Annotated in this window: 40 protein-coding genes, 3 tRNA genes and 1 pseudogene (1 of these 44 running past the window's edge); 24 read left to right on the forward strand and 20 right to left on the reverse strand. The window is 30.3% G+C overall.

The window, feature by feature from the left end; translation table 11 throughout:
- The 5 genes from hemC to hemE form a co-directional block, all read left to right on the forward strand.
- Nucleotides 1–196, forward strand: partial view of a hydroxymethylbilane synthase gene (gene hemC / locus P161_RS0112660; RefSeq protein WP_026777318.1) — the 3' end only. The gene continues 1,418 nt to the left of window position 1, outside the view; only the last 196 of its 1,614 coding nucleotides appear in the window; the start codon falls outside the window, past its left edge; its stop codon occupies nt 194–196.
- Nucleotides 197–375: 179 nt separating this feature from the next.
- On the forward strand, nt 376–1,341 hold the full coding sequence (gene hemB, locus P161_RS0112665; protein WP_026777319.1) for a porphobilinogen synthase: 966 nt from the start codon (nt 376–378) through the stop codon (nt 1,339–1,341).
- Between the two features lie 61 nt (nt 1,342–1,402).
- Nucleotides 1,403–2,410, forward strand: coding sequence for a YhcG family protein (locus P161_RS0112670; protein WP_026777320.1), 1,008 nt, complete (start codon nt 1,403–1,405; stop codon nt 2,408–2,410).
- Between the two features lie 60 nt (nt 2,411–2,470).
- Nucleotides 2,471–3,763: a glutamate-1-semialdehyde 2,1-aminomutase gene (hemL, locus tag P161_RS0112675; RefSeq protein ID WP_026777321.1), complete on the forward strand. Its 1,293-nt coding sequence runs from the start codon at nt 2,471–2,473 to the stop codon at nt 3,761–3,763.
- 113 nt (nt 3,764–3,876) lie between these two features.
- A complete protein-coding gene (gene hemE / locus P161_RS0112680) occupies nt 3,877–4,908 on the forward strand; it encodes a uroporphyrinogen decarboxylase (protein ID WP_026777322.1) in 1,032 nt (343 codons plus the stop codon).
- 9 nt (nt 4,909–4,917) lie between these two features.
- Here the strand turns inward: hemE and P161_RS0112685 are convergent, their stop codons facing one another.
- Nucleotides 4,918–5,151: a hypothetical protein gene (locus P161_RS0112685; RefSeq protein WP_026777323.1), complete on the reverse strand. Its 234-nt coding sequence runs from the start codon at nt 5,149–5,151 to the stop codon at nt 4,918–4,920.
- On the opposite strand from P161_RS0112685, the gene P161_RS0112690 reads away from it, so the two are divergent.
- The 4 genes and pseudogenes from P161_RS0112690 to hemF all read left to right on the forward strand — a co-directional run bounded on the left by P161_RS0112690 (nt 5,145) and on the right by hemF (nt 8,057).
- The gene (locus P161_RS0112690) at nt 5,145–5,633 is read left to right on the forward strand and encodes a hypothetical protein (protein WP_026777324.1); all 489 of its coding nucleotides are present in this window, start codon (nt 5,145–5,147) and stop codon (nt 5,631–5,633) included. The two genes, P161_RS0112685 and P161_RS0112690, sit on opposite strands and share 7 nt — an antisense overlap.
- 31 nt (nt 5,634–5,664) lie before the next feature.
- Nucleotides 5,665–6,423 (forward strand): EI24 domain-containing protein, encoded by a 759-nt coding sequence (locus P161_RS0112695; RefSeq protein WP_026777325.1) that lies wholly within the window; start codon nt 5,665–5,667, stop codon nt 6,421–6,423.
- Between the two features lie 128 nt (nt 6,424–6,551).
- A pseudogene (locus tag P161_RS20020) lies at nt 6,552–6,905 on the forward strand (transposase); the annotation flags it as partial.
- A gap of 249 nt (nt 6,906–7,154) precedes the next feature.
- Nucleotides 7,155–8,057, forward strand: coding sequence for an oxygen-dependent coproporphyrinogen oxidase (gene hemF / locus P161_RS19945; RefSeq protein ID WP_026777326.1), 903 nt, complete (start codon nt 7,155–7,157; stop codon nt 8,055–8,057).
- Between the two features lie 54 nt (nt 8,058–8,111).
- Here hemF and P161_RS0112705 read toward each other — a convergent pair whose 3' ends face one another.
- Together P161_RS0112705 and P161_RS18590 are read right to left on the reverse strand one after the other, a co-directional pair.
- Nucleotides 8,112–9,431 (reverse strand): hypothetical protein, encoded by a 1,320-nt coding sequence (locus P161_RS0112705; protein WP_026777327.1) that lies wholly within the window; start codon nt 9,429–9,431, stop codon nt 8,112–8,114.
- A gap of 30 nt (nt 9,432–9,461) precedes the next feature.
- A complete protein-coding gene (locus tag P161_RS18590) occupies nt 9,462–10,028 on the reverse strand; it encodes a YceI family protein (RefSeq protein WP_051605747.1) in 567 nt (188 codons plus the stop codon).
- A 318-nt stretch (nt 10,029–10,346) separates the two neighbouring features.
- Here P161_RS18590 and P161_RS0112715 point away from each other — a divergent pair, with 318 nt between their 5' ends.
- Nucleotides 10,347–11,666, forward strand: coding sequence for a dihydrolipoamide acetyltransferase family protein (locus P161_RS0112715; RefSeq protein WP_026777328.1), 1,320 nt, complete (start codon nt 10,347–10,349; stop codon nt 11,664–11,666).
- Nucleotides 11,667–11,929: 263 nt separating this feature from the next.
- On the opposite strand, the gene P161_RS0112720 is transcribed toward P161_RS0112715, so the two are convergent.
- Nucleotides 11,930–14,491: an ATP-dependent Clp protease ATP-binding subunit gene (locus tag P161_RS0112720; protein WP_026777329.1), complete on the reverse strand. Its 2,562-nt coding sequence runs from the start codon at nt 14,489–14,491 to the stop codon at nt 11,930–11,932.
- Between the two features lie 263 nt (nt 14,492–14,754).
- Here P161_RS0112720 and gyrA point away from each other — a divergent pair, with 263 nt between their 5' ends.
- Together gyrA and P161_RS0112730 are read left to right on the forward strand one after the other, a co-directional pair.
- Nucleotides 14,755–17,313: a DNA gyrase subunit A gene (gene gyrA / locus P161_RS0112725; RefSeq protein WP_026777330.1), complete on the forward strand. Its 2,559-nt coding sequence runs from the start codon at nt 14,755–14,757 to the stop codon at nt 17,311–17,313.
- A 24-nt stretch (nt 17,314–17,337) separates the two neighbouring features.
- Entirely contained in the window at nt 17,338–18,582 is a 1,245-nt protein-coding gene (locus P161_RS0112730; protein WP_026777331.1) for a tetratricopeptide repeat protein, read from the forward strand.
- Between the two features lie 52 nt (nt 18,583–18,634).
- On the opposite strand, the gene P161_RS0112735 is transcribed toward P161_RS0112730, so the two are convergent.
- Both P161_RS0112735 and P161_RS0112740 read right to left on the reverse strand, forming a co-directional pair.
- Nucleotides 18,635–19,405, reverse strand: a complete 771-nt coding sequence (locus tag P161_RS0112735) for a C40 family peptidase (RefSeq protein WP_026777332.1) — start codon at nt 19,403–19,405, stop codon at nt 18,635–18,637.
- A gap of 32 nt (nt 19,406–19,437) precedes the next feature.
- Nucleotides 19,438–20,613, reverse strand: coding sequence for an acetyl-CoA C-acyltransferase (locus P161_RS0112740; protein WP_026777333.1), 1,176 nt, complete (start codon nt 20,611–20,613; stop codon nt 19,438–19,440).
- A 139-nt stretch (nt 20,614–20,752) separates the two neighbouring features.
- Between P161_RS0112740 and P161_RS0112745 the strand changes: the two genes are divergently transcribed.
- The 9 genes from P161_RS0112745 to P161_RS0112775 all read left to right on the forward strand — a co-directional run bounded on the left by P161_RS0112745 (nt 20,753) and on the right by P161_RS0112775 (nt 32,950).
- On the forward strand, nt 20,753–22,816 hold the full coding sequence (locus tag P161_RS0112745; RefSeq protein WP_026777334.1) for an HD family phosphohydrolase: 2,064 nt from the start codon (nt 20,753–20,755) through the stop codon (nt 22,814–22,816).
- Nucleotides 22,817–22,917: 101 nt separating this feature from the next.
- A tRNA-Ser gene (locus tag P161_RS0112750) sits at nt 22,918–23,001 on the forward strand.
- Between the two features lie 60 nt (nt 23,002–23,061).
- Nucleotides 23,062–23,136, forward strand: a tRNA-Pro gene (locus P161_RS0112755).
- Between the two features lie 29 nt (nt 23,137–23,165).
- Nucleotides 23,166–23,239: transfer RNA gene (locus P161_RS0112760), tRNA-Arg, on the forward strand.
- A gap of 705 nt (nt 23,240–23,944) precedes the next feature.
- Nucleotides 23,945–29,437, forward strand: a complete 5,493-nt coding sequence (locus tag P161_RS0112765) for a PKD domain-containing protein (RefSeq protein WP_081817039.1) — start codon at nt 23,945–23,947, stop codon at nt 29,435–29,437.
- Nucleotide 29,438: 1 nt separating this feature from the next.
- Complete coding sequence (locus P161_RS18595) at nt 29,439–30,437, forward strand: PorP/SprF family type IX secretion system membrane protein (protein WP_081817040.1); 999 nt, start codon at nt 29,439–29,441, stop codon at nt 30,435–30,437.
- Between the two features lie 325 nt (nt 30,438–30,762).
- Complete coding sequence (locus P161_RS19520) at nt 30,763–30,981, forward strand: hypothetical protein (protein ID WP_155810463.1); 219 nt, start codon at nt 30,763–30,765, stop codon at nt 30,979–30,981.
- A gap of 167 nt (nt 30,982–31,148) precedes the next feature.
- Nucleotides 31,149–31,367, forward strand: coding sequence for a hypothetical protein (locus P161_RS19525; RefSeq protein WP_155810464.1), 219 nt, complete (start codon nt 31,149–31,151; stop codon nt 31,365–31,367).
- Between the two features lie 1,103 nt (nt 31,368–32,470).
- Complete coding sequence (locus tag P161_RS0112775) at nt 32,471–32,950, forward strand: hypothetical protein (protein ID WP_026777336.1); 480 nt, start codon at nt 32,471–32,473, stop codon at nt 32,948–32,950.
- A gap of 239 nt (nt 32,951–33,189) precedes the next feature.
- Here the strand turns inward: P161_RS0112775 and P161_RS0112780 are convergent, their stop codons facing one another.
- Complete coding sequence (locus P161_RS0112780) at nt 33,190–34,095, reverse strand: hypothetical protein (RefSeq protein ID WP_026777337.1); 906 nt, start codon at nt 34,093–34,095, stop codon at nt 33,190–33,192.
- Between the two features lie 230 nt (nt 34,096–34,325).
- On the opposite strand from P161_RS0112780, the gene P161_RS0112785 reads away from it, so the two are divergent.
- The 3 genes from P161_RS0112785 (at nt 34,326) to P161_RS0112795 (ending at nt 38,722) form a co-directional block, all read left to right on the forward strand.
- Entirely contained in the window at nt 34,326–34,820 is a 495-nt protein-coding gene (locus tag P161_RS0112785; RefSeq protein WP_026777338.1) for a DinB family protein, read from the forward strand.
- A gap of 98 nt (nt 34,821–34,918) precedes the next feature.
- Nucleotides 34,919–35,875 carry a serine hydrolase gene (locus P161_RS0112790; RefSeq protein WP_197026351.1) on the forward strand — a complete coding sequence of 319 codons (957 nt, stop codon included), beginning with the start codon at nt 34,919–34,921 and terminating at the stop codon, nt 35,873–35,875.
- A gap of 21 nt (nt 35,876–35,896) precedes the next feature.
- Nucleotides 35,897–38,722, forward strand: coding sequence for an Npt1/Npt2 family nucleotide transporter (locus P161_RS0112795; protein ID WP_026777340.1), 2,826 nt, complete (start codon nt 35,897–35,899; stop codon nt 38,720–38,722).
- Nucleotides 38,723–38,728: 6 nt separating this feature from the next.
- Here P161_RS0112795 and P161_RS0112800 read toward each other — a convergent pair whose 3' ends face one another.
- From P161_RS0112800 to P161_RS0112860, 13 genes are all read right to left on the reverse strand, one after another.
- On the reverse strand, nt 38,729–40,045 hold the full coding sequence (locus tag P161_RS0112800; protein WP_026777341.1) for a serine hydrolase: 1,317 nt from the start codon (nt 40,043–40,045) through the stop codon (nt 38,729–38,731).
- Between the two features lie 2 nt (nt 40,046–40,047).
- A complete protein-coding gene (locus P161_RS0112805; protein ID WP_026777342.1) occupies nt 40,048–42,954 on the reverse strand; it encodes a PEP/pyruvate-binding domain-containing protein in 2,907 nt (968 codons plus the stop codon).
- A 138-nt stretch (nt 42,955–43,092) separates the two neighbouring features.
- Nucleotides 43,093–44,070 carry a hypothetical protein gene (locus tag P161_RS18600; protein ID WP_051605749.1) on the reverse strand — a complete coding sequence of 326 codons (978 nt, stop codon included), beginning with the start codon at nt 44,068–44,070 and terminating at the stop codon, nt 43,093–43,095.
- A gap of 75 nt (nt 44,071–44,145) precedes the next feature.
- Nucleotides 44,146–44,391 (reverse strand): DUF6095 family protein, encoded by a 246-nt coding sequence (locus P161_RS0112815; RefSeq protein WP_026777343.1) that lies wholly within the window; start codon nt 44,389–44,391, stop codon nt 44,146–44,148.
- Nucleotides 44,388–45,200: an N-acetylmuramic acid 6-phosphate etherase gene (gene murQ / locus P161_RS0112820; RefSeq protein WP_026777344.1), complete on the reverse strand. Its 813-nt coding sequence runs from the start codon at nt 45,198–45,200 to the stop codon at nt 44,388–44,390. Before murQ ends, P161_RS0112815 begins: the two co-directional genes overlap by 4 nt.
- A gap of 46 nt (nt 45,201–45,246) precedes the next feature.
- The gene (locus P161_RS0112825) at nt 45,247–46,077 is read right to left on the reverse strand and encodes a DUF4249 family protein (protein ID WP_026777345.1); all 831 of its coding nucleotides are present in this window, start codon (nt 46,075–46,077) and stop codon (nt 45,247–45,249) included.
- Between the two features lie 76 nt (nt 46,078–46,153).
- The gene (locus P161_RS0112830; RefSeq protein WP_197026352.1) at nt 46,154–48,523 is read right to left on the reverse strand and encodes a TonB-dependent receptor; all 2,370 of its coding nucleotides are present in this window, start codon (nt 48,521–48,523) and stop codon (nt 46,154–46,156) included.
- Between the two features lie 73 nt (nt 48,524–48,596).
- A complete protein-coding gene (locus tag P161_RS0112835) occupies nt 48,597–50,072 on the reverse strand; it encodes a TolC family protein (RefSeq protein WP_026777347.1) in 1,476 nt (491 codons plus the stop codon).
- A 2-nt stretch (nt 50,073–50,074) separates the two neighbouring features.
- Nucleotides 50,075–51,451, reverse strand: coding sequence for an ABC transporter permease (locus P161_RS0112840; protein WP_026777348.1), 1,377 nt, complete (start codon nt 51,449–51,451; stop codon nt 50,075–50,077).
- 7 nt (nt 51,452–51,458) lie between these two features.
- Nucleotides 51,459–52,706 carry an efflux RND transporter periplasmic adaptor subunit gene (locus tag P161_RS0112845; protein WP_026777349.1) on the reverse strand — a complete coding sequence of 416 codons (1,248 nt, stop codon included), beginning with the start codon at nt 52,704–52,706 and terminating at the stop codon, nt 51,459–51,461.
- Nucleotides 52,707–52,803: 97 nt separating this feature from the next.
- Nucleotides 52,804–55,023, reverse strand: a complete 2,220-nt coding sequence (locus tag P161_RS0112850) for an NADP-dependent isocitrate dehydrogenase (RefSeq protein WP_026777350.1) — start codon at nt 55,021–55,023, stop codon at nt 52,804–52,806.
- Between the two features lie 661 nt (nt 55,024–55,684).
- Nucleotides 55,685–56,035, reverse strand: coding sequence for a 50S ribosomal protein L19 (gene rplS / locus P161_RS0112855; protein ID WP_026777351.1), 351 nt, complete (start codon nt 56,033–56,035; stop codon nt 55,685–55,687).
- 111 nt (nt 56,036–56,146) lie between these two features.
- Nucleotides 56,147–57,625 carry a glycosyltransferase family 39 protein gene (locus P161_RS0112860; protein ID WP_026777352.1) on the reverse strand — a complete coding sequence of 493 codons (1,479 nt, stop codon included), beginning with the start codon at nt 57,623–57,625 and terminating at the stop codon, nt 56,147–56,149.
- Between the last annotated feature and the right edge of the window lie 46 nt (nt 57,626–57,671).

Below are 57,671 nucleotides of genomic sequence, written 5' to 3' on the forward strand. Positions count from 1 at the left end.
TCCGTCAGGAATTGAAAGTTATTTACTAGAAAATAATACTAATAAAGTGGCTTTTTGTATTGGTGAAACTACAGCAAAAGAAGCAAGAAAACATTTTAATAAAGTTGAAGTTGCAGACATGCCAAGTGTAGAAAGTGTTTTGGAATTGGTGAACAAATATTTTTCACATCCTAACCTTCCCAAAGGGAAGGAATAGATTGTGGAAAAAATATACTGAAAATCCTGCAAGGTTTCAAAAACCTTGTAGGTATAAAATAAATAAAGAGAATACCTACAAGGTTCAAAACAAACCTTGCAGGATATAAAAGTATTAATTAAACACACAATTTTTAAGAGTGTGCTCCCCTTTGGGGAAACAGGGGCTATAGGGATATTATGAACAGAACAAGAAGATTAAGAAAACACGAAGGAATTAGAAGACTCGTTAAAGAAACAAGACTTTCTGTTGATGATTTTGTGTATCCATTATTTATTGAAGAAGGCGAAAATATAGAAACTGAAATTGTTTCAATGCCAGGAATCAAACGTTTTTCTTTGGATACAATATCTAAAGAATTAGATGAAGTTGTGGCTTTAAAAATCCCAGCAGTGTTGTTATTCGGAATCCCATCAACCAAAGATGATGAAGGTACAGAAACTTGGAATGATGATGGAATTATGCAAAAAGCAGTTCGTTTTATCAAACAAAATTACCCAAGTTTATATGTGATAACAGATGTTTGTTTTTGTGAATATACGTCTCATGGTCATTGTGGAATTATTCATGATAATGATGTTGATAATGATGCAACTTTGGTAAATATTGCCAAGCAAGTAATTTCTCATGCAAAAGCAGGAGTAGATATGGTTGCACCTTCAGGAATGATGGACGGAACTATTGATATGATTCGCCAATCTTTAGATAATACAGGATTTGTGAACTTGCCAATTATGGCATATTCTGTAAAATATGCATCAGCATTTTATGGGCCATTTAGAGATGCTGCAGATTCTGCACCAACTTTTGGAGACAGAAGAACCTATCAAATGGATCCATCAAATAGAGATGAAGGATTAAGAGAAGCTACTTTTGATGATCAAGAAGGAGCAGATATTTTAATGGTAAAGCCAGCATTGTCGTATTTAGATATCATAAGAGATTTAAAAAATAATTTTGATAGACCAATTGCTTGTTATAATGTAAGTGGAGAATATGCAATGGTAAAAGCTGCTGCAGAAAAAGGTTGGATTGATGGCGAAAAAGTAATGATGGAAAGTTTACTGTCGATGAAAAGAGCTGGAGCCGATATTATTATTACCTATTTTGCTAAAGAAGCAGCAAAAGTATTGTTGAAACGTTAAACTGTTTAATTGTGTAACTGAACATTTACACGATTAAACAAATAAACAATTACACAAATATATGACCATACTTTCCCAAACATTTATAAAATCTATTAGGGAAATAATAGTAAATGCACAAAAACACGCTGTAACTGCTGTTCAGCAACAACGTGTTTTAATGTATTGGCATATTGGTCATCATATTGTAGAGGAAGAACAACAAGGAGAAGTACGTGCAGAGTATGGTGCTGAATTGATAAAAACGCTTGCTCAAGAACTCACGAAGGATTTTGGTTCAGGTTTTTCAATAAGACAATTAGAACTTTGTCGTCAATTTTACACCATTTTCCCAATTACGAACGCACTGCGTTCGCAATTGAACTGGACACAATACAGGTTGTTACTTCGAATTGAAAATGAAGATAAAAGAACTTATTATATAGAAGAATCTTGCAATAATAATTGGAGTGCAAGACAATTGGAAAGACAAATAAACAGCCAGTTATATGAGCGTTTGTTGTTAAGTAATGATAAAGAAAAAGTTTTAGCAATTGCTAAAAAAGAGGCAATAGTAGAGCACCCAAAAGATATTATAAAAGATCCAATGGTTTTAGAGTTTTTAGGTTTGCAACCACAAGCTTCTTACTACGAAAAAGATTTAGAGCAATCTTTAATTAACAACATACAAAGTTTTCTATTGGAATTAGGAAATGGATTTTCTTTTGTATCAAGACAAAAACGTATACAAATAGAAGATGATGAGTATTTTGTAGATTTGGTTTTTTATAACAGATTATTAAGATGTTTCGTAATTATAGAAATCAAAACACATAAATTAACACATCAAGATTTGGGGCAATTGCAGATGTATGTTAATTATTATGACAGAACAGAAAAACAAGAAACCGAAAATAATACGATTGGTATTTTATTGTGTACAGATAAAAATGATACAATGGTTGAATTTGCTTTGCCAGAAAAAAATGCAACTATTTTAGCAAGTCAGTATCAATTATATTTGCCTAAAAAGGAAGAAATTACAAAAGTTATCTCTCATGTTTTAGAAGATAAAAAAGAAATTGAGTAGTTTTTAATAATACTAATGAACAAGAATTAGCGAAAAGTGAATTGCAAAAAGCGTTAAAAGATGAAATTCAAAAAATCAGAAAAATTATATAATAAAGGATTAAAACACTTAGTTGGAGCTGTAAATTCTCCTGTAAGAGCATTTTCTTCAGTCGGTGGAAATCCTTTGTTTATCAAAAAAGCAAAAGGAAGTAAAATTATAGATGTTGATGGAAACGAATATGTAGATTTAGTCGTTTCTTATGGCCCAATGATTTTAGGTCATAGACATAAAAAAGTAGAAAAAGCGGCAAAAAAAGCCTTAAAAAATGGGTATTCTTTTGGAGCCTCTACAGAAGCAGAAATAAAATTAGCAAAAATTGTTTGTGATGCTTTTCCAGGAATGGATAAAGTTCGTTTTGTAAACTCAGGTACAGAAGCTGTGTTGAGTGCAGTTCGTTTGGCAAGAGCGTTTACAGGTAAAGATAAAATTATCAAATTTTCTGGTTGTTATCATGGGCATCAAGATTCATTATTAGTAGCAGCAGGATCTGGTTTGGCAACATTAAGCATGCCAGGAAGTAAAGGTGTTCCAGAAGGAGCTGTAAAAAACACACTAATTGCAGAATATAATAATTTAGAAAGTGTAAAGGCACATTTTGATAAATATGATGATATTGCAGGTGTAATTTTAGAACCAATTTGTGGAAATATGGGTGTTGCCATTCCTCAAAACGGATTTTTAGTAGCATTAAAAAAATATTTAGAAACCAAAGGAGCGTTGTTAATTGCTGATGAAGTAATGACGGGTTTTCGTTCTAAATTTGGAGGAGCACAAGAATTATTAGGAGTTACAGCAGATATTACTTGTTTAGGAAAAGTAATTGGAGGAGGTTTTCCTGTAGGTGCTTATGGAGCAAGAGAAGAAATTATGCAAGAAGTGGCACCTTTAGGGGGCATGTATCAAGCAGGAACGTTGTCTGGGAATCCAATTGCAATGGCTGGAGGAATATCCACCTTGACAGAATTGAAAAGACAAAATCCTTATGATAAATTCGAAGAAATTGGTTCTATTTTAGAAGTAATTTTATTAGAAACTGCTAAAAAGTACAATGTAGATTTAGTAGTAAATAGATTTGGTTCTATGATGAATCCTTTCTTTACAAATGTAAAAGTCACTAATTTCGAACAAGCACAAACATCAGACACTAAAAAGTTTGCAGTTTTCTTTTGGGAAATGATAAAAAATGGCGTGTTTTTACCTCCAAGTCAGTTTGAAGCTTGGTTTTTAAACTCGGCAATTTCAGATAAAGACATAAAAATTATTGCAGAAGCAACTGACAAAGCAATGAAGAAGGTTTCTGAAATGGAATAATAAAATGTCAAGACCTCACAGGTTTTAAAAACCTGTGAGGTCTAAAAAGTCCAAGAAAATTCAACAAATTAAGAATAGCTAATAGCCAAAAGCTAATAGCCAAAAGCTATAAAATGATAAAAAACGATTTATTTTTAAGAGCATTAAAAGGAGAAACTGTAGATAGACCACCAGTTTGGATGATGAGACAAGCAGGTAGATATTTACCAGAGTTTCAGGAAATAAAAAAGAAGTACGATTTCTTTACACGTTGTCAAACTCCAGAATTAGCTTCAGAAATTACGGTTCAGCCAATTAGAAGATATGGAATGGATGCTGCAATTTTGTTTTCAGATATTTTAGTAATTCCACAAGCTATGAATATTCATGTGGAAATGAAACCTAATTTTGGACCTTATTTACCAAATCCAATTCGTACTCAAAAAGATTTAGATTCAGTAATTGTTCCAGATATTCAAGACACTTTAGGCTATGTAATGGATGCTATAAAAGCAACCAAAGAAAAACTGAATGATGAGGTACCTTTAATTGGTTTTGCAGGTTCACCCTGGACAATTCTTTGTTACTGTGTACAAGGTCAAGGCTCAAAAAACTTTGATAAAGCCAAAGAATTGTGTTTTACAAATCCTATAGTTGCACATTCTTTATTACAAAAAATTACAGACACAACAATTGCTTATTTAAAAGCAAAAGTGGCAGCAGGTGTAAATGCAGTTCAAGTGTTTGATTCTTGGGGAGGCATGTTATCTCCAGTAGATTATCAAGAATTTTCTTGGCAATATATGCAGCAGATTATCGATGCTTTAAAAGATGAAATTCCAGTAATCGCATTCGGAAAAGGATGTTGGTTTGCACTAAATGAAATGGCTAAATCAGGAGCTTCTGCTTTGGGTGTAGATTGGACGTGTTCTGCAAGAAATGCTCGTTATTTATCTGGAGGACAAATTACTTTACAAGGTAATTTCGATCCTACAAGATTATTTTCTCCACCATCAGAAATCAAAAGAATGGTAACTCAAATGATTAACGAATTTGGGAAAGATAAATATATTGTAAATCTAGGTCATGGAATTTTGCCAAATATTCCATTAGAAAATGCGAAAGCATTTATAGATGCTGTAAAGGAGTATAAAAGTCCAAATTAAAAAACTAAACTAATCTTCCTGCAAGGTCTCTAGTGCTGAACATAATTCAGTTTCAAAAACCTTGTAGGATTGTATTATATTATTTTGGACGTTCCCTAAAAAGGTCGCGCTTTCAACTATATCTTTTGCCAGAAAAAGGCAAAAGGATGCCATTTCAATCGCTAACGCAAACTTTTGCCAGCCAATAGAATTTGTAATAATTTCAGAATTTCTTAAAAGCCAAAAAATAACTACAAATGTCATTTTGGAATATTGTAAAAAGTTTAGATTTTAAGCAAGTGTGGATTCTGTTTCTATGGTTTTTACAGCATCCATTATATTTGTTTGCGACTGCAAAAGCAACCTATTCAACAGTTAAAATTGCTCAAAAAGAATTTCCAGATATTCATGACGAACATAATAAAGCAAATGCATTTCGTCACGCTTTATGGAATTTATTAATCGCCAAAGAAAGTGCTAAATTTAGCTCAGATTTAGAAGATGTTTTAAGTTGGACAAAAAGAATTACAGATTGGCACGAAGAATTTTCGCCCAATAAAGAAATGGCAAAATTAATGGATTTGCACAATAATAAATTTGGTAGAAATAATTTTTTATATTTAAAGGATAAATCAACAGAGACAATTATAACAACTTTAAAAAATGAATTGTTGAACGCAGTTCAGGTAAAACAAAAATCAGAATTTAAAAATTTTGAAAACCAATTAGTTTATTTAGATAAATAAATTATTTTTAGAAAAGTAAAAATAACTAGGAATGATAAAAAACATTGTTTTAGGAATCAAAGAATATACAGGAGCTTTTGCATTAATTTCTGATCTAAAACTCTGGAAATATTTTATTGTTCCTATTTTAATAAGCATTCTTACAGCTATTTTAATTGGGGTTGAGGTGTACGTTTTATATGATAATGTTGGTGGCGTAATTGCTAAATTATGGATTTGGGATTGGGGAAAAGAAGGGTTTACAGCAATTAGTAATTTTGTTGGCGGAATTATTGTTTTGGTGATAGGTTTAATTTTATACAAACATATTATCATGGCTTTTTCTGCGCCATTTATGAGTCCTGTTTCAGAAAAAATAGAGCATCATTTTTATGGAGATACAAAACATTTGCACAGAAAAACTAGCAATACAGAACAGTTAATAAGGGGAATCAGAATTAATGTTAGAAATTTATTTCGAGAACTTTTAATTACTTTTCCTATTTTACTTTTAAAATTTATTCCAATTGTCAATATATTTTCAACTATTTTATTATTTATTGTACAAGCATATTATGCAGGTTTTGGAAATATGGATTATACGTTAGAGCGTCATTTAAATTACAAAGAAAGCATTAATTTTGTTCGAAAAAATAAAGGGTTTGCCATCGGAAACGGAATTGTATTTATGCTTTTTTTATTAATTCCGGTAATCGGAATTATTATTGTTTTACCACTTTCTGTAACAGCAGCATCTAAAAAAACCGTTAAATTGATGCACAACAAACACGAGATTGTTTATGAAAAATAAATTTTAAATCTTATTCTGATCTTTAATTTAACCATAAATTTTGTGAAGTTTTTGAAATTCTCCTGCAAGGTTTCTAAAACCTTGTAGGTATTTGAAATGATCATTTATATTAAAATTATCAAATAATTATGAAATTAGAAATCTTAGAAAAAGACAAATACTATCATATTTACAACAGAGGATTTAAAGGAGATGCCATATTTAAAACTGATGAAAATATGCGTTATTTTCTAAAATTAGTTGAAAAATATCTCACACAAAATATAACTATTTTATCTTATTGTTTAATTCCAAATCATTATCATTTTTTAGTACGAATAGATTGTGAGTCAGAAATTGCAATACAAGCTTTTTCAAATTTATTTAACGCGTATGCTAAAGCGTTTAATAAACAACAAGATAGAACAGGAAGTTTATTTGAAAAACATTTTAGAAGAAAAAATATAGATTCTGATGAATATTTAAAAAATATAATTTTTTATATACATAAAAATCCAGAGAGTCATAAATTAGTATCTGATTTCTCTAAATATGAATTTTCATCTTATCAAGGTATTTTAAATAAAACATCAAATATAACCTCCAATCACGATGTCATTTCTTTGTTTGACAATGTTGATAATTTTACTTTTTGTCATAAAAAAGAAATTAGTGATAAAGACCTACAAGGTTTTGAAAACCTTGCAGGTCAGAAAAAAGATTTTGAAATTTTTAAGAAAAAGAAAGTTAGTATGAAAAATAAATTCTACACATACATAGAAAATTTACAAGATACCATTACATCAACTTTAGAAAAAGTAGATGGAAAAGCAATTTTCGAAGAAGACTTGTGGAAAAGAAAAGAAGGTGGAGGAGGAAGAACCAGAGTGATTGAAAATGGTGCAATCTTCGAAAAAGGAGGTGTAAATATTTCTGCAGTTCATGGGGAATTACCTGAAGCTTTAAGAAAACAATTTAAAGTAAAAGAAGGTAATTTTTTTGCTTGTGGATTAAGTCTGGTGTTACATCCAACAAATCCTTTTGTACCAACAGTTCACGCGAATTGGCGTTATTTTGAAATGTATGATGCTGATGGAAATATTGTAACTCAATGGTTTGGTGGTGGTCAAGATTTAACACCTTATTATTTGTTTGATGAAGATGCCACTCATTTTCATTCGGTTTGTAAATCTGCTTGCGACAAACACAATCCAGCATTTTATCCGAAGTTTAAAAAAACCTGTGATGAGTATTTTTGGAATTCACATAGAGATGAAGCTAGAGGAATTGGAGGTTTATTTTTTGATTATTTAAAAGAAAACGATGAGTTTTCTATTCAAGACAGGTATAATTTTGTGACGGAGGTTGGGAATAGTTTTTTAGAAAGCTATGTGCCTATTGTTGAAAAAAGAAAGAAATTGGAGTTTTCTAAAGAGCAAAAAGATTGGCAAGAAGTAAGAAGAGGTAGATATGTGGAGTTTAATTTAGTTCATGACAGAGGAACTTTGTTTGGTTTAAAAACCAATGGTAGAATAGAAAGTATTTTAATGAGTTTACCACCAATTGTGCAATGGAAATACAATCATCAACCTAAAGAAAATTCGGAAGAAGCTAGACTTTTAAAAGTTTTAAAAGAACCTAAGAATTGGGTGTAAATAACAAAAGCAGGAACTTAGTTCCTGCTTTTTTTATTAACTCAAATAATATGTTTAGAAAGAGATAACTGCTTCTAAAACTAAACCGTTCATTTCTGCTCCAGATAAGGTATTAGACCAAACAGTGGTATCAGAATTATAAGATTGATTTACATACTCTGCTTTTACAAGTACATTTTTTGTCATAAACCAACCAGCACCAACATTAGTTCTTGTAACTTTTTGATCGTTTGGTTTAGCAGTTCCTGCTGCATAACCTTTATTTCCGTTTACAGAGTTATATCTACCTGCTACATAAAATTGGCCTTGTTCGCCAAATCTGTACAGCAACTCAGTTCCTAATTGTGTAAAAGAACCTTTAGTATTTCCTTCTACTCTATTTCCTTTACTGGTTTCATAAATTCCAAAGAACTCTAAGCCTTTATATTGTATAAAAGGATTAATTTGATAAGAGGTGTTATTTTTAAAACCTGGAGTAAATCTTCCAGAGAAATTGCCACTAGAAACTAAGTTTCCTCCATTATTTGCATTAAAAATATTATAGTATCTAGATCCTGCTCTGTCTCCATTATATAAGTGATCCCCATTATTGTAACCACCTTCTCTAATAAATGAACCTGTTAAACGTACTCTTAACGCTTCATTTACTTGTTTATCTATACCTGCTTTACCATAAAAAGTTGCTTTTAAATCTCTTTCTCCAACTATTGCAGTAGATCCATAACCAGTAACTGTTTGATCTACAGTTGGGTTTAATAATCCATTAGAAATACCTAAAACAAAAATATAGTTTTTTGGTTGTAAATTAATTTCTATAAAAGGCTCTACAGTATAAGCATCCATTAAATAGTTTCCTACAAAAGGGTTGTAAATAGCCATGGCATTATCAGATCTTCTAAAATGTGCATCACCATAGTTTAATTGGTCTACACCTACTCTTAATGTGGTAATATCCATTACACTTTTTAAGAAATCTTCTTTAATAAAGTTTAGTTTATCCATTTGTACATAACCCCCTTTTACCCAAGCTTCATTGTGATTTCTAGAAGAAAGAAATGTTCTTAAATGCATTCTAACACCATCTGCTAATTGAACATCAAAGTTTAAGTTGGCAGTTGGTAAATTTACGTTTCCACCAATTGGTGCTAAATTGTTAGCATCATTAGAGTGATCTACTGCTTGAAATTGAATTGCAAAATCACCTCCAACTTTTACACGTAATTTTGTAAAATCTACATCATTGTCTTTTTTTGTTTCAAATACATTTAAACCATCATAACCTGCTTGCCTAAAATATTGTATTTCTTGTGCATTTGTAGTAAACCCCACTAGAGCTACTAACGCAATTCCTAATATGTTTTTAATTGTTTTCATAATTATTTGTTTTAGTTGTTTTTCTATTTATTATTCGAATGTTAAGTTAAATTCTATCGTAATTTCATCACCAGTTTTTATAGTACCTAATAAGGCCTTTGGTGGATCTATGCCAAAATCTGTCATTTTCAGCATGTGAGTTCCTTTTAAAACAATAGGTTTTCCTTGTTTGTTTATTTTGGTTTTTACAGCTACACTTTTTGTTACTCCAGCAATCATTAAATCGCCAATTAACTTAATATCTACATGAGCAGCATCTTCTTTTATAATTTCGCCTTTCTTAAAAACGAAGGTGATATTTGGATAATCATCTGCTTTCAAAGCTTTATATGTAAGCTTATCCATTAAGTTTTTACCACTTTTTATGCTTAAAACTTCTACTGTAACATTTAAAGTTTCAATTTGTTCGTTATTAAGGTTGTTTGTTGTTAACTGAGCATCTGTTTTTTCTACAATACTTTCCCAATCATGTAAAGTAGAAGTACCTTGAATAAGAACTTTACTAGGTAGTTTTATTTTAAATGTTTCGCTTTTTTCTTGAGCAGAAATAAAGACAAATATGTGAAATAATACGATGGTTAAAATTGTTTTTTTCATGATTCTAATTATTTATACTGCAAATTTAAGGGGCAATTGTTTCTTAAATAATGATAATAATCATGTTTTAAGATTTTTAAAATACAGCACGATTTAAATAATAAAAAGAACAGAATCTTATAAAAAGAATTGATTTATATTTAATTATCCTTAATAAAACAAAGGATATAGCAGTAAAATTTTTGTTATTTTCATCAATACCTCTAATATTTTAAGGATAATATAATGTGATGTTTTTTTTTATACTTTTTTTAAGTCTTATTTACATCAAAAATCAACCAATTTTAGTATTTTTGCACCCATTAAAAAGTAATAAACATGGCAAGATTTGAATTAAAGTTACCTAAAATGGGTGAAAGTGTTGCAGAAGCAACCATTACTTCTTGGTTAAAAGAAGTTGGAGATACTATTGAATTGGATGAAGCTGTTGTAGAAATTGCTACAGATAAAGTAGATTCTGAAGTACCTTCTGAAGTTGAGGGAACTCTAGTTGAAATTTTGTTCGAAAAAGATGATGTTGTTGCTGTTGGTGAAACTATTGCTGTAATTGAAACAGAAGGTGGTGAAACTGCAGCTATTGAAACTAAGAAAGAAACAAAAAAAGAAAATACTGAAACTGATGCTCCTGCAAAAGTAGAAGAGGTAGAAAAAACAATAGAAAAAGCTTCAGCAACTGCTGCAAGCCCTATATTAAAAAATTCTGATTCAGGAAAGTTCTATTCACCATTGGTTAGAAATATTGCTCAAACTGAGGGTATTTCTATGCAAGAGCTAGAAAATATTTCTGGTACAGGAAAGGATGGTAGAGTTACAAAAGACGATATTTTATCATATTTAGATAATAGAGGCAAAGCACCTAAAGTTGCAGCAGCTCCAGTAAAAAAAGCTGAAAAACCAGTTGCAAAAGCTGCTCCTGTTTCAGTAAATGGAGGAGATGAAGTTATAGAAATGTCTAGAATGGGTAAGCTTATTGCTAAACACATGGTAGACTCCGTACAAACTTCTGCACACGTACAATCTTTTATAGAAATTGATGTTACAAATATTGTTAAATGGAGAGGTAAAGTAAAGGATGCTTACTTTAAAAGAGAAGGAGAAAAATTAACATTTACTCCAATTTTAATGCATGCTGTAGCATCAACTATTAAAAAATATCCTTTAATAAATATTGCTGTTGATGGTGATAAAATTATCAAAAAGAAAAATATCAATTTAGGAATGGCTGCAGCTTTACCAGATGGAAATTTAATTGTACCTGTTATTAAAAATGCAGATCAGTTGAATTTAGTTGGTATGACAAAATCTGTAAATGATTTAGCAAACAGAGCAAGAAACAACGCTCTTAAGCCAGATGAAATTCAAGGAGGAACTTATACAGTTACTAATGTTGGTAGTTTTGGTTCTGTTATGGGAACACCAATTATTAACCAGCCACAAGTTGCAATTTTAGCTTTAGGAGCAATTAGAAAAGTACCAGCTGTTATTGAAACTCCAGAAGGTGATTTTATAGGAATAAGACAAAAAATGTTTGTTTCTCATTCTTATGATCATAGAGTAGTAAATGGAGCTTTAGGAGGTATGTTTATTAAAACTTTAAAAGAAATTTTAGAAGGTTGGGATGTAAACGCTGATTTTTAGGACAACAAATCATACAGAATATAAAACGCTTGGAATTTTCCAAGCGTTTTTTTTGGTTAATAGTTTTGTTGTTTTTAGATTGAAATTCAAGAAATCGTTAGCGCTCGTTTTAAACGAGTGCCGTTAAAAAATATCAAAACAAGAATGTTACTCGTTAAAAACGAGCACTAGCTGTGGTTATTTTAATTGCGAATTACACAATATTTCAAAAAAAAACTCGCAAAGAATGCGAGTTTTTATATCAATTTAAAAATCAAAAAAGATTAAGAATTACTTTCTGTTCTAGTTTCTTTCTTTTTTTCTCCTTTAACAATGTTAATTGTAAGCTCATTCTTCTCTTCATCTAAATCCATTGCAATTACATCTCCTTCTGTTAAGTTAGCATTTACAATTTCTTCAGCTAAAGCATCTTCAATATATTTTTGAATGGCTCTTTTTAATGGTCTTGCACCATATTTTTTATCGAAACCTTTATCAGCAATATAATCTTTTGCTTTTTCGCTTAAATTTAAAGTGTATCCTAAATCTAAAATTCTGTTTAAAAGTTTGTCTAATTCAATATCAATAATAGAATGGATATCTTCTCTTTCTAGAGCATTAAAGACAATTACATCATCAATTCTGTTTAAGAATTCTGGCGCAAAAGATTTCTTTAAAGCACCTTCAATAATTCCTTTAGCATATTCATCTGCTTGTGCAGCTTTCGAGGAAGTACCAAAACCAACTCCACCACCAAAATCTTTTAATTGACGAGCACCAATGTTAGATGTCATGATGATAATGGTATTTCTAAAATCGATTTTACGTCCTAAACTATCAGTAATATGTCCATCATCTAAGATTTGTAATAACATATTAAACACATCTGGATGCGCTTTTTCAATTTCATCTAACAAAATAACAGAGTATGGTTTTCTACGAACTTTTTCCGTTAATTGTCCTCCTTCTTCATACCCAACATATCCTGGAGGTGCACCAATTAAACGTGAAATAGCGAACTTTTCCATGTACTCACTCATGTCAATTCTAATTAAAGAATCGTCAGAATCAAATAATTCACGTGCTAAAACTTTTGCTAATTGCGTTTTACCTACACCTGTTTGTCCTAAGAAAATAAAAGAACCAATTGGTTTGTTTGGGTCTTTTAGCCCAACTCTATTTCTTTGAATTGCTTTTACAACCTTGGTAACAGCTTCATTTTGCCCAATTACTTTGCCTTTAATCATGGCAGGTAATTCGTGCAATCTATGGCTTTCTGCTTCTGCAACTCTGTTAACAGGAATTCCTGTCATCATAGAAACTACTTCTGCAACATTATCTTCGGTAACAATTTCTCTATTTAATTTAGAGTCATCTTCCCATTGTTTTTGAGCAGAATTTAAAGCAGCCTCCATGTTCTTTTCATCATCTCTTAATTTGGCAGCTTCCTCATATTTCTGTCCATTAACCGCTTTTGTTTTTAAATCACGTATTCTTTCTAATTGAGATTCTAATTCTAAAACTTGTTTAGGAACAATAATATTGGTGATATGAATGCGAGAGCCAGCTTCATCTAAAGCATCAATAGCTTTGTCTGGTAAATAACGATCAGTCATATATCTGTTCGTTAATTTTACACACGCCTCAATAGCATCATCTGTATAATTTACATGGTGATGTTCCTCGTATTTATTTTTAATGTTTTGTAAAATCTGAATGGTTTCTTCAACAGAAGTTGGTTCTACAATTACCTTCTGAAAACGACGTTCTAAAGCGCCATCTTTTTCGATATTCGTTCTAAACTCATCTAAAGTTGTAGCGCCAATACATTGAATTTCACCTCTTGCTAAAGCAGGTTTTAACATGTTAGAAGCATCTAAAGAACCAGTTGCACCTCCAGCACCAACAATGGTGTGAATTTCATCAATAAAAAGAATAATATCATCATTCTTTTCAAGTTCGTTCATTAGGGCTTTCATGCGTTCTTCAAACTGACCTCTATATTTTGTGCCAGCAACCAAACTCGCTAAATCTAAAGAAACAATACGTTTATCAAACAAGATTCTAGATACTTTTCTATCTACAATACGTAAAGCTAAACCTTCTGCAATGGCAGATTTACCAACACCAGGTTCTCCAATTAACATTGGATTGTTCTTTTTTCTTCGACTTAATATCTGCGAAACACGCTCAATTTCTTTTTGACGTCCTACAACAGGATCTAGTTTTCCGTTTTCTGCTAAATTTGTTAAATCACGCCCAAAATTATCTAAAACAGGTGTTTTCGATTTTTTTACAGATTTTCCCTTTTGTTGTTCAAAAGGATTCGACTTTTCTGAAGGATAACTGTCATCAGATGGTGTTTCTGCAATTGGGTTTGTTGGCAAAATAGCATCTACATCATCTACATGTAATTCTTTGTATAAAGCTTTTGCTTCATCATAATTTACATGGTATTTCTGAATCAACTTTGTAGTTGGGTCATTTTCATTTCTTAATATACACAATAATAAATGTGCAGTATCAATAGAATCACTTTGATATAATTTAGCTTCTAAAAAAGTAGTTTTCAAGGCTTTTTCAGCTTGTCTTGTTAAGCGTAAACTAGGTTTATCTGTGTTTTCTATAAATGTTGGGTTGGATGGGTTTAGTTGCTCTAATTTTTTACGCAATAAAATTAAATCAACATCAAAAGCTGTTAATATCTCAATTGCTTTTCCATCTCCTTTTCTTATTAATCCTAATAAAAGATGTTCTGTTCCAATAAATTCGTGTCCTAATCTTAAGGCTTCTTCTTTACTAAAGGTGATTACGTCTCTTACTTTTGGTGAAAAATTATCGTCCATATTTCTTTTTGTCTTGAGGTGTATGTAGTCTCTTTCTTTTTTACATAATTACAAAAAAGATGCCAATATAAAAAACTGACAAACTGACTAATAATTAAAGATATAAAACTATTACAAATGAAACAAATAAAAGACTGTTAAAAATTATCAAAAAATGTTGATAACTATGATGTTTTACAGTAGATAAAACCTTTGTAAATACTGTTAGAAATAGTATCTTGCCTTGTTTTAAAAATTTGGATAAATACTAATAAGAATTATATATGTCAGAAGGGGAAAAATTAATTCCAATTAATATTGAAGAGCAGATGAAATCTGCATACATTGATTATTCAATGTCAGTAATAGTTTCAAGAGCATTACCAGATGTTAGAGATGGTTTAAAACCAGTTCACAGAAGAGTTTTGTATGGTATGCACGAGTTAGGAATTAAAGCAACAGGGTCTTATAAGAAATCTGCAAGAATTGTTGGAGAAGTTTTAGGAAAGTATCATCCTCATGGAGATACTTCTGTGTACGATTCTATGGTGCGTATGGCACAAAGCTGGAGTGTGCGTTACATGATGGTTGATGGTCAAGGAAACTTTGGTTCTGTAGATGGAGATTCGCCAGCAGCAATGCGTTATACAGAGGTTAGAATGCAAAAAATATCAGAAGATATGTTAGCTGATATTGAAAAAGATACTGTAGATCATCGTTTAAATTTTGATGATACTTTACAAGAGCCTACTGTTTTACCAACTAAAATTCCTAATTTATTGGTCAATGGAGCATCTGGTATTGCTGTGGGTATGGCTACAAATATGGCACCTCACAATTTAACAGAAGTTATTAACGGAACTGTTGCTTATATTGATAATAACGAAATAGAGATTGATGAATTAATGCAGCATATAACTGCCCCAGATTTTCCAACTGGTGGTATTATTTATGGTTATGATGGTGTTCGAGAAGCTTTTCATACAGGTCGTGGACGTATTGTAATGCGCGCAAAAGCTATTATTGAAGAGGTAAAAGGACGTGAGTGCATTATTGTTACAGAAATCCCATACCAAGTAAATAAAGCAGACATGATTAAGAAAACTGCTGACTTGGTTAATGAAAAAAAACTATCTGGTATTGCTAATATTCGTGACGAGTCTGATAGAAATGGAATGCGAATTGTGTATATTTTAAAAAGAGATGCAATTCCTAACATCGTATTAAATAAATTATTTAAATATACGCAGTTACAAACTTCTTTTAGTGTAAATAATATTGCTTTAGTAAAAGGAAGACCAGAGCAATTAAACTTAAAACAATTAATACATTATTTTGTTGAACATAGACATGAGGTTATTGTTCGTAGAACAGAATTTTTATTAAAGAAAGCAGAAGCAAGAGCACATATTTTAGAGGGGTTGATTATTGCTTCTGATAACATTGATGAAGTTATAAAAATAATTAGAGCTTCTGGCAATGCAGATGAAGCTAGAGAAAGCTTAATTGAGCGTTTTGAGTTAACTGAAATTCAAGCAAAAGCAATTGTAGAAATGCGTTTGCGTCAATTAACAGGTTTAGAGCAAGATAAATTACGTGCTGAGTTTGATGAAATTATGTTAACGATTGCAGATTTGAAAGACATTTTAGCAAATGAACCAAGACGTTATGACATTATTAAAGAAGAATTATTACAAATCAAAGACAAGTATGGTGATGAGCGTAGATCTATTATAGAATATGCTGGTGGTGATATGCGTATTGAAGATATGATTCCTGATACGAAAGTTGTAGTAACAATCTCTAATGCAGGGTATTTAAAGCGTACAAATCTAGATGAATATAAAGTTCAAAATAGAGGAGGAAGAGGTCAAAAAGGAGCAACTACAAGAAATGAAGATTTCTTAGAACATTTATTTGTAGGTACCAATCATCAATATATGATGTTCTTTACGCAAAAAGGAAAAGTATTCTGGATGCGTGTGTATGAAATTCCTGAAGGTGGTAAAAACACTAAAGGTAGAGCAATGCAGAATTTAATAAATATAGAACCAGACGATTCTGTAAAAGCATTTTTAGTAACAGAAGATTTAAAAGACGAAGATTACATCAACAGTCATTATGTAATTATGGCTACTAAAAAGGGTCAAGTTAAAAAGACTTCCTTAGAGCAATATTCACGTCCAAGAACCAATGGTATTAATGCCATTACTATTAAAGAAGGTGATGAGTTATTATCAGCAAAATTAACAACAGGAGATAGTCAAGTAATGTTGGCATTAGCCTCTGGTAAATCAATTCGTTTTGAAGAAGCAAAAACTCGACCAATGGGAAGAACAGCTTCAGGAGTTCGTGGAATAACTTTACAGCACGAAAATGATGAAGTTATTGGCTTAGTTGCTGTAAACGATATGGAAAGCAATATTTTAGTTGTTTCTGAAAAAGGCTATGGAAAACGTTCTAAATTAGAAGACTACAGGATTACCAATAGAGGAGGTAAAGGTGTTAAAACCCTTAATATTTCTGAAAAAACTGGTAATTTAGTAGCTATTAAGAATGTAGATGATTCTAACGATTTAATGATTATCAATAAATCTGGCTTAACCATTAGAATGGCTGTGGAAGATTTACGTGTTATGGGACGTGCAACGCAAGGTGTTCGTTTAATTAAAATTAAAGAAGATGATAGTATTGCTGCAGTGGCTAAAGTGATGCATGAAGAAGAGGAAGAAGAATCAGACGATATAAACTCTGAAGGTTTAGAGGCTACAGATTCAAATTCTGATGAGCAAAAAGAAAATGGCACGGATATTGAAAATGATACAGAAGAAAACCAAGAATAAATTATAAATTAAACACAGATTAAGATGAAAAAACAGATTATAGCAATTTCATTAGGATTGATGTCAATTGGAATGTTTGCGCAAAAAAAGGAATTAAGAACTATTGATAAAGCTATCAATAAAGAGGACTTTAAAACTGCAAAAGAAGGAATTGCAGCTTTAGAAAGTAATGAAAGCGCCATAGAAGAAAAATATGAAGCTTGGTATTATTATTTAAAAGGTTCTGCTTATGGAAAATCGAATGTAGAAAAAGCTGTTGAAGCTTACGATAAATTGTTTGAAATAGAAAAAGAAAGTGGAAAATCGAAATATACGGATGAAGCAAAACCAAAATTAAATGAATTAATTCAGTTTGTTTCAAATAAAGCTGTTAATGCTTATAATAATGACAAAGATTATGCTGCTGCAACAAAAAATTTCTATTTAACATTTAAGTTAAGCCCAAGAGATACTTCTTTTTTATACAATGCAGCTGTTAGTGCTTCATTAGCTAAAGATTACGAAGTTTCCTTAGATTATTACAAACAACTTCAAGATTTAGGATATTCTGGAATTACGACACAATATTATGCTGTAAATAAAGAAACCGGAGTTAAAGAAAACTTAGGGAGTAAAAGCCAAAGAGATTTAATGGTGAAGACAGGACAATATATGAATCCAATGAATGAAAATTCTGACTCTAAAAAAGGTGATATTATAAAGAATATTAGCTTTATTTTAATCGCACAAGGAAAAACGGATGAAGCAATTGTTGCCATTAAAGAAGCTAGAAAGAATGAGCCTAAAGATTTAAATCTTTTATTAAACGAAGCTCAATTATACATTAAGCTAGAAAAGATGGACAAGTTTCAAGAGCTAATGGAAGAAGCTGTGCAATTAGATCCTAAAAACCCTACTTTATTTTTTAATTTAGGTGTTGTAAATCAAAATCAAGGAAAAACTGAAGAAGCTATTGACTATTATAAAAAAGCTATTGAGTTAGATCCTGAATATGCAGATGCTTATATGAATTTGTCTGTTTCAATTTTAGCTGGAGAACAAGCGATTGTAGAGGAAATGAATAAAAATTTATCAAACTTTAAAAAGTATGATGAATTAGAGAAAAAACAAAAAGCATTGTATAATAAAGCACTTCCTTATTTAGAAAAAGCAGATGAACTAAGTAGAACAGAAGATACAGTAAAATCTCTTTTAAATATTTACGACCTAACAGGAAATAAAAAAGCAGAGACTTTAAGACCTATCTATAAGAAAATGAGAGGCATGTAAGCTGTAACATTCTTAAAAGTAAAAAACCGAAATCGTAAGATTTCGGTTTTTTTTATATAATCTTTTTAATGACTCTTAATTTATGGGTATGCGTTTGCAAATCTTGGTTAAAAATACCACTATGATCTAAAGTATCAATCCTTACTTTACCATGTGCATGAATGATATGGTAATCTTTTAAAATGATACCAACATGTATGATTTCTCCTTCTTCATTATCAAAAAAAGCTAAATCTCCAGGTTCGCTTTCTTCAATAAAACTTAAAACTTCTCCTTGTTTTGCTTGTTGTTTTGCATCTCTAAATAATTTATAACCACAAATTTTATAAACCATTTGCGTAAAACCAGAGCAATCAATTCCGAACGGAGTTTTCCCTCCCCATAAAAAGGGGGCGTTTAAAAAAGTAAAAGCATTTTGAATAATATCATTTTTCGTCATTTTATCCGAAAATACTTTTCCTTGATATTGGAATGTTTTTGAATTGATAAAAAACTTTTGTGCATCAAAAAAAGGCAGTCTTGCACCTATTGCAATTGTAGCTAGTTCATTTGTAGAATTTGTAATAAAATCGATAAACTCTCCAGTATAAATGGCAGTTTCTAACGATAGTTTTTCATAGAAATCTTTAGAAATTTCTACGAATTGTTTGTTATCAATAAAGCCTTCATAGCCATCAAAAGAGATTTTAATTTTACTCCAATATTTTGTTTTTTCAAGCACAACAAAATCATCCCCAAACAACAGTTGACTAATCATTTCTGATGTGTGGGTTGGTTCTGCTCTTAAAGGAACAATACTAAGATTGCAAATACCGTAAGTCATTAATGAACTTAAATTTAATGAAGAAAAGTTAATTATAACTTTTCGATAATTAAGGCACTGGCACCTCCACCACCATTACAAATAGCAGCAGCTCCAATTTTTGCATTATTTTGTTTTAAGATAGATGTTAATGCAATAACAATTCTAGCTCCAGAAACACCTAAAGGATGTCCTAAAGAAACTGCACCACCATTTACATTTGTATTTTTATCAGTAATATTTAAAAGCTTCATGTTTGCCAAACCAACTATAGAAAAAGCTTCGTTTAATTCAAAATAATCTACGTCATCAATAGATATATTTGCTTTTGCCAATGCTTTTGGTAACGCTTTTGCAGGTGCAGTTGTAAACCATTTTGGTTCGTGAGCAGCATCTGCATAACTTACTATTTTTGCAAGTGGTGTGATGTTTAATTCCTTTGCTTTATCAGCAGACATTAAAACCAAGGCTGCTCCACCATCATTTATAGTTGATGCGTTAGCAGCAGTTACTGTTCCGTCTTTTGTAAAAGCAGCTCTTAATGCAGGAATTTTATCCATTTTTACATTCTTAAACTCTTCGTCTTCAGCAAAAATAATGTCTTCTCCACGTCTTTGTGGAATTGAAACAGGTACAATTTCATCAGCAAATTTACCTTCGCTCCAAGCTTTTGTAGAACGCTCATAAGATTGTATAGCAAAAGCATCTTGCTCTTCTCTTGAAAAACCATATTCAGTAGCACATTCATCTGCACAAACACCCATGGCAACCTTACCATAAGCATCAACCAAACCATCTTTTTGCATGCCATCTTCCATAGTAATTGGTCCAAATTTCGATCCAGTTCTTGCCTGTTGATAATGAGGAATTAAACTCATATTTTCCATACCACCAGCAACAACAATATCAGCATCACCCAAAGCAATAGTTTGAGCAGCTAACATAATCGATTTCATACCTGAAGCACACACTTTATTTACAGTAGTACAAGGAACCGTATCTGGAATACCAGCATGAATAGCAGCTTGTCTTGCAGGTGCTTGCCCTAAACCAGCCGAAACTACATTCCCCATAAAAACTTCTTGTACTAAACTTGGATCTAAATTTATTTTATTTAATGCACCTTTTATAGCAGTTGCTCCTAAAATTGTTGCAGGTATTGTTGATAAACTTCCCATAAAACTTCCAATAGGGGTTCTTGCTACAGATACTATTACTACATCTTTCATACACTATAATTTATATGTTTTCTTTGTTTTAATTCAGCTGCTAAATTAACCATTTTAAATCAAAAAGAAATCTTAAATACAGGTGTAATTTTTTGCGTTCGTATATTTGCAGTAAGTTTGTGTAAATAACAAAATTTTTATGAGCGAATTTGTAAATAAAATTTATAGAAACAATACAATTATCTATAAGGTAATTTTGTTTTTAATTACTACAGTTGCTATAGTGTATTTATTTCCAAAAGGAGGGCAGTTTAAATATGATTTTAACAATGGCCAGCTTTGGAAATACGATAACTTGTATGCCACTTTCGATTTTGCAATTCAAAAGACAGATGAAGAAATTGCCTCCGAAAAGCAAGAAATAAAAGCGAATTCTAAACTCTATTTTAACTATAAAACAGATGTTGTATCAAAAGTAAATGAAACTTTTAAAAACAGAATAGGGATATTAAAAGTAGAGGATTCTTTATCGATAAGTGAAATAAATCGTCTTGAAAAAATTGGTGAAAGTATTATTAATAAAATATACAATTCAGGTTTTTTAGAAGTAGCCAGTGAAAATGTAGTTTCGGAAAACAATCAAATTGTTGCTTTAAAGAAAGATAATCAAGTTGAGGATATTTCCTTTAAAAACTTATTGACTTCTAAAGATGTCTTAAAAATAATTAAAATTAATTTAGGAAAAGAACCTTATAGTTATGGACAAAAATCGCTCTTAAATATATTAGCAGGTATCGTAAAACCAAACATTTCGTTCGATGAAATTTATACCGATAAAGTTATTGAAAACGAAATTAGTAAAATATCCTATACAAAAGGTAAAGTAACAGAAGGCGAATTAATAATTTTAAAAGGGGGTATTGTAGAGGGTAAAAAACTCGCTATCTTAAATTCTTTAAAAAGTGAATCTGCCTCAAAAGTTTGGACAGATTCTAATTATAATTGGATTGTTTTCGGGTACACAATTTTAGTGTCTTTAGCATTGCTGATGTTATTATTGTTTCTACATAAATACAGAATCGAAATTTTTGAAAACAACAATAAAGTAACCTTTATATTTTTTAATGTGTTTGCAATCATATTTATTCAAACATTGGTTATTAAATATAATGCTGATTATTTGTATGTAGTCCCTTTAAGTATCTTACCTATTATAATCAAAGCTTTTTTTGATGCAAGGTTGGGGTTGTTTACCCATGTTTTAACGGTACTGTTGTTAGGATATATTGTTCCTAATAGTTTCGAATTTATTTACCTACATATTATTGCAGGAATTGTTACCATACTTACAGTTTCTGAATTGTACAAAAGAGCAAATTTATTTATATCTGTTGCACAGATTACAGGTATTTATATGATTACTTATTTTGCTTTCTCAATTATAAAAGAAGGCAATGCATCACAAGTAAATTGGGATTATTTTATTTTATTTGCCATGAATGGTTTGTTATCCTTCTTGTCAATTATTTTAATTTATATGTATGAAAAAGTTTTTGGGCTGGTTTCTGATGTTACCTTACTTGAGTTATCGAATACAAATACAAAACTGTTAAGAGAGTTAAATGAAAAAGCGCCAGGAACCTTTCAACATTCTATGCAAGTTGCCAATTTAGCAGAAGCTGCTGCCAATGAAATAGGAGCCAATTCTATGTTGGTAAGAACAGGTGCATTGTATCATGACATTGGTAAAATGCTAAACCCTATGTATTTTATAGAAAATCAATCTACAGGTGTAAACCCTCATAATGATTTATCGCCAAGAGACAGTACTAAAATTATAACAGATCATGTTATAAAAGGTGTAGAGTTGGCCAAGAAATACAATTTACCAGATAGGATTATAGATTTTATTAGGACACATCATGGAACAAGTTCTACCTATTATTTTTATAAAAAAGAGCAAGAGTTAAACCCAGATACAAAAGTTGATATTAAAAACTTTCAATACAAAGGCCCAATTCCTTTCTCTAAAGAAACCGCTATTTTAATGATGTGTGATACTGCAGAAGCTGCTTCAAAAAGTATAAAAAACCCTACAGCGCAGTCTATCAGTAATTTAATTGATAAAATTATTGATAAACAAATGGCAGATAATCAGTTTTTAAATTCCGATATTACTTTTAGAGAAATCAAAGTGATTAAAAAAGTTATCAAGAAAAAATTGATGAATATTTATCATTTACGCGTAGAATATCCTGAATAAAAAAAATATAGAAAAAAGTTAAAAACCTCTTGGTAAATTGTAATTCTAATATTACATTTGCACTCGCATTTTTAAACAAATGCAAATAAGTTCAAAAAGTAGGAGAGGTGCCAGAGTGGTAATGGAGCAGATTGCTAATCTGTCGACGGGTAACTGTCGCCAGGGTTCGAGTCCCTGTCTCTCCGCAAAGATTAAAATAGCAAAGAATATAAGTTTATATTTAGCAATAAATAATAATTTATTTTCGGGGTGTAGCGTAGCCCGGTCATCGCGCCTCGTTTGGGACGAGGAGGTCGCAGGTTCGAATCCTGCCACCCCGACACTGTTTTCGTAGAAACATTAAAACTACGGGCTCTTAGCTCAGCTGGATAGAGCACCTCCCTTCTAAGGAGGCGGTCGGAGGTTCGAATCCTCCAGGGCTCACTTAAAGCTTCACAGAAATGTGAGGCTTTTTTGTTGTTATAAACTTATGTAATATTCAGTGCTTCCAATTTAAAAGAGTTACACATTGTAAGTTCGAGTAATTTTTGATAAAAAAAATGTATCAAGAGCTATTTTAAAAACTAAAACTTTTGGCGATTTTATAAAAGAATTAAATAAAGCTATCAAAAACAACAACAAAAACAATGGGGATAACAAGGGGGTTAAACCCCTTGCAAAAAAAGACGAATTTGAGTGGTTAGACCTTTTTGAAGAAAACAAACAAAAAGCACAAGCCTTACAAACCCAAATAAACCAAACAGACAAAGAAATAGACCAAATGGTTTATGAATTATATGGTTTAACTGAAGATGAAATTGCAATTGTGGAAAATTCGTAGGTCATAGAGTTTATGAGGCAATCAAAAAAAAGAATTGAAAAAGAAAAAATATTAAAAGATGAAATAAATTAGATGCTTTGGGTTGCAATACTCATACGCTACTAAATTTAATAGCATCGCTTTTGTATGTGTTTCAAAAACACTTGTTCACAGCACTTCATTGATTTTAGTCTATAAAATAAGATTATTTTAAGAATATTTTAACTAAATTTGACTTATAAAAAAATTGTAACTTAACTTAAAACAAGACTTATTGTAATAAAAATAAAGTCTCTTTTAGGTTATTTTTAGATTGCTCTTAAAAAGATATGAAGTTTCAAAAGAATTTACTCATTTTACGAAATAAGAACCTTATACTTTTTGCTGTCATAGTATTTGGTTGTATGCTATTAAAATCGTACGCCCATCAAAACACGGATGTTAAAGGAGATTTTTCATACAATCCTTCAGCAACTATAACCTCTGAAACTAACGTAACTTGTGAAAGAGAGTTTGTGGTGATTACGTTTGAAGGTTCAGGAGGTATAGCTCCTTATACTTTTACATACACTGCAAATGGTGGGGAAGCACAAACAATAACCTCTAATGATTTAGGAATCGCAGAAATTAACTTTAGAGAAGTTTTTGCGGGTACTTTTAACTATAAATTAACCAGTGTTACAGATGCTGATTCTCAAGTTACTCAAATAACAGACCAAGAAGTTAGTATTCTTGTAAACGCCTTGCCAGAAGTAAGTTTTACCTTCGATAAAAATAATGTTTGTGCAGGTGAACTTATAACCTTTACGCCACAAGTTTCTGGGGCAGGAGGTTTTAAATATCTATGGACGTATGAAGATGGAGTTACTTCTGAACTAGAAAATCCTTCGCATTCTGTAGAAGCTTTAGGATGTTCAACAGAAGATCAAACATTTAGAGTTACTCTAAAAGTAACAGACAAAAATGGTTGCGTAAATTCAGTAGTTAATTTTGTAACGGTTACTCCTAAACCAGATCTTGAGTTTTTTGATATCGATGAAAACGATTTTAATAATTGTGATAATGCCTCTATTGCCAATCCTAATTTTACGGTGAATGTAGGTAATAAATCAAAATCTCCTTGTGTTGATTCTTATGCTATAGATTGGGGTGATGGAACTACAGAAGACTCCATAGAATTTCCGATTGCACATACATATACAGAATTGGGCATTTTTACCATGAAAGTAAGAGGTCTTGGAGAAAATGGTTGTTTTAGTGAATTAGAGTATCAAGTAATCAACATTAGTCATCCTGTAGGAAATCTTACCAACCTTGTACCTACCAATAATGTTTGTTTAGCGGATGCTGAAATGGAGTTCGAAATTACAGACTGGGAAACGAATTGGCCAGAAACTTTGTATACTATTGATTTTGGGGATGGTTCAGACACCAAAACATATACACATGCTGACCTGCAAAATAACAACAAATTTAATCATGTGTACCTTAATGGAAGTTGTACTGAGCCAAATGGCGAATTTATAGCAACCTTAACTATAGAAAATGTGTGTTCTACCACTGAACGAACCCTCAACAATATTAAAATCTTAGAACCTTCAATAGCGGAGTTTGAGGCACAAGAAATTGCCTGTATCAATAGTGATGTAACCTTTACAAATACCTCTTTTATAGGAGAAAATGACGAGTGTAACAAAGTAGCAAACTTTACTTGGGATTTTGGAGATGGTACTATTAAGAATGATACTAATGCAAGCACAGCAAACAATCAAACACATCAATATACAACTTCTGGAACGTATACAGTTACGTTAACAGTAGATACTAAATGTAATACAGATGTTTTTACAAAGGTTATTTGTATTGAAGAGGTAAATACACCAACATTTGATACAAATGAAGATGCTGGTTGTATTCCATTAAATATAGCAGTTACGAATACAACTACAGTAAATACAGTTTGTAGTACTGCTAGTTATGAGTGGGAAGTTGCGTATGCAGCTACTAATTGCGAGACAGTTGGTTCTTGGACTTTTACAAACGGAACAGACAAAAATTCAGAAAATCCACAATTTTTATTTACAAATGCAGGCTTATACACACTTACACAAAAAATAATTACGGGTTGTGGCATTGAAACAAACTCTAAAGAAATTGAAGTAAAAAAACCATCTACAGTTAGTATTGATCCTATTACCAATGGGTGTGATAATCTTACTATAAATCCTTTAGCGAACATTCAACATTGTACTTCTAATACAACAGATGTTACCTATAATTGGACGTTTACAGGTGGTAATCCTTCCACTGCAAATACTTTAGATCCTGGCAATATTGTGTATGACACTCCTGGAACTTATGAGGTAACTTTAGAAGTTACGACAGATTGTGGAGTCTCTAATTTGGCAACCCAAACTTTTGAAGTTCTAGAAAAGCCATTGGTTACAAACACGAATTTAACGCAAGAAATATGTTCAAATCAAAATACAACAGCCATTGATTTGACCTCTAATATTGCCAATACAACCTATTCTTGGTCTGCTGTGGCTTCTGATGGCATTTCAGGTTTTATAGCAAATGGAACTACAAATGTAATTCCAAGTCAAATGTTTATCAATAGTCAAAATACAAGTGGTGAAGTTACTTACACAATAATTCCTTCAAATAATGGGTGTGTGGGAGATGCTGTAGCATTTGTAGTTACTGTAAATCCTGCTCCAAGAATTACATCACAACCCTTATCTTCAGAAGTTTGTCAAGGTAGTGAAGCGAATCCTCTAGAAGTGGCTTTTGAAAACGGAACAGGTACTGCAACCTATCAATGGTTCTCCAATACAACCGATATAAATTCTGATGGAAATTTAATTTCTGGAGCAACTTCTAGTACATATAACCCACCAACTGACAATGTAGGTGCATTATTTTACTACGTAGAAATTTCTTTTTCAGCAGGTGCTTGTGTTGAAATTGTTTCAAATACAGCTCTTGTAAATGTATTAGCACAACCCATAATTAATCCCATAGAAAGTGCTCAAAATTATTGTATAGATGATGCTTCAACACCATTACAAGCCACTTATTCTGGAGCAGAAGGAGTGGAGGTAACGTATCAATGGTTTTCAAATACTACAAATTCAAATACTTCAGGAAACCCTATTGATGCTGAAACTTCGAATACATTCAGTCCACCTACAAATGCTGTTGGAACGAGCTATTATTATGTGGAAATTTCATTTTCTAGTGGTGATTGTAATACCATAATTTCAAACACAGCAAGTGTTGTTGTAAATGAAACTCCTATAATTGCTGATGCAGCAATAACAACGAATAGTAATGAGGCATTTACATTCAACCCAAATTCAGTTTCAGGAAATACACTGCCAAACAATACATTATATACATGGACTGCTCCAAGCTTTAGCCCTTCAGGCGCAATTATTGGGGCTTCTGCAGCAGCAACTCCTCAGCAGTTCATCAATCAAACATTAGAAAACACAACCAGTTCACCAATAAAAGTTACGTATTTGATAACGCCAGCAACCGCAAATTGTACAGGAAATCCTTTTGTCCTAGAAGTTACTGTATTGGCAAATATCAGTGCAAATGCTATAGTGCTTCCTGCAAGTTGTTTTGAATCTAATGATGGTGCTATTACAACCAATATATCAGGAGGTGTTCCTTTTGATGCTGGCAGTCCTTATCAAGTTTCTTGGTCTGGACCCAATGGTTTTTCTTCATCAGAAGCTTCTATTGCAAATTTAACGGCTGGTCAGTACATCATTACTATTAAAGATAAAGACGGTAATACTGCCATAGAAGAATTTGCAGTTACGCAACCAGATAATTTGGAAATAACAAAGGATTTAGAGAAAAATGTGTCCTGTTTTAATGGCAATGATGGTATTCTCGAAGTTACAATTAATGGAGGTACAATGCCTTATACATATAATTGGACCACTACAAATGGAAGTGGAATTGTAGCGAATCAAAAAAATCAAAATACATTAACCAAAGGAAATTATACTTTAGAAGTTATAGATAAAAATAACTGTGTAACTTCAACAAGCTTTGTAATTACAGAGCCTGAAGAAATCGAAATTACCTTGCTTGATAAAAAGGATATTGTATGTTTTGGAGATGCAGAGGGTGCTTTAGAAGTTGCTGTTTCTGGAGGCGTAAAAACAGCAATATCATCAGGTGTTTTTGATTATGTGTACACTTGGTCTGGTCCAAATGGATTTACGAGTTCTTCAAAAAACATCGATAATTTAATAGCAGGAAATTATACTTTACTAGTAACTGACGATTTGGGTTGTACTGCAAACGCTTCTTTTACAGTAAATCAAACAAATCAAATTACTATTGATGTTGTAAAAACAGATGAAAGTTGTTATCAAGAAAATGATGGAAGTATAGAAGTAACACTAACAGGAGGTACAGCACCCTATACGTTTACTTGGAGTAATGGTGCAACAGGTTTATCACAATCAAATTTAGCTCCAGATACTTATACTATAATTGTTACAGATGCTAATAATTGTACAGAACAAGCATCTATAGTAATTAACGATGCCATTTTTTATATTGAACCTACTACAACACCTATTACTTGTAATGCAGCAAATGATGCTGCTATCAATTTGAATTTAACTGGTGGAGTTGAACCAATTTCTATTGTTTGGAGTGATGGTGCTACAGATGTTACAGAGAGAACTAATCTTGCAGCAGGCAGTTATACTGTAACATTAACAGATAGCAACCCAACTCAATGCCCTATAGAAGAAACCTTTGTCATTTCAAGTCCAAGCCCAATTGTTGTTACAGAAACAATTATTGATGCAACAGATTGTGCTATAGAAAATAGTGGAAGTATTAACTTGGAAGTCTCTGGAGGTGTTGCTCCTTATTCTTTTTTATGGAATACAAATGAAACTTCGGAAGATTTAAATGCTATTAGAGCAGGAGTGTATTCAGTTCAAATTACAGACGCAGTTGGTTGTATTTTTACAGAGCAATACACTATTTTTAGGCAAGAACCTTTAGATGTTTTGGTTGATGAGGTAATTTTAGAAGATTGTGATTTAAGAAAAACTAGTAAACAACTAACTGCAATTGCTAGTGGTGGTTTTTCACCTTATACTTATGTTTGGTCTTCAGGCACCATTTCTGGAGAAGATAATAATATCATGATTACTTCAACAAATGATATGTATTCAATAACCATTACAGATAGTGCAGGTTGTTCCATACAAAAATCTTTTAATGTGGATGTGCCAACCATTGGAACTACAGATTTTAATTATAGTTCTTTTGCGTTTGATAATTACAATTTACTATCCATACAAGACCCTATTCAGTTTACCAACTTATCTACAGGAGATATTCGTGGAATTACTTGGAATTTTGGCGATGGAAGTCCAACAGTAAATGATGAAAACCCAGTTTATACCTATGCTAAAGAAGGTTTTTATACTATAACTTATACTGTACAGTATGAAGCTGGATGTACTTATACATTAGAAAGAAATATAAACATAACCAAAGGCTATATTTTAATAACACCAAATTCTTTTACACCTAATGGAGATGGAATTAATGAAAGGATGAAACCCGTTCATGAAGGGTTTTCGGAAATAGAAATCACAATTTATACGAGTTGGGGAACCAGGGTTTATTATGAAAAAAGTTTAAATTTAATGGGTTGGGATGGTTTTATTAAAGGTTTACCAGCTGAAAATGGGAATTATGTAATTGTTGTAAAAGGGCTTACTTTTTACAAAGGAGAAATTATGGAATCTATACCTTTTACACTAATAAAATAATATGAAGAGAGTTCTTGTTCTATTTTTTGTTTTTACAAGTATGGTTTGTTATGCTCAAGATGTTATTTTTTCGCAAGCATTTCTTGTACCAGAAACTTTAAACTCTTCATTTACGGGTTCTTTAAGGAGTACTAAAGTTGGCTCTTTGTATAGATCTCAATGGAGAAACAATGCATTTAAAACAAACTCGAATTATGCTTTTTTTGATACTTGGTTAGAGCGTTATAAAATAGGAATAGGAGTTAGTTTCTTAAATCAAACAGAAAGTATTTCTAGCTATTCTTTTAATCAAGTTAATTTTAATTATTCAATGGCATTTCAGTTAAATGATACGTGGTTTTTTAGGCCAAGTATTTCTGCTGGTTTGGGATTAAAAAATTATGGTTTTCAAAATTTACTACTAGGAGATCAAATTAATTTGAATACCTATGCAATTAATACATCAAGTATAGATCCTGCTATACTTCGTAGTCAGCGAAATTTTTTCGATTTTAATTCTTCTTTGCTTTTTAACAATGCTGATAGTTGGATTGGTTTAACTGTAAGACATTTAAACAGACCTAATATTTCTTTAACCGAAAACGGAAATGTTCCATTAGACATGTTTTGGTCTGTACATGCAAAATATTATCTTCCACTGTTAGAAAATGAGAGAACATTGTTTAATAGAAAAAGTAAAATATATTTACTCTCTAATTTTATGATGCAAGGGCCTTATAATCGATTAGATGTTGGTGGGCAATATGTTTTTGAAAATCAATTTTCTTTAGGAATTACTGCAGGTTTAACACCTTTAAAAGATGAATATACAACGTCTTTAGTAAGCGCTGTAAGTACTTTTGTAGGTTTTAGATGGCAAGGCTTTAGATTTGGTTATTCCTACGATTTTAATACAACAAACCTTTTAAATACTGGTGGTATTCATGAGTTTTCTGTCTCGTATGATTTTGACATCAATATGAGGGCGCTCAATAGATATAAATGTGTTTCTTCTTTTTAAGTCTTTATCAGATAAAATTTTAAAAAATTAAAAATGCTAGGTTTCAAAAAAGATGATGTTTTATTGAAGGCGTTTTCGATTCGAATATTTTTTTTAGCTATGCTTAATTGATCCTTGCTCTAAAAGTTTTATAACAAATTAAGACCGAAGGCTGTTCATTAAAGAACATATATATTTAACGATTTAAAGAAGCAAAAAGCATCAGTAAAATAGTTGTTTTTTATTAATTTACTTATTTTAAGCATATTGCTTATTCGTTTATCTTAAAATATTTCTTATATTTACAAAACAATTACATAATTATTAATTCTTAATTCCCCCAATTATGAAAGCGAATAATATAAAACGCATACTTATAGTATTAATCTGTTCACTAGGTTTATACTCTTCAGGAAACTATTTAATCGGAATGTCTTACATCGATACTTTATTTGATGGTTTGAATGTGATGGTATTTTTTACATCATTCTTTCCGTTTTTAATAGTAACAGTTGCTTTAACAAGAGATTTTTTAAGATCATTATCTAGATTAGTTCATTATTAAAAATCTAAAAGTAAATTCGATTCTTAAGAGTAAAAAGTACTTAAAAAGTTCATTTTTTCAACTAATTTATCAATTTAAGCAAATTGCTTAGTTTAAAAACTTTAAATATTTCTTAAATTTACCAAATACATACAACACATAATTATTAATTCTTAATTCCCCCAATTATGAAAGCGAATAATATAAAACGCATACTTATAGTATTAATCTGTTCACTAGGTTTATACTCTTCAGGAAACTATTTAATCGGAATGTCTTACATCAATACTTTATTTGATGGTTTGAATGTTATGGTATTTTTTACATCATTCTTTCCGTTTTTAATAGTAACAGTTGGTTTGACAAGAGATTTTTTAAGATCATTATCTAGATTAGTGCATTATTAATTCATCTTTAATTTTTTGAATGATTAAATTGTAAGAAATACTTATATACATAATTATTAATTCTTAATTCCCCCAGTTATGAAAGCAAATAATATAAAACGCATTTTTATAGTATTCATCTGTTCTCTAGGTTTATACTCTTCAGGAAATTATTTAATGGACATGTCTTACATAGATACCTTTTTTGATGGTTTCAATGTCATGGTATTTTTCACTTCATTTTTTCCCTTTTTAATTGTATCAATTTCTTTAACGAAAGCATTTTTAAAAAATATCCTAAGATTTTCTCACTAATAGTGTTTAGTGAAGCATACTTATATATCAATAAAAAATACCCCGAATATTAAAGTTTAAATAGTACATGCTGTTTTTATTTTAGTAACCCCTAAATTTCAAAAAAGCTTCACAACAATGTGAGGCTTTTTTTTTACCTTTTTATTTTAATTTATTGTTTTTAAGCATATTGCTTATTTAAAAACCTGTAATTGTTCCTTAACTTTACAATATATTTAATAATCATAAATTTCCCCCAGTTATGAAAGCAAATAATATAAAACGCATTTTTATAGTATTCATCTGTTCTCTAGGTTTATACTCTTCAGGAAACTACTTAATGGACATGTCCTACATAGATACCTTATTTGATGGTTTCAATGTCATGGTATTTTTCATCTCATTCTTTCCCTTTTTAATTGTATCAATTTCTTTAACGAAAGCATTTTTAAAAAATATCCTAAGATTTTCTCACTAATAGTTTTTAGTGAAGCATACTTATAAACTAATAAAAAATACCCCGAATATTAAAGTTTAAATAGTACATGCTATTTTTATTTTAGTAACCCCTAAATTTCAAAAAAGCTTCACAGCAATGTGAGGCTTTTTTTTGCATAATTTAGGCAGTATTTCACTTCTATAAACTTTGAAAAGGAATGGTTTTAATGTAATTAATTGAAAAATAGAATTATTTAAAAAAAGATAACGAAATAAATTATTGATTCACCTAAACATTAGCTTCACTAATCGAAGTTTCATAGTAGCTGTTGTTAAAACCTTTATTTTTGACATGTGTTAGATGCACATTATATAAATTAATACCCTTACTAATGAAAAAAATAAAGAATATTATAGTAACAACATTAATATTAATTGGTCTTTTTGCGTTCAAAAAAGCTGAGGATACACCAATATTATTAAAAACTGCAGAAAAACAACAAATAATTAAAATACTTTCAGCTCAAGAATTTGGTTGTAGACCATCTTCTGAATTTAATATTTATGTAGAAACTACTTTACTAAAGAAATATAGAGGATATGCAAAAATTAAGGCGAAAGTATTTGTTTTAGATAAACTTTCTAATAAAAAAAGTATGTTAGTAAGTGAAGATGTACTAGTTGCCAATTATAAAGATTCATATTTAAATTATAATAAATTAACAGGTAATTCAAAAACAACTGAATTACAAAATGGAGATATTATTATTAACGAAAATGAGAATACCACTTTTAAATTAGAAGATCTTTTGAGTTATGACTTTATTTATAATAGATATACCATAGCAACAAATAAGTTGTTAAACATTTAATCATAGTTTTAATCAAAACAATACCCCTAAAAAGCTTTACAGAAATGTGAAGCTTTTTTTCTTTTAACTAGTAATTGTGTACAACATTGCTTCTTTTTAATACGTTAAGAACCGAGTTTAATTGGTGAGATTACTTTATAAACTTATGATTTATGAAACTTTGATTTACTATAGTTGCTTTCATAAAAAAAGGTGGAATTTTAAAGACCACCTTTTTTACTCTTAAAAACATTGAACTCTTAGATACTTCCTCTTCTTCTTGTTGTTGTATTTTCAGAATTGTTATTTCTGGTATATTCGTTTCTTTTACGATCTACTTTTTTATCAGTAGTTGCTTTTCTCCTAGTCTCTGAGTTTCTAGAAGTGGTTGCATTTCTGGAATTTGCAGAAGAATTTCTTTTTATGGTACTATTTTGATTTCCGTTTCTATAAGTATTAGAAGCACTTCTGTTAGATGTAGCTCTATTATTAGACGTTGCTTTTCTATAAGAATTAGTATGGTTTCTCACAAAAGTTTGTCTGTTATTAACCACTGGTTTTCTTCTTTTTAAAATTGTACTGCGCTTTCCAATATTGGCATTTGGTCTTGCTCTATAATAATAAAAATTATTGTCTTCCCTAAATTGATGATAGTTGTTTCCAAAATCGTTTCTAAAGAAATAAGCATCATTATACTCACAAACATCACCAAAACTAACATTAAATCGGATGCCATTATTATAATAGAAATTTCTAACATTTCCATAAAAAACAGGAGTATTCCAATGGTTGTATCGAACTCTTAAATCGCCAACATTGGTTAGCAATCCTCTACTATATCTAATTAAAACACTACCAATTCTAGTTACATTTCCTCGTCTATCATATCTAATAAAAACGTTGCCTACGTTTGTAATTCTGCCTCTAAAATCTCTGTTTATTCTAATTCCTCTGTTATTAAAGCGCGTATCAAAATCGAATTCACCGTTTGTAAATACAAAAAACTCTATACCTCTTTCAAAAAAGTTAACAGCGTTGTTATAGTTATCATAAACGTTGTAAGAAGTTTCGTTGTTTAATTTGCTTGATAAAATCTTGCCATCATTCGCTTCAGTAGTTGAAACCATCATGAACATTCCTAATAAAATAAGTATCCCTTTTTTCATAATATATGGTTTAAATATTTTGCCTACTCTAATTGCTTTTCGACATCCGCATTTGTTATAACATTTTCAAAGAGCGTGCCAAATATTTATTTTATAGTTTTCCTACTAAGAAAGATTGGCTATTTTCTTTTGCTAAACAATTGAGTATTTGCTTCTAAATAAATCTTGAATTCTGTTTTTTAATTAAATAATCATTTATCTTTAGTACCTTTAATTATAAAATATTTTAAATGATTATTGCAATCGAAAAAAATTTGCAAAAAGGAGTACAATTATTAAATTCAATTTCAGATGAAGCGTATGCAGATGCTTCTTTTGGACCTTATTATGCAAGTATTGGTTGTCATATTCGTCATATTTTAGATGTGTATTTTTGTATTTTAAAAGGTGTTTCGTCAAAAAAAATCGACTTAACAGCAAGAGATCGAAATATGGAGGTTGAGCTAGCTACAAATTTGGGCATTCATTATTTTAATTCAGTAATTGATCAACTAAAAAATCTGCATCAACATTATGATTTATCTGAATTAGTAGAGGTTACAGACGATTTAGGTTTTGGAAACGAAACTACAACGTACACTTTAGGTAGTATTTTAATGCAAGCACAAAGCCATACAACACATCATTATGCAAGTATTGGGTACTTAATTTATCAATTAAAAATAGCATTGCCAACCACAGATTTTGGTTTTAATCCATCAACTAAAAAGAAAATTAAGGAATAGTGTTTTTTTGGAAAACGTTAACATCTAATTAATGCCCCTTGGTATTAATTTTGTATATTATATAGTTAATTAATAATAATATGATTCAATTAAAAAATATGAAATATACACTAGTAACTTTATTTGCTTTATTGTCTCTTTATACATTTGCACAAAAGCCAGATCAAAGTTTAAAAGGTCCTTTAATATATTCCAATAAAACATACAAAAATAGCAAGGTTGTTTTACCTGTTAATTTACATAAAGATATTAAACCGATTCAAGAAATTGAAGACCCTTATTTACAAAGTGTTTTAGAGAAAGAAATTAACTCAAATAAAACATGGAAACGTTTAATAAAAGGAAAACAAATGTCTGTTGCTATCGTAGATTTAAGTGATAGTACAAATTTTAGATATGCAGGCATGAATGATAATTTTATGATGTATGCAGCCAGCTTGCCTAAAATTGCAATTTTATTGGCTGTTATGGATGCTGTAGATAAAGGAGAATTAGCTTATACCAATGAAGTAAAACAAGATTTACGTTTAATGATTAGTAAATCTAACAACCAAGCTTCTACCAGAAATATTGATAGAGTAGGGTATGAGAAAATAGAAGCCGTTTTAAGATCGCCAAAACATAAACTGTATGATGAAGAAGTTGGGGGTGGTTTATGGGTTGGTAAACGATATGCTGCAGCTGGTAGACGTTATCCAGACCCAATTAAAGGCTTAAGTCATGCTGCAACTACCAGACAAGTTTGTAGCTTTTACTATCAATTAGCATTGGGGAATTTAATTAGCACAGAACGTTCTAAAGAAATGTTGCAAATTATGAAAAAGCCAGCTCTACATCATAAATTTGTAAATACATTAGATAAAATTGCGCCAAAAGCAGATGTATATCGTAAATCTGGATCTTGGAGAAATTACCATTCAGATTCTGCTTTGGTTTGGGGGCCAAAAAGAAAATATATTATTGTTGCTTTGGTAGATTATGATTATGGAGAGCAAACAATTAGAGATTTAGTAAGACCATTAGAAAAGGTATTGAAAAAAAGACGTACTTTGTAGTGAGAAAGATGTAACCATAAAGTGAGAAAATTAATACATAAAACATTTGGACTAAGAGATGGAGAAATCTTCATCTCTTTTTTAATGCAGTTGTATATTTTTATAATTATAACAGTTTTGTTAATTGTAAAACCAACTGTAAATGCCTTATTTGTATCGCAATTAGGTGCAGAAAATTTGCCTTATGGTTATTTATTAGTCGCTTTTATTGCAGTAGCAACCACTTATTTTTATAGCAAGGCAATTCGTGATTTTTCCTTGGTAAAAATTACAGTTTTATCGCTAGTAATTTTTAGTTTAGTCTTTACCATTTTAGCTGTTTTATTAAATTTTAACTTTGTAAATAAATTCATATTATATTTTTATTATGTTTTTGTTTCTTTGTTTGCAGTGGTTGCAACATCACAATTTTGGATTTTTGCCAACATGGTTTTTAATGCGAGAGAAGCCAAAAGAATATTTGGCTTTATTGGAGCAGGAGCCATTGCAGGTGGTATTTTTGGTGGATATTTAACGAGTATTATTGCCAGTAATTTTGGGAAAGAATATACCGTTTTTTTAGCCTCAATTTTATTACTAACTTGTATTCCTATTTTAAGAAAAGTATATACCTTAAGAATACAATATTTAAATACTTTTAAGAGAAAACAAGTAATTGCGAATCAGGATCAATTAGAAAAATCTTCTTTAAAATTAATCTCGAAATCTAAACATTTAAGTTATTTAGCTTTTATTACTGGCATTAGCGTAATTGTAGCAAAATTAGTCGATTTTCAATTTAGTGATTTTGCTAACAAAGCCATTCCTAATTCAGATGATTTAGCTGCTTTCTTTGGATTTTGGTTTTCTACTTTTAATGTTGTGGCTCTTGTGCTTCAATTATTTTTCACCAATAAAATTTTAAACAAATTAGGTGTTTCTTCATCATTATTGGTACTGCCATTAACCATTGGCTTAGGAAGTTTACTGTTTTTAACATTCCCAGAATTGTGGGTTTTGGTGATTATAAAAGGTATTGATGGAAGTTTTAAACAGAGTTTAAATAAAGCTGCTGTAGAGTTGTCTATTATGCCAATTCCTTTGCATATAAAAAACCAAGCAAAATCGTATATAGATGTTGCAGTAGATAGTATTGCCACTGGTTTTGCAGGATTTTTATTGATATTTTTTATCAAAAATCTTAATTTAAGTACTTCTTATATAACTGTAATTATTATTCTGTTTGTTTTTATTTGGATTGTTTTAATCTATAAATTAAGAGAAGCTTACTTTGAATCTTTTAAAAAAAATATACAGAAAACCTTAACTTTTGCTTCTAATGCCAAAGTAAAACCCCAAAAAAGGAATGATTTATTTGATATAAAAAACATCTTAGAAAATGGTACAGAAGAAGCTATTCTAAATATGTTTGATCGACTAAAAGATTACAAACTAAAAGCGCTTCAAAAACCTGTTATTCATCTTTTGCAACATCCATCAAATAAAATAAAAATAGAAGCTATTGAGTATTTAGATTTTTTTGACGACAACAATATTTTAGCAAAAGTAGAGTCTTTAGTCTATGAAAAAGATGATACCTTGGTGTATATTGCTTTAGATTATATTTTGGGGCATTCTCCAAAAACAGAAGAACACTTTTTTAACACATATTTGAATCATAGTGATATTTATATAGCCAATGGAGCATTGTTAACATTGGCAAAACAAAGTCAAAACAATCAATCTTTAGGTTCTTCATATCAACTAAAAGAACGCCTAGAAGAAAAGATAAGATTACATAGTTCTGATGAGGATTTTACTAAAAAAGAGATTATAGCAGGACTACTTTTAAGTATAGCTTATTCTAGAATGACGAATCATTACGATTTTATTACAAAACATTTAAATAATAAGCATCCTTATATTATAAAATTTGCAACCATTGCTGCTGGTATTACTGCAAATGAAGTGTTTATAAACGATTTGTTAAACTTATTAGCGGTTAAAAGACACAGAAAAAGAGCTATAAAATCGCTAAAAAATTATGGACCAAGAATTATAAATGTTTTATTAGACTTAGAATCTAAAGGCGAATTAAAGTCGAAAGTTAAAAAAAATATTCCCAAAATTGTGGGAGCGTTTCAGAATGAAAACGCCGTAAAAATGTTACTTAAAATTTTAAAGAGTAAAGATTCTACCAGTAGGTTAGAGGCTACAAAAGCTTTGCGCAAACTAAAAAGAAAAAATTTAAATATAACTATTTCTAATAGAGTTCTAAAAAATCAAATTTATAAGGAATGTGGTTTTTACGAAGATATTTTAGAGGTTTTAACTTCTATTCAACATACAATTAATAAAGATTTGGTTGGTGAGCTAGAAGAAAATAACAAAACTATTTATGAAGCTCGAAAAAACTTGAGCAATGCATTAGAGTTGGAGTTAAATAAATCTTTTTTAACCTTATTTAATTTATTGAGTTTGTTATATAATGAGGAGGATATTCAAATTATTTTCAAGGCAATGAAGAGCGAAATCAAAGAAGCTAAAATAAATGCCATCGAACTTTTAGAAAACTTGTTAGATAGTGCTATAAAAAATGCGGTATTACCAGTTTTAGAGCATATTGCTGTAGAAGAAGATAATTTAGATGCTACAGTTATTAAAATTCCTTTAATTTCTGAAGCAGAATACTTAAATAAAATAATGACAATTAGCGGAAGTAATATTAGGCATTTTGCAGTAACGTATATTAAAGTTGCCAATAATAGAGCTTTTTTACCAGCATTATTACCATTAAAAAAGTATCGTAATAAAGCTGTTGGGCAGCTTGCTTACGATACTTATATTCAACTTTTAAAGAAAGACTAAAGAATTTTAATTATTTGATTCTTCTTTATCTTCAACATATTTTTCTTCTTTAATTTCTGGTTTGTTAATGTTGGCAGTTTCATTAACAACATCATCAATTTTACTGGCTAAGTACATGTGAGCACCAGCAGAATTTTTATTTAATACATTGCTCATTAAACAGGTAATATATTTTACACCATTATCTTGTTCTACAATAATTACAGAGTTCATATAATTATAAACATTTCCTGCATAACTTGCACAATTTGGGTCTTTAGTTCTATCACACTTATAATAACTTCCAGATTTAAAATACACAGCAGCATCATCTAATCTTGGCGATCTTGCATAACGAATTCGTCTATCTGTCATATACATTAAACGCTTCATTTCTAAACTAGATTCTTTATCGATTACTTTACCTTGTTCTAGCTTAACTAAAAATTTCATTAATCCTTTAGGAGAACCAATACTGCCACCTTTTCTACCAACATATCTTTCTGGAGGTCTTGTAAACATACCCCCTAATTTCCACTCCATTTCTTTAATACCTAAATCTCTTAAAGGTTGGTTTACAACTGTATTTGCTAAGTTTGTTAAAGAATCTCTAGGTGTTTCTTTAAAGTATTTTTCAGCTTTTTCAGCATCTAGATTTGGGTATTCTTGTCCAAAAGCAGCCATTAACATTGCTTCTCTGTACATGATGCTTGCAGCACCATTGTTACTTACAGAAACCATATGATCTAACCATTCAAAAAGCGAAAATTCATCACTGGCAATTACTTGTCTTTTGGTTAATTTATCTTTTTCAATATCGTAAATTGGTATGGTATGATGATCTCCTAAGCCCCAATATCTACTTGTAACTTTGATACTTTTTAAGTATCCAACTCTTTCTTCATAAGAATCTGGACAAATTTTTTGAAGTTGATCAAAAACAGCTAATAAAACAGCCAATTTACCAACACTTCCTGGTTGATATCCTACAGTTTCTCTGTGTTCTGCATAACGTAAGTTTTCAGGATCAGTCATATCCATAATTGCTAAAGAGTAATTTCCACTTGGTGTAATTCTCTTTATTTTTCGATCAAAATCGCTATCAACTACAAATAAATCCTCTACACTATCAGTCGTTTTATTGGTGAGGTGTAATTGAATATCTGCCCATTTTTTATAAGCTCCTTTTGGAATTCGATTGTACTTAACACTGTCTTTCTGGAACTGTCTTATTTGGTATAAACGTTTAATGCCTGTGTATTCATAACCATCAATAGGATAATAGTTCATAAATCCTAAAGACAATAAAATACCAGCAATTAGTAAAATGTATCTTTTTTTCATTATTATAATTTTTCGGTGATTTTTATTTGTTTGTCGTCTGCAATTTTTGGGGTAATGGAGTTTAAATAGTCTGAACTTTTTGCTTGTTTATTTTCCACAAAAGGTCTTATTTGAAACAACCATAATTTATTATTTTCAAAACCAAATTCAACATCAAAAGCTTGGTTTTTATCTTCTGCTTTTTCGCCAATTTTAGCTCTTACTTCTTTCGCTATTTTTCTTATTTCGTTGATATTATCTTCATTCAAAATCTCATTTTCAAACGAAGTAAAGTACTTTTTTGTTCCACCATAATTTGGTAATCTTATATAATCTGCTTGTCTTGCAGGTGCTAACAAAAAGTTTTCGTTTTGGGTGATAAGTCTTGTTTCTGCAGATTGCCCATCTACTGCACCTCCAGCACCTCTAGAAAAAGCAACAGTTAAATCGTTATCTGTACCAGCATTAATTCCTTTGGTAATCATTACTCCAGAATAATCTACATCTACACTTGGTATAATTAAGATGGATGGATACACATTTTCTGGATTCAATAAATACTTTTGTCTCCATTTAAAACTACGTTCTGTATACGCAGATGCCCAAACTCTTTTAATCCCTTGTAAGATTTTGTCTTCTTCTTTAATATTAAAAAGCGTTAAATTCAAACCAGCTCCAGTAAATTCTTTCAAATCTTCCATATTGGTATCACTTCTTAAAAATACAGGCACTTTACCCATCTCATTTTTAAAAGCCGTTTCAAAGTTCTCTTTTAAATCTTTGGTGAAATCAGTATTTAAGTTGATGTTTAAAATAGCTTTATGTAATTTTTCCAAAGAAGTTAACAGATAATTTTCTACTTGTTCTTCTGTGGCTCCTTCTTTTTTCTTTTGATTAGCATTGTAAAAAGTATCGTTTAAATATTGCCAATAACTTTTGCCTTCATTGGGCATTGGTAAGTTCATGTGGGTTTTAAAAACACCAAAAGGAATAATTAAACCTTCTACAACTTGCTCTGGAAAAAGATTTTTTAATTCGCCAAGATTAGCTGCTTTTGGTCCACAAAGTTTCCCAGAATCTGTTGCGTTTACATCTCTCATGTTAATCACTTTAGAAACATCCAAACGTATATCATCAACAGGAACTTCAATCATATTTTTGCTGCGTTCTTTTTTCTCAAACAATTTTTCTTCTTCCGAAGACATATCATTTTCAGTCTTGATAATTACATTTCCTTTATGAGAAACTGCATAAAAAACTTTTTTACCATTGTATTTTTTTAAAGCTGATAAATTTTCATTTGATAAAGCTGCATTCGGAATTCCTAAATTTCTAGCCAATAATTGAACGTGAGAAACTAAATTTCCTTCAGAAACTGTTAATATTCCTGCAACAGGTTTTAAATCTGAAGGCGGATTTTGAAAAATGTATATTTTATTGGTATTCACTTCCACATCATCAGGATTTCCATCAACCACAACCAACTCACCAAAAGCATATCCAGGATTTAAACCTCTAATAGCACTTTGGTTATCAATAGACATTACATCATTATTGATATTCGAAATTTTGGCAACAAAAGTTCCTAATTTACTTACAGTTTCTCCTAAACTTAAAGCGATGCTGTTTCGAACTCTATCATCAATAAAACCATAAGCCAAAGGCTCGAATTTTGTGTAGTTTAAAACATCTTCATTATAATTTGCTTTGATTAAAGAGGCACTCCATTCCACAATACTTCTAGAAACAGTTAACAATTCGTTTAAAGAAGCCACTGTTATTTCTTCTTTATTTGCTTTGTTATTAAGTGATTTTTCTATTTTATCAAATTCCCAGATTTCAATTAAACCACTTCCTAAAGCAGCACAAGTTAAAATTTCAATCTTGTCAATAGTTTCCTGTAAGGTTTCAGTTTCCCAATTTTGGGCTTCAATTAGCAACACATTTTCTATTTGGTTGCTAATATCTAATAATTGTAGTTTATGTTTTGACGATTTAAAATCGTTGATATTTAGTCGAATATCCGCTAAAATATTTGCAGAATTTCTTACAATCTTTTTTGATGAATTATTACTGCTATAGTTTTTAGAAAAGTTTTTAATTTCATCAATTACAAAGGTATTGCCTTTCAAGTTTGCAACTTCTTCATCTATCTTTTTAAAATCTAATGGAGCGTAAAACTGTTCCATAGTTAAAATTAAATTTTGCAACTCTTTTTTCTCCTCTAAAGATAATTTATCCTCTTTTTTATTGATAAAATTCTGCACTAAAGCAATATCTGTTTTTTGTGGATTTCCGTGAATTTTAATTCTAACATCCATAAAGCTAGGAATGTTTTCTGCCAAAATTTTAGATTCACTTCGCATTAATTGTCCAAGATTTGTGTCTCCATTATGGGGTATGTCTTTTAACGCTTGTCTTATTAAATAATAATTTGTTTTTAAAAAAGAATCATTTTTTAAAATAGTTTCAAAAAACTCTTTTCCCCAAGCTTCTTCATCTTCAGATTGTACAGCACCTCTGTAAAATTGCCCTTTTCGTAAAATCCAACCATCATTAATACTGGCTAAATATTTACCAATTTGGTATTGTTTTAGTCTGCTATAATTGTTTTGTTCGTCTAAAAATTCGTTGATTTTAGTAGATGCCAAGATTTCGCCAAAAAACAAATGGTTCGTTTTTCTTAACTCTAAAGCAGACGTTTTAAAACTTGCATGTTGTATGCCTTCAATATCATCTGGACAAGGATCTTTGGCATCTCTAACACTACCATCCTCACAAAACCATTTTATTCTGTAATAGGGGCCTCTAACATCCTCTTTATAAGATTCAACAAGTTCCTTAATTTTTGGAGTTGATAGTTCTTGAGCGATTGTAAATGAAACTGTTAACAAAAATAACAGCGTACATATATATAATTTTTTTTGCATATTTTTTTTGATTGATGAATACAAAGCTACTTTATATTTTATTAATATTTATAATAATTAGGCTATCGAGTTCAATTAAAACCGATTTGAGTTAAAAGTATCTTAATTTATCGATTTTTGTGAAATTACAAGCTATGTTTAGGATGTAAAACGTTTAATTTTTTTGGTATAAGCTCTTAATTCAAACATTTCAGAGATGAATTTTTTGCTACTTTTATAAGGAACTTTATGTTCTAGGTGATTAGTGGTTGCAATTTCGTACAAAGATTTCCAATGGGTTCTAATTGCTTTTAACGCCTCAAAATAAGTAGAATTTTCGCTGTCATAAATATGAGTAGGTTCAGCAATAATGCCATTAATTTCTAAGATTTTAAAATCAGAACCAGTTTCTACCTCAGAAAAATCATTGTACTTCAAATCAATTCTACCATAAAACCAACCAGGAATCGATTTGCTTAAGGCATCAAAAGTAGCCTCTAATTGTTTTGAAATTAAATGATTTCCGTTTAAAAACTTTGTTCCTTTAGAGTGATTTCCAATAACAGAAAGCTGAATAACTTCTAGTTTTTTTGGAATTGATTTTAAGTTGTTATGATGTAATTCAATCAATAAATTAGTATATAATTTGGCTCTTTTATCACTTAAAATAAGTTGATGAAGTGTCGAAGTTCCATCACCAGTAATGGTTAAGAATTTTTTTAAAGTGATGGATGTAATGACACCTTTATCAGTTGTAGGATTTCTCGCATAAAAAATACCACATTCGTTTTTATAAGCAATAAATTCTTGAAGTATAATATCTATCTTATAATTGTTTAGATATTCTTCTAACTCAATTGCTGAATTTATTTTTTTTACCAACAAACCTCTAAAGCCAATATCTGGTTTTGCAATTAAAGGGAATTTTAATTGTTGATGCTCAAGTTTTAAAAGCGTTTCAGTAATTGATGAGTTTTCTAAATGTAAAACACTTTTAGGTCTGTATTTTTTAGGAACTAACTGAATCGTCGCAAACTTACTTTCTGTGCCATTTCCAGAACTTTTTATAAATGGATTGGCAGCACTAAAAAAAGTAGCGTGTTTTGCCTTTGCTGCTAAATAAAAAGCATAAGGCAAATTGGGAATATAAAATAAAGAAGAAGGCCAATGTTCCCATTGAAAAACCTTGTAAAAGTTGCTAGTTTTCAGATGTTATTTGTCGTTAAATATAGCTTTTTGTAAGACTCCAAAAGTTTTAAAACCAAAATATAAGGTATATACTAATAGAATGGAACTAAAACCCAAAATTAAATAAGCAAGATATTCGTTAGATGTTCCTGTAAATTTATCTAGCGCTTTAAAACCCATGGTCATAATAACAGGAGATAATATAAATAATAGGATTAAAATACCAAGTCTTATCAATGCTTTACTTAGTAATTGTTTGTCTGTACTCATAATTTATAATTTAAAATAGCTTCTCTAACATTGCCAAATTTAGCTAATAATTCACTTGCTTTTTCTTGGTTGATATTTAATTCGCTCATCAACATTTTTTCACCTCTTTCTACCAATTTATGGTTAGATAATTGCATATCTACCATTTTGTTGCCTTTTATTTTACCCAAATGAATCATGGTTGTTGTAGAAAGCATATTCAACACTAATTTTTGAGCAGTTCCTGCTTTCATTCTAGAACTTCCAGTTACAAATTCAGGCCCTACAATTACATCAATATTAAATTGAGCAGTATTGGATAATGGACTATTTTTATTACAAGAGATAGAACCTGTAATAATGTTGTTTTCATTACATTTCTCTAAAGCAGCAATTACGTAAGGTGTAGTTCCAGAAGCTGCAATACCCACAACAACATCTTTTTCGGTGATATGATGAGCTTGCAAATCTAACCAACCTTGAGTTTTAGAATCTTCTGCAAATTCAACAGCTTTTCTAATAGCATAATCTCCTCCAGCAATTAAACCTACCACTAATTCATGAGGAACACCAAAAGTTGGTGGACATTCAGAAGCATCTAAAATACCTAATCTACCAGAAGTTCCTGCACCAATATAAAATAGTCTCCCACCTTTTTTTAGTTGTTGCACTATTTTTTGAGTCAACACTTCAATTTGTGGCAAGGCTTTTTCAACAGCGATTGCTACTTTTTTATCTTCGTTATTAATGTTGGTAAGCACTTCTAAAACACTCATTTTTTCTAAATGATTGTAATTAGAATCTTGTTCTGTGATTTTTGTAAAATTCATAATAAACCCATTGCTTTTTTTTACTAGGGGTTTAAACCCCTTGCAGTTAATCTTCCAAATCCACCAAAACCAATGTAAAAGTATCTGTTTCAGCAATATGAAAATAGCCTAAAGGAAAATTTTGCTCGTTTGTAGTGTTAATCATATTTCCTAATAAAGAAGAAGGTACAGTTTCAAAAGGACCACCTCCATCTTGTCCACTTTGTGAAGTAAGAATTCTAAAATACGTATAGTATGGTTCAGATATACCAGATATTTTTATGGTTACAGGTGCAGGTAATACTATATCATCTTCATCATAAAAATAAGAGAAATTGTAATTTACGTCATTAAAAAAACGATCTTCTACTACATTATAAAGATTGTTAGAAAAATCGAATAAATAAAAATTTTGTTCTGGACCAACATCTCTAAAAGCAACTTTTAATTCAGTTTCATTTCCAGAAAATAAAGTTTCATTACCTTGTTCAACATTTGTAAAAGGAGTTGATTTTACTCTAAAAGCTTTGCCTTTATAAGTTTCATTATCATAAATAACTGTTAACTCATATTCTATATTTTCTGCAGGAATAAAATTGTTAACAGGTTCATAGATTCCAGTAGAGTTAGTTTCAGCAAAATTAATAATAGAGTTGTCTGCAAGATTTGTTAAAAAAACAGTGGCACCTAAAGCTGGTGGAATTACTTCATCAAAATAATCTGCTGATAAACTTAATTTCACAACATTTTTGGCAGTTACTGGGTTTTCATCAAAATAAACTTCAAACGAAGCATCAATAATTAATTTTGGTTCTATGGATGGAACATCAATCTCAACCACTTTTTCACAACTTATAAAAAGCGTAACAAAAGTTAAAATTAGTAGTATGTTTTTCATTTTTATTTCTTTAGCAAGGGGTTTAAACCCCTTGTTGTTTTATTTGCAATGGGTTTAACCCCATTGTTGTATTGTTTTAAAATTCAAAATTATAAGTTACAGAAGGGACTAAACCAAAAATAGATGTTTGTACAGCTTCGTTTCTTAATGTTTCTCTGTTTTGTCTAAAATTAATAGAAGCTGCATTTTGTCTTCCATATAAATTATAAATTCCAAAAACCCATTCACCTTTCCATTTTCTATTTTTATTCTTTTCTGGTGTTAAGGTTGCAGAAATATCAAGTCTGTGATACGCTGGTAATCTATCTGCATTTCTTCTATTGTCATCAAAAATGGGTACATTTAAACCTTGTATTTCATATTGGCCAACAGGATAATTGGTAGGTTGCCCAGTTTGGAATAAAAAATTTGCATTGAATGACCATTTTTTAGACAATTCGTAACTTCCGTTGATGGAAATATCATGTGTTTTATCAAAAGGAGAACTATACCACTCACCATTGTTAATACCAGGTTCAATAGCAGTTCTTCCCAAAGTTTGTTGTTCTGATCTTGATAAAGTATAGGCTAAAAACCCTGTAAATTTTCCTTCATTCTTTTTGAACAAAACTTCTAAACCATAAGCTCTTGCTTGCCCGTTTAAAATGATGGTTTCAATTTCGTTATTCGCAATTAAATTGGCGCCATTTATATAATCGATTCTGTTTTGAATATCTTTATAAAATACTTCAGTTTCTAAAGAATAATCGCCATTTTTTATCGATTTAAAATAACCAACAGCATATTGATCTAATAATTGAGGAGCTATAAAACGTCCACTTGGTGCCCAAACATCTAATGGAGTAGGAGAGGCTGTGTTAGAAAGCAAGTGTAAATATTGTGCCATTCTGTTATAACTGGCTTTTACAGAGGTATTTTCATCTAATGTATAGGCCAAAGAAACCCTTGGTTCAAAATTTTGAAACGTTGCTAACGTTTCACTTCTCTTAAAAGATTCTGTGCCAATGGCTTGAGCAGATTCGTATTTTTTAAACTGCTCATTATAAATAACAGCTTGGTTATTCGCATATAAGTTTATTTCATCTTGACCTAAACGTGTAAAATGGCTAAAACGTGCTCCATATTGTAAGGTTACATTGTCGCTAACTTTATGTTCTGCTTCTAAATATGCTGCAAATTCGTTGGCATATTTGTCAATTAATTTTTCTGGCTGGATTCCAGAATCTTCTCTATTTGGAATAATTTCTCCTGGATTAAATTTGATGTAGATATTATTGATTCCATAACTCAATTTAAATTTTTCATTTAAATAATGTTTAAAATCATACTTAAGGTTGAAGTTGGTGATGCCAGAATCCCATTCAAAACCCACAAAATCTAAAATTAAACCATAGAAATAATCAGAATAAATTAAAGATAAGTTCGAGAAAATTTTATCAGAGAAAAGATGATTCCAACGTAAGTTAACTACTGTGTTTCCATATTCGTTTACAAAATTATCGCTAATTCCAAAAATATCTTTTCCAAAATAAGTTGATAAAAAAACGTTGTTTTTATCGTTAAATCTGTAGTTTATTTTACTGTTTAAATCATAAAAATAAGCTTTGTTATCATTATCAAAAAGCGGTAAAAATAAATGAGCATAAGATCCTCTACCAGCAACCACAAAAGAACTTTTTTCTTTTTCAATTGGGCCTTCTATCAATAAACGAGACGAAACTAAACCAATTCCTCCAGTAACATTAAACTCTTTGCTGTTTCCTTCTTTTTGATAAATATCTAAAACAGATGATAATCTTCCTCCAAAACGTGCAGGAATTCCACCTTTATATAATTTAACATCCTTGATAACATCAGGATTAAAAACCGAGAAAAAACCAAATAAATGCGATGAATTGAATACGATGGCTTCATCTAACAAAATTAAATTTTGGTCTGCTGCACCACCTCTAACATTAAAACCAGATGCGCCTTCACCAGCACTGGTAACTCCAGGTAATAAAATTAAAGATTTTATAATATCTGCTTCTCCTAAAACTACAGGTATTTTTTTTATGGTAGCAGCTGTTAGTTTATTCACACTCATTTGAGGCGACTTAACATTTATCTTTTCGATATCTGCTTCAATAACAATTTCAGCTAAACTTTCTGATTCTTCAACTAGTTTAAAGTTTTTTGTAATTTTTTCTTTAAGAGTTAAGGTTTCATTAATTGTGGAAAAACCTAAATAGCTTATTTGTATTTTGTGAGTTCCACTGGGTATGGTTATGGAATAAAAACCATATTCGTTTGTCGTGGTTCCAGCATTTAATTCTGGAAAATATATTGAAACTCCAATTAAAGTTTCGTTACTACTATTGTCGTAAACAGTGCCACTAACTGTAAATTTTTCTTGGCTAAATATAGATATTGATGCTAAGAAAAATAGGAATAAAATTTTTTTCAAATTTATTTTTGTTCGATGTATTTATTGTATTTTTAAACAAAAGTAGTGTTATAATAGATTAAAAAATCATATTTTAATCATAAATTATATCTGCAACTTCAATTTTTTTATTTTTGATAAAATCAAACAGCGTTAATTGTCTTAATATGTAGTAATCTGTCCAAAATTTCTCTAAAGAATTTAAATATTGTAAAACAGACCTATCTTGTTCTTGCAACGCAATATTTAAGTCTGTGATATTTATCTTTCCTAATACAAATCGTTTTTTAGCAATTTCATATCTTTTTAGAGCAATTTCTTGTGCTTTTTTTGCAGTATTTAAAAAATTACGTTGATTTTGCCAGTTTAAAACATGCAAATAAATTTCTTGCTCAAACTCTTGTTCTTGAATCTCTATGTTAGTATTTACCAAATCTTTATTAGCTTCTACCAATTTTCTTCGAGATTTAGAAACACCCCAATCTAAAATAGGAATTCCTAAAGATAATGTTACATTTTGTTGTTGGTTATAGTCATTAAATAAGTTGTTAAACTCATTTCCTTGCTGAGAGATACCAAAGTTTGCTCTCAAACTCATTTGTACTCTATTGTTTCCTCTTACTTCTGCTACATCTCTTTCTGCTTGTAAACGTCTTCTTCTAAACTCTATAACAGCTTTTCTATTTTCTCTTGCTTCTTCTAAAGCTTTTTCTACAGTTACCGAAAATAAGGTAAGTTCATCTGGTGTTGATAAAAGAATGTCTTCTGTATCTAATACTAAATATCTTGATAAATTTTGAGAGGATCTTTTAAAGTTTATTTCGTTGGTAATAACATCATTTTCAGAATTTAAAACCGATAATTCTATTTGAAGTAAATCATTTTCTGCAATTTTACCCATTTTAAATCTTCCTTTAGAAATTTGAAATAAAGTATCTTGATTCGAATAATTAGATTTTGCAATTTTACTTTGAATTTGAGCTTTTAATAAGGCAAAATAACGTCTACTAGTATTAAACGAAATTTGCTCCATCGTTTCAATAAACTCTCTTTTAGCTTCTTCGTATATTAAAGGTTCTATCCTTTTTTGCCATTTAAAATCATTATAAAATAAAGAATTTTGTCTATAATTTAAAGAAAATGGAATTACAGCAAAGTTGGTAGCTTCAAAAGGTTCTGAAACATCTACTCTTTCAAACTGCGAACTTATAGAAATTGTACCACCTGTTAAACCAATATTTTGATTTAAAGACAGTTCCCCATCAAAACGTATTTGATTTGTTCTTCTAAAGCCATCAGAACCATCATCTAAGGTAATTCTATTTACAGAATTTCTGTATTGAGGTAGTGTTGCATCAAACCTTAATTGTGGTAAAAAACCTGCTTTAAATCTTCTATATCTCCAATAACTTGCTTGATTTTGATTTAGCAATGCTTTGTAATCTGGAGAGTTTTTTTGAGCAATATCAATAGCTTCTTCTAAAGTTATTTCTTTTTGAATACCTAGTTGCTCTTGACTAAAAATGGTTATGGTTAGTAAAAAACAAATCGTTGTAAAAATCTTTTTCATAATTATTCGTGTCTAATAGCTTCAATTGGGCTTTTGCTAGCTGCAGATCTAGCAGGAGCAATTCCAAAAATTAATCCAATAAGTGTTGCCACAAAGAAAGAGAGCAAAATGGAACTTAAAGTTAATATGGTTTCAATTCCTGTACTGAGTTCTAAAATATAGGAGGATAAAACACCTAAAACAATTCCTATAATTCCACCACCAATACTTACCAAAACAGATTCTGTTAAGAATTGTAAAATAACATCTTCTTGAGTGGCTCCAATAGCTCTAATAATTCCAATTTCTTTTGTTCTTTCTAAAACAGAGGCTAACATGATATTCATAATTCCAATACCACCAATTAGCAAAGAAATACCAGCAATTATACTTAATACTATATTAAAAATTTGTTTGGTTTTTTGTTGTTGTTTTAAAAGTTGAATAGGGATAGAAATTTCAAAATCTACCATATCATTATGCCTTCTTTTTAGCATTCTACTCAACACATCTGCTGTGGCATTTAATTCTGCTGAATTGTTTACTTGAATTGTTAATTTATCTATTTGATGATAATTACCTCTAGGAATTTTCTTTTTTGGTCCTTGTTGATTTCCACTAATAAAAATCATTCCACCACCACCAGTTTCCATAGGCTTATCGCTTATGATTTTGCGGTCTTTATAACGCACTAAAAAAGTAGTAATGGGTATATACACATCTTGATTTAAATCTCGAATACCTAAATTTTCTTGAGCAGTTTCTGAAATAAACTTTTCTTCGATAACACCAATAACTTGTAACCAAACATCTTTTACTTTTATTTGTTTGCCAACAGCACTTTCTCCAGTAAATAGTTTCTTTTCTATTTTTTTACCAATAATACAAACGGGTAAAGAAAAATCTGTTTGTGTATCAGAAAAGTTTTTTCCACTTTCTATTTCGATATTTGCTGTCTCAAAAAAGTCTGAGGAAACACCAATTAATTTTACAGGGCTTTGTCTTCCTTTAGTAATTACATAAGTTTCTAGGATAATTTCTGGACTTACTTTTTTTACAGAAGGTAGATTTTTTTTGATGCTATTCACATCTAACATATCTAACCCTTTAGAAAACCTTTTAGGAGAAATTTCTCCAGCATCAGTTTCATCATCACTACTGTCATTTTCCTCATCATCTGGAATAGGAGTAATGACAATATTGTTAACACCTACCAATTCTAATTGTGCTAAAATTTCTTTTTCTGCACCATTACCAATGGCTAGCATTGTAATAACAGCTGCAACACCAAAAATAATTCCTAAGGAAGTTAAAAGTGTTCTAACTTTATTGGCTAAAATTACACGTATAGCTTCGCTAAAATTAGATTTTAGTTTTTCTATATAGATTTTATCAATCATAAAAAAACTAATTTAATTTTGCTATTTGATCATCATCTAATCCTTCTGGTTTATTTAAATACACAACGTCTTCTGCATTTAAACCATCTAATATAATCACAGAGTCGTTATTAGCATCACCAATTTTAACTTGTTTTTTGGCAACTGAAAAACCAGTTTTTTTATATACGTAGGTTATAGAGTCTTTAGAAAAAACAGCCTCTAAAGGAACACTTAAAACATCCTCTTGTTCAAATGTTAGTATTTTGTTTGAAGTTGTCATACCTGGTCTAATATTCGTGTTAGAGCCATTTAATTTTATCAAGACTTGAAAAACTTTAATATCTGAACCCCTTTTATTTTCACCTACATTAGCTACATCTGTTACAATTCCGTCTATTTCAACATCAGGAAAGGCATCAAACCCAATTTTTACAGGTAAATCTTTTTTAATTTTTCTGATATCAACCTCATTGGCATAGGTTTTAGATTCCATTTTAGTTAAATCAGGAAGTGTTGCTATAGAAGGATTCCATGGACTTATGGAGGAACCTACTTTTTTCTTGGTACCATCCCATTCTTTATGATAGGTAATCATTCCATTTCCATCAGAGTATATTGTGAAAGATTCTAAAAGTTCTAAAAGACTTTTTAATTCTTTATTAATCTTAGATACTCTTGTACCAACTTCCACCATTCTTGCATTTGCTTGTCTTTTTTTAATTCTGTAATTTTCTTTTTTTTCTTTTAAATCGCGCTCTAATTTTTCAAGATTTATTTCTAATTTTCTAATAGTTGCTGGTGGTTCATAAGTAGATTGATTAAGTTCTAGCCTGGTTTCTTCCATGCTAAAGCTTAAATCTTTAATGGCATTTCGTTCTTGCTTTAACGCAAGTGTAGTATCTAATTGTTCTTGTGTATATCTAGATTCTGCAGTTTCTAAATCTAAACGAGCATCTATAATTTGTTCGTTTACATCAGAAGGATCTAATCTACCCACATAATCACCTTCTTTTACGATGGTTCCTTCTGGTACTAAATCTTGAATTTTTATATCACGAAGTCTAAATTTTCTAAGATTTTCTGGGCCATTAATAACCTTTAAGCTTGTGGATTGTGCTTCTCCAGAAGTAATAACTTCACTAACAAAATTTCCTTTTTTTACTTTGGTTGTAAGGTATACTTCTCCATCTGCAGCAGGTGAAAAATAACGATATCCGAAATAAATTAAAACTATTGCTATGACACTTATAATAGCTATTTTCTTCTTGTTCATTCGTTTTTAGTTTGATTAGAATTCAAAACTAACTAAAAAAAGAGTGCTGTAAAGCACTCTTTCTGTTAATATTTGTTATAAATTTTTGTTAAAAGAATCAGTTTAAAATACTGTTTAGGCTCTTATTAGGTCTCATTGCATTATCAGCTAACGTTTCGTTTGGCATATAATAGCCTTCTATATTTACTGCGTTTCCTTGAATTGAATTCAATTCACCAATAATTTTTGTTTCGTTTTTAGCTAGTGCATCAGCAATTTTAGTAAACTCTGCTTTTAACTCTGCATTTTTATTTTGATTTGCTAAACCTTGAGCCCAATATAATGCTAAATAAAAGTGAGAACCTCTGTTATCAATTTCACCAACTTTTCTTGAAGGCGATTTATCATTGTCTAAAAACTTGTCTGTAGCTTCATCTAGTGTTTCTGCAAGTATTAAAGCTTTTTCATTACTATTTGTGTTTCCTAAATGTTCTAAAGAAACAGCTAATGCTAAAAACTCTCCAAGAGAATCCCAACGTAAATGGTTTTCTTCTAAAAATTGTTGTACATGTTTTGGAGCAGAACCACCAGCACCAGTTTCAAATAAACCACCACCATTCATTAAAGGAACAATCGATAACATTTTAGCAGATGTACCTACTTCTAAAATCGGGAATAAATCTGTTAAATAATCACGTAAAACATTTCCTGAAACAGAAATTGTATCTTCTCCTTTTACAATTCTTTCTAAAGTAAATTCGGTAGCTTTTATTGGTGATAAGATTCTAATATCTAACCCATCAGTATCATGATTTTGTAAATATTTTTTCACCTTTTTAATTACTTCTGCATCATGTGCTCTATTTCTATCTAACCAAAATACAGCCGGAGTTTCAGAAGCTCTTGCTCTTGTCACAGCTAATTTTACCCAATCTTGAATTGGTAAATCTTTTGTTTGGCACATTCTCCAAATATCACCAGCCTCAACAGTATGCTCTAACAAAGTTTTACCTGCAGCATCTACAACTACAACTTTACCAGCTTTTGCAATTTCAAAAGTTTTATCATGAGAACCATATTCTTCTGCTTTTTGTGCCATTAAGCCAACATTAGGAACTGTACCCATAGTTGTAGGATCAAAAGCACCATTCTTTTTACAAAAATCGATAGTTGCTGCATAAATACCAGCATAAGAACTATCAGGAATTATTGCTTTTGTGTCTTGTAATTTTCCATCAGAATTGTACATTCTACCAGACGTTCTAATCATAGCAGGCATAGAAGCATCTATAATAACATCAGATGGAACATGTAAATTTGTAATTCCTCTATCAGAATTTACCATGGCAATTTCTGGTCCATGATCAAAAGCATATCTTAAATCTTCTCTAATTTCATCACGCTTTTCTTTTGGTAACTCACTTAATTTTCCAAGTAAATTTCCTAAGCCATTATTTACATCAACACCAATTTTATCAAATGTTTTGCCATGTTTTTTAAATAAATCAGCAAAAAACACACGAACTGCATGACCAAAAATAATTGGATCACTCACTTTCATCATGGTTCCTTTCATGTGTAAAGAAAACAAGACGTTTTTCTCTAAAGCATCTTCATATTGTTCCTCTAAAAAGTCAATTAAAACTTTTTTACTCATTATAGTAGCATCAATAATTTCGCCTTCTAATAAGTCAATTTTTTCTTTAAGAACTTTTTTAGTTCCGTTTTCTGCAATATGGTGTATGCTAACTGAAGTTGCTTTTTTTGTAGTGTAAGATTTTTCATTATGCGCAAAATCTCCCTCTGTCATTGTAGCAACATGTGTTTTAGAATCTGCACTCCAAGCACCCATTGAGTGTGGGTTTTTACGAGCATAGTTTTTAATTGCTTTTGGTGCTCTTCTGTCAGAATTTCCTTCTCTTAAAACTGGATTTACAGCAGAACCTTTTACTTTATTGTAGGTTGCTAAAATGTTTTTTTCCTCTTCAGTTTTTGCCTCTTCTGGGAAATCTGGAATTGCATATCCCAAATCTTGTAATTCAGATATAGCTTCCGTTAGTTGTGCCACAGAAGCACTAATATTTGGTAATTTAATAATATTTGCTTCTGGCTGTTTTGCTAAATCTCCTAAAATTGCTAAAGCATCTTCTACTTTTTGATCTTCCTTTAAATATTCAGGAAAATTAGCAAGAATTCTAGCTGCTAAAGAAATATCTTTTACTTCAATTTCTATGTCAGATGATTTTGTAAAAGCTTTTACAATTGGCAAAAAAGAACGTGTTGCTAAAGCTGGAGCTTCATCTGTTTTAGTATATATAATTTTAGCTATTTTACTCATAAAATTCTATTATTTTGTTGTGGAATAATCAATAAATACTTTCTACGAAATTGTTTTCGTTTAAAGCGGAACAAATTTAAGAATTTTAGATGAGATTTTGACTGTTAATCCTTTATTAATTGATAGGGTTTTTAATGTATTTAGCAATGAAATTAAAGATTTACTGAATAATAAATATCCTTTGTAAAGATAAAAGCCATATCATACAATTTCTTGCAATGATATGGCTTCTGTTGAAATAGTCTTTTACACTATTTTGTACAATTACAAAATAAATAAGAATTGATCCTTATATTTCTTTTTACGGAAATTATAGTTTACTATTTCAATACTTTTAAACTATAATATTATTCTACATAAATTACAAAGTTTTTAATTTTATAATCTCCTTTACAGTTAAAATAATACTTTTAACTAGTTTAAAAATAATTTTATAATAACGTTACTTTTAAAATTTACGATTTAATTTCTAATAATTTTCGAAGACTAAAAGTTTAATTAAATGTAAATATTGGTTAAATTTACGAATGATTTGTAAAGTAACCAAATATTTAACCATTTAGAAATCAACAAGATATTAACTAGAGTTATAAACATTTGTTCATAAAAAAAAAGTGTTGTAAATTTTACAACACTTTCCTTAAGTTTATTTGAGAAAAAACTATCTTCTTTTTTCAGTAATTCTAGCTTTTTTACCAGTAAGACCTCTAAAGTAAAAGATACGAGCTCTACGAACTTTACCTCTTTTATTCACTTCAATTTTTTGAAGAGAAGGTAAGTTGATAGGGAAAATTCTTTCTACACCTACAGTACCAGACATTTTTCTGATTGTAAAAGTTTCTGAAGTTCCTGTTCCTCTTCTTTGAATTACAACTCCTCTAAAAAACTGAGTTCTAACTTTTTCACCTTCTTTAATTTCGTAATACACAGTAATTGTATCACCAGCTGCAAATTCTGCAAGTTCTTTTTTTGTTACAAATTCGTCTTGAACAAATTTTAATAAAGCTTCCATATGTAATGTTTATGTTTTGTTGTAAAGCAACATTCACGATTTCTTCGTCAGAGGTTAATTTAGCGGTTGCAAAAATAGTATTTTTTTTCAGTTGATAAAACTAAAAAGCATTTATTTTTTAGGTTGATAATCAGTACAATAGAAAACCCAGAACTTTCTGCTTTGGTTTTTATTGATTTGTATGATAATTGGCTCTAATTCAGTTACATTTTTAAAGTGAGCTATTAATAATGGATTCACTTCACCTAACTTTTCGTTACTTTTAAAACGTTTGTCAGAATCAATAAAAAGGGCATTTTTTCCTTTTAAGGTTTTTAGATCATCACCCAAATAATCAAAATGTAAAGCTGGCAATCCTATGATGTTTTGCGCATACACCTTATCCTCCATAAAAAAGTTTAAACAAGCTGATGTTTTATAATTATCATCAGAAAACACAAACGTGTTGGGGTATTTTTCCTGTAATTTTTCAGTTTCTACTGCTAATTCTTTCCAACCAACCCAAGTATCATCACTTTTAATAGGCGCTACATAAAACAATATTTGAATACTAAAAAGTACATGAAAAATGATAGAAATTATAACCTGTACTTTTAATAGTTTCTTGCTGATAAACATACCTGCCAAAATAATTCCTGTAATGTAAGAAGGCATCATCCAATTTAATTTTACCCAATAAATAGGAGTAAGGCTAAAAAAACCAACAAATGTAGGAATGAAAAAAGCTAATAAAAACAACGTTTTTGAACTTGGCAATTTAAATTTTAACAACGCTCTCTTAATGTATTTATACGTAAAAGTGATAAAAATTAAAAACAAAACTGGCAATAACAAAAATAGTTGATGCCCAATAGCGCCAAAAAAATAATTCGAAGAAAATTTAAATTCAGAGATGGAACTTGTTCTTGAAGAAGATTGAAACGCAAAAGAGGCAAAATCGTTTTGATAATTCCAATACCAAACAGGAAATGTGACTGCTACAGAAATTAAGAGCGAAAAATACAACCAAGGAGAAAGTAGTAATTTTCTGTGTTTTTGTGAAAAAATTACAAATAAAATTAATCCAATTTGTAATAAAAGAGCTGTGTATTTGCTGTTAAAAGCCAAGCCCATGGCAATTCCTCCAAGAATCCAAAAGATTTTTTTGTCTTCAAAAATTGCTTTGTATAAACAGATCAAACTTAGCGTCCAAAATAATAAAAGAGGCACATCTGGAGTGGAGTTAAAGGATAAAATTGATATAAAAATAGTGGAAGCCAATAAAACAAACGCTCTTTGTAATTTTTGTTTTGATAAAAAATAAGAGGCGAGTTTATAAAAACTTACAATGGTTAAGGACGTAATAAAAAAGTCAGTAAACTTAACAACAAAAACAGCTTGTCCAAAAATTTCAGAGAAAATTCGCAACAAATAGCCAATCATTCCTGGATGATCAAAATACGATAATGACAAATTTTGCCCATATAAATAATAATAGGCATCTTGTGGCATTAAGCCCATAAATGGTAGTAAAATCAACCTAAAAAGCTGAAAACCTACAACCCAAGAAACGGCTGTATTATTTTTGATGAAATTTTTTAATGTATCCAAAAGGTGCTATTCTAAAATTTTGTCGAAGATACTGAAACAAGTTCAA

This window comes from Polaribacter sp. Hel_I_88 (assembly GCF_000687935.1).
Taxonomy (GTDB): domain Bacteria; phylum Bacteroidota; class Bacteroidia; order Flavobacteriales; family Flavobacteriaceae; genus Polaribacter.

Excerpts from the sequence above, each read along its gene's own strand:
- hemB (WP_026777319.1), top strand. The coding sequence starts at position 376 with ATGAACAGAACAAGAAGATTAAGAAAACACGAAGGAATTAGAAGACTC.
- P161_RS0112670 (WP_026777320.1), top strand. The coding sequence starts at position 1,403 with ATGACCATACTTTCCCAAACATTTATAAAATCTATTAGGGAAATAATA.
- hemL (WP_026777321.1), top strand. The coding sequence starts at position 2,471 with ATGAAATTCAAAAAATCAGAAAAATTATATAATAAAGGATTAAAACAC.
- hemE (WP_026777322.1), top strand. The coding sequence starts at position 3,877 with ATGATAAAAAACGATTTATTTTTAAGAGCATTAAAAGGAGAAACTGTA.
- P161_RS0112690 (WP_026777324.1), top strand. The coding sequence starts at position 5,145 with ATGTCATTTTGGAATATTGTAAAAAGTTTAGATTTTAAGCAAGTGTGG.
- P161_RS0112685 (WP_026777323.1), bottom strand. The coding sequence starts at position 5,151 with ATGACATTTGTAGTTATTTTTTGGCTTTTAAGAAATTCTGAAATTATT.
- P161_RS0112695 (WP_026777325.1), top strand. The coding sequence starts at position 5,665 with ATGATAAAAAACATTGTTTTAGGAATCAAAGAATATACAGGAGCTTTT.
- hemF (WP_026777326.1), top strand. The coding sequence starts at position 7,155 with ATGAAAAATAAATTCTACACATACATAGAAAATTTACAAGATACCATT.
- P161_RS0112705 (WP_026777327.1), bottom strand. The coding sequence starts at position 9,431 with ATGAAAACAATTAAAAACATATTAGGAATTGCGTTAGTAGCTCTAGTG.
- P161_RS18590 (WP_051605747.1), bottom strand. The coding sequence starts at position 10,028 with ATGAAAAAAACAATTTTAACCATCGTATTATTTCACATATTTGTCTTT.
- P161_RS0112715 (WP_026777328.1), top strand. The coding sequence starts at position 10,347 with ATGGCAAGATTTGAATTAAAGTTACCTAAAATGGGTGAAAGTGTTGCA.
- P161_RS0112720 (WP_026777329.1), bottom strand. The coding sequence starts at position 14,491 with ATGGACGATAATTTTTCACCAAAAGTAAGAGACGTAATCACCTTTAGT.
- gyrA (WP_026777330.1), top strand. The coding sequence starts at position 14,755 with ATGTCAGAAGGGGAAAAATTAATTCCAATTAATATTGAAGAGCAGATG.
- P161_RS0112730 (WP_026777331.1), top strand. The coding sequence starts at position 17,338 with ATGAAAAAACAGATTATAGCAATTTCATTAGGATTGATGTCAATTGGA.
- P161_RS0112735 (WP_026777332.1), bottom strand. The coding sequence starts at position 19,405 with ATGACTTACGGTATTTGCAATCTTAGTATTGTTCCTTTAAGAGCAGAA.
- P161_RS0112740 (WP_026777333.1), bottom strand. The coding sequence starts at position 20,613 with ATGAAAGATGTAGTAATAGTATCTGTAGCAAGAACCCCTATTGGAAGT.
- P161_RS0112745 (WP_026777334.1), top strand. The coding sequence starts at position 20,753 with ATGAGCGAATTTGTAAATAAAATTTATAGAAACAATACAATTATCTAT.
- P161_RS0112765 (WP_081817039.1), top strand. The coding sequence starts at position 23,945 with ATGAAGTTTCAAAAGAATTTACTCATTTTACGAAATAAGAACCTTATA.
- P161_RS18595 (WP_081817040.1), top strand. The coding sequence starts at position 29,439 with ATGAAGAGAGTTCTTGTTCTATTTTTTGTTTTTACAAGTATGGTTTGT.
- P161_RS19520 (WP_155810463.1), top strand. The coding sequence starts at position 30,763 with ATGAAAGCGAATAATATAAAACGCATACTTATAGTATTAATCTGTTCA.
- P161_RS19525 (WP_155810464.1), top strand. The coding sequence starts at position 31,149 with ATGAAAGCGAATAATATAAAACGCATACTTATAGTATTAATCTGTTCA.
- P161_RS0112775 (WP_026777336.1), top strand. The coding sequence starts at position 32,471 with ATGAAAAAAATAAAGAATATTATAGTAACAACATTAATATTAATTGGT.
- P161_RS0112780 (WP_026777337.1), bottom strand. The coding sequence starts at position 34,095 with ATGAAAAAAGGGATACTTATTTTATTAGGAATGTTCATGATGGTTTCA.
- P161_RS0112785 (WP_026777338.1), top strand. The coding sequence starts at position 34,326 with ATGATTATTGCAATCGAAAAAAATTTGCAAAAAGGAGTACAATTATTA.
- P161_RS0112790 (WP_197026351.1), top strand. The coding sequence starts at position 34,919 with ATGAAATATACACTAGTAACTTTATTTGCTTTATTGTCTCTTTATACA.
- P161_RS0112800 (WP_026777341.1), bottom strand. The coding sequence starts at position 40,045 with ATGAAAAAAAGATACATTTTACTAATTGCTGGTATTTTATTGTCTTTA.
- P161_RS0112805 (WP_026777342.1), bottom strand. The coding sequence starts at position 42,954 with ATGCAAAAAAAATTATATATATGTACGCTGTTATTTTTGTTAACAGTT.
- P161_RS0112815 (WP_026777343.1), bottom strand. The coding sequence starts at position 44,391 with ATGAGTACAGACAAACAATTACTAAGTAAAGCATTGATAAGACTTGGT.
- murQ (WP_026777344.1), bottom strand. The coding sequence starts at position 45,200 with ATGAATTTTACAAAAATCACAGAACAAGATTCTAATTACAATCATTTA.
- P161_RS0112825 (WP_026777345.1), bottom strand. The coding sequence starts at position 46,077 with ATGAAAAACATACTACTAATTTTAACTTTTGTTACGCTTTTTATAAGT.
- P161_RS0112835 (WP_026777347.1), bottom strand. The coding sequence starts at position 50,072 with ATGAAAAAGATTTTTACAACGATTTGTTTTTTACTAACCATAACCATT.
- P161_RS0112840 (WP_026777348.1), bottom strand. The coding sequence starts at position 51,451 with ATGATTGATAAAATCTATATAGAAAAACTAAAATCTAATTTTAGCGAA.
- P161_RS0112845 (WP_026777349.1), bottom strand. The coding sequence starts at position 52,706 with ATGAACAAGAAGAAAATAGCTATTATAAGTGTCATAGCAATAGTTTTA.
- P161_RS0112850 (WP_026777350.1), bottom strand. The coding sequence starts at position 55,023 with ATGAGTAAAATAGCTAAAATTATATATACTAAAACAGATGAAGCTCCA.
- rplS (WP_026777351.1), bottom strand. The coding sequence starts at position 56,035 with ATGGAAGCTTTATTAAAATTTGTTCAAGACGAATTTGTAACAAAAAAA.